46 protein-coding genes (1 of these 46 running past the window's edge) are annotated in these 57,671 nt (G+C 65.2%); 29 read left to right on the plus strand and 17 right to left on the minus strand.

Annotation, left to right across the window (positions count from 1 at the left end; genetic code table 11):
• The 3 genes from EPD66_RS24140 to EPD66_RS17990 all read left to right on the plus strand — a co-directional run.
• Positions 1-9,729, plus strand: a 9,729-nt coding sequence (locus tag EPD66_RS24140) for a hypothetical protein (RefSeq protein WP_185961487.1), incomplete at its 5' end; no start/stop codon positions are given.
• A 332-nt stretch (positions 9,730-10,061) separates the two neighbouring features.
• Entirely contained in the window at positions 10,062-11,441 is a 1,380-nt protein-coding gene (locus EPD66_RS17985; protein ID WP_142849900.1) for an amidohydrolase family protein, read from the plus strand.
• The gene (locus EPD66_RS17990) at positions 11,438-12,631 is read left to right on the plus strand and encodes an amidase (protein ID WP_142849901.1); all 1,194 of its coding nucleotides are present in this window, start codon (positions 11,438-11,440) and stop codon (positions 12,629-12,631) included. The genes EPD66_RS17985 and EPD66_RS17990 overlap by 4 nt, the downstream gene beginning before the upstream one ends.
• 6 nt (positions 12,632-12,637) lie before the next feature.
• Here EPD66_RS17990 and EPD66_RS17995 read toward each other — a convergent pair whose 3' ends face one another.
• The 8 genes from EPD66_RS17995 to EPD66_RS18030 are packed head-to-tail and all read right to left on the minus strand — an operon-like array spanning position 12,638 to position 20,178.
• The gene (locus tag EPD66_RS17995; RefSeq protein ID WP_142849902.1) at positions 12,638-14,092 is read right to left on the minus strand and encodes a hypothetical protein; all 1,455 of its coding nucleotides are present in this window, start codon (positions 14,090-14,092) and stop codon (positions 12,638-12,640) included.
• Positions 14,093-14,108: 16 nt separating this feature from the next.
• Positions 14,109-15,344, minus strand: a complete 1,236-nt coding sequence (locus tag EPD66_RS18000) for an NAD(P)/FAD-dependent oxidoreductase (protein WP_142849903.1) — start codon at positions 15,342-15,344, stop codon at positions 14,109-14,111.
• The gene (locus EPD66_RS18005) at positions 15,341-15,664 is read right to left on the minus strand and encodes a non-heme iron oxygenase ferredoxin subunit (protein ID WP_142849904.1); all 324 of its coding nucleotides are present in this window, start codon (positions 15,662-15,664) and stop codon (positions 15,341-15,343) included. Before EPD66_RS18005 ends, EPD66_RS18000 begins: the two co-directional genes overlap by 4 nt.
• A gap of 17 nt (positions 15,665-15,681) precedes the next feature.
• Positions 15,682-16,161, minus strand: a complete 480-nt coding sequence (locus tag EPD66_RS18010) for an aromatic-ring-hydroxylating dioxygenase subunit beta (RefSeq protein WP_185961489.1) — start codon at positions 16,159-16,161, stop codon at positions 15,682-15,684.
• Positions 16,162-16,175: 14 nt separating this feature from the next.
• Complete coding sequence (locus tag EPD66_RS18015) at positions 16,176-17,429, minus strand: aromatic ring-hydroxylating dioxygenase subunit alpha (protein ID WP_142849906.1); 1,254 nt, start codon at positions 17,427-17,429, stop codon at positions 16,176-16,178.
• A 56-nt stretch (positions 17,430-17,485) separates the two neighbouring features.
• Positions 17,486-18,583: an ABC transporter substrate-binding protein gene (locus tag EPD66_RS18020; protein ID WP_185961490.1), complete on the minus strand. Its 1,098-nt coding sequence runs from the start codon at positions 18,581-18,583 to the stop codon at positions 17,486-17,488.
• A 16-nt stretch (positions 18,584-18,599) separates the two neighbouring features.
• Entirely contained in the window at positions 18,600-19,382 is a 783-nt protein-coding gene (locus EPD66_RS18025; protein WP_142849908.1) for an ABC transporter permease, read from the minus strand.
• A complete protein-coding gene (locus EPD66_RS18030) occupies positions 19,357-20,178 on the minus strand; it encodes an ABC transporter ATP-binding protein (protein ID WP_142849909.1) in 822 nt (273 codons plus the stop codon). The genes EPD66_RS18025 and EPD66_RS18030 overlap by 26 nt, the downstream gene beginning before the upstream one ends.
• Before the next feature lie 950 nt (positions 20,179-21,128).
• On the opposite strand from EPD66_RS18030, the gene EPD66_RS18035 reads away from it, so the two are divergent.
• The 7 genes from EPD66_RS18035 (at position 21,129) to EPD66_RS18065 (ending at position 27,321) form a co-directional block, all read left to right on the plus strand.
• On the plus strand, positions 21,129-22,346 hold the full coding sequence (locus tag EPD66_RS18035; protein ID WP_142849910.1) for an FAD-dependent monooxygenase: 1,218 nt from the start codon (positions 21,129-21,131) through the stop codon (positions 22,344-22,346).
• A 13-nt stretch (positions 22,347-22,359) separates the two neighbouring features.
• Entirely contained in the window at positions 22,360-23,112 is a 753-nt protein-coding gene (locus tag EPD66_RS18040; protein WP_142849911.1) for an Asp/Glu racemase, read from the plus strand.
• Positions 23,113-23,146: 34 nt separating this feature from the next.
• Entirely contained in the window at positions 23,147-23,953 is an 807-nt protein-coding gene (locus EPD66_RS18045; RefSeq protein WP_142849912.1) for an alpha/beta fold hydrolase, read from the plus strand.
• 36 nt (positions 23,954-23,989) lie between these two features.
• On the plus strand, positions 23,990-25,054 hold the full coding sequence (locus tag EPD66_RS18050) for a 2,5-dihydroxypyridine 5,6-dioxygenase (RefSeq protein WP_142849913.1): 1,065 nt from the start codon (positions 23,990-23,992) through the stop codon (positions 25,052-25,054).
• A complete protein-coding gene (locus EPD66_RS18055) occupies positions 25,051-25,671 on the plus strand; it encodes an isochorismatase family protein (RefSeq protein ID WP_142849914.1) in 621 nt (206 codons plus the stop codon). The genes EPD66_RS18050 and EPD66_RS18055 overlap by 4 nt, the downstream gene beginning before the upstream one ends.
• 64 nt (positions 25,672-25,735) lie before the next feature.
• Positions 25,736-26,482, plus strand: coding sequence for a TetR/AcrR family transcriptional regulator (locus EPD66_RS18060; RefSeq protein ID WP_142849915.1), 747 nt, complete (start codon positions 25,736-25,738; stop codon positions 26,480-26,482).
• Positions 26,483-26,619: 137 nt separating this feature from the next.
• Positions 26,620-27,321: a GntR family transcriptional regulator gene (locus EPD66_RS18065; protein WP_142849916.1), complete on the plus strand. Its 702-nt coding sequence runs from the start codon at positions 26,620-26,622 to the stop codon at positions 27,319-27,321.
• A gap of 4 nt (positions 27,322-27,325) precedes the next feature.
• On the opposite strand, the gene EPD66_RS18070 is transcribed toward EPD66_RS18065, so the two are convergent.
• Genes EPD66_RS18070 through EPD66_RS18110 form a run of 9 tightly spaced genes read right to left on the minus strand, consistent with a single transcriptional unit; the run spans position 27,326 to position 36,417 of the window.
• The gene (locus tag EPD66_RS18070; protein ID WP_142849917.1) at positions 27,326-29,041 is read right to left on the minus strand and encodes a hypothetical protein; all 1,716 of its coding nucleotides are present in this window, start codon (positions 29,039-29,041) and stop codon (positions 27,326-27,328) included.
• A 1-nt stretch (position 29,042) separates the two neighbouring features.
• Positions 29,043-30,137, minus strand: coding sequence for a chemotaxis response regulator protein-glutamate methylesterase (locus EPD66_RS18075; protein ID WP_142849918.1), 1,095 nt, complete (start codon positions 30,135-30,137; stop codon positions 29,043-29,045).
• Positions 30,138-30,147: 10 nt separating this feature from the next.
• Positions 30,148-31,020 carry a protein-glutamate O-methyltransferase CheR gene (locus tag EPD66_RS18080; RefSeq protein ID WP_142849919.1) on the minus strand — a complete coding sequence of 291 codons (873 nt, stop codon included), beginning with the start codon at positions 31,018-31,020 and terminating at the stop codon, positions 30,148-30,150.
• A 2-nt stretch (positions 31,021-31,022) separates the two neighbouring features.
• On the minus strand, positions 31,023-31,490 hold the full coding sequence (locus tag EPD66_RS18085) for a chemotaxis protein CheW (RefSeq protein WP_142849920.1): 468 nt from the start codon (positions 31,488-31,490) through the stop codon (positions 31,023-31,025).
• The gene (locus EPD66_RS18090; RefSeq protein ID WP_255448563.1) at positions 31,487-31,990 is read right to left on the minus strand and encodes a chemotaxis protein CheW; all 504 of its coding nucleotides are present in this window, start codon (positions 31,988-31,990) and stop codon (positions 31,487-31,489) included. The genes EPD66_RS18085 and EPD66_RS18090 overlap by 4 nt, the downstream gene beginning before the upstream one ends.
• Positions 31,968-33,719, minus strand: coding sequence for a methyl-accepting chemotaxis protein (locus EPD66_RS18095; protein WP_142849922.1), 1,752 nt, complete (start codon positions 33,717-33,719; stop codon positions 31,968-31,970). Before EPD66_RS18095 ends, EPD66_RS18090 begins: the two co-directional genes overlap by 23 nt.
• A 35-nt stretch (positions 33,720-33,754) precedes the next feature.
• A complete protein-coding gene (locus EPD66_RS18100; protein ID WP_142849923.1) occupies positions 33,755-35,746 on the minus strand; it encodes a chemotaxis protein CheA in 1,992 nt (663 codons plus the stop codon).
• A gap of 10 nt (positions 35,747-35,756) precedes the next feature.
• Positions 35,757-36,122, minus strand: a complete 366-nt coding sequence (locus EPD66_RS18105; RefSeq protein WP_142849924.1) for a response regulator — start codon at positions 36,120-36,122, stop codon at positions 35,757-35,759.
• Positions 36,115-36,417: an STAS domain-containing protein gene (locus EPD66_RS18110; RefSeq protein ID WP_185961491.1), complete on the minus strand. Its 303-nt coding sequence runs from the start codon at positions 36,415-36,417 to the stop codon at positions 36,115-36,117. The genes EPD66_RS18105 and EPD66_RS18110 overlap by 8 nt, the downstream gene beginning before the upstream one ends.
• 474 nt (positions 36,418-36,891) lie before the next feature.
• Between EPD66_RS18110 and EPD66_RS18115 the strand changes: the two genes are divergently transcribed.
• The 19 genes from EPD66_RS18115 to EPD66_RS18205 form a co-directional block, all read left to right on the plus strand.
• Positions 36,892-39,141 carry an ATP-binding protein gene (locus EPD66_RS18115; RefSeq protein ID WP_142849926.1) on the plus strand — a complete coding sequence of 750 codons (2,250 nt, stop codon included), beginning with the start codon at positions 36,892-36,894 and terminating at the stop codon, positions 39,139-39,141.
• A complete protein-coding gene (locus tag EPD66_RS18120) occupies positions 39,132-39,767 on the plus strand; it encodes a response regulator transcription factor (RefSeq protein ID WP_142849927.1) in 636 nt (211 codons plus the stop codon). The genes EPD66_RS18115 and EPD66_RS18120 overlap by 10 nt, the downstream gene beginning before the upstream one ends.
• Positions 39,768-40,269: 502 nt before the next feature.
• Positions 40,270-41,754, plus strand: a complete 1,485-nt coding sequence (locus EPD66_RS18125) for a SulP family inorganic anion transporter (protein ID WP_142849928.1) — start codon at positions 40,270-40,272, stop codon at positions 41,752-41,754.
• Positions 41,755-41,767: 13 nt separating this feature from the next.
• Positions 41,768-42,622 (plus strand): universal stress protein, encoded by an 855-nt coding sequence (locus EPD66_RS18130; protein WP_142849929.1) that lies wholly within the window; start codon positions 41,768-41,770, stop codon positions 42,620-42,622.
• Positions 42,623-42,889: 267 nt separating this feature from the next.
• Positions 42,890-43,462: an isoprenylcysteine carboxylmethyltransferase family protein gene (locus tag EPD66_RS18135; protein WP_185961492.1), complete on the plus strand. Its 573-nt coding sequence runs from the start codon at positions 42,890-42,892 to the stop codon at positions 43,460-43,462.
• Between the two features lie 125 nt (positions 43,463-43,587).
• Complete coding sequence (locus EPD66_RS18140; protein WP_142849931.1) at positions 43,588-44,862, plus strand: glutamate-5-semialdehyde dehydrogenase; 1,275 nt, start codon at positions 43,588-43,590, stop codon at positions 44,860-44,862.
• A 148-nt stretch (positions 44,863-45,010) separates the two neighbouring features.
• Positions 45,011-45,655, plus strand: coding sequence for a nicotinate-nucleotide adenylyltransferase (locus tag EPD66_RS18145; protein WP_142849985.1), 645 nt, complete (start codon positions 45,011-45,013; stop codon positions 45,653-45,655).
• A gap of 41 nt (positions 45,656-45,696) precedes the next feature.
• Positions 45,697-46,038, plus strand: a complete 342-nt coding sequence (gene rsfS, locus EPD66_RS18150; protein WP_142849986.1) for a ribosome silencing factor — start codon at positions 45,697-45,699, stop codon at positions 46,036-46,038.
• Positions 46,039-46,048: 10 nt separating this feature from the next.
• A complete protein-coding gene (gene rlmH, locus EPD66_RS18155; protein WP_142849932.1) occupies positions 46,049-46,507 on the plus strand; it encodes a 23S rRNA (pseudouridine(1915)-N(3))-methyltransferase RlmH in 459 nt (152 codons plus the stop codon).
• Between the two features lie 91 nt (positions 46,508-46,598).
• Positions 46,599-47,120, plus strand: a complete 522-nt coding sequence (locus EPD66_RS18160; protein ID WP_142849933.1) for a hypothetical protein — start codon at positions 46,599-46,601, stop codon at positions 47,118-47,120.
• 63 nt (positions 47,121-47,183) lie between these two features.
• Positions 47,184-48,197 carry a hypothetical protein gene (locus EPD66_RS18165; protein WP_142849934.1) on the plus strand — a complete coding sequence of 338 codons (1,014 nt, stop codon included), beginning with the start codon at positions 47,184-47,186 and terminating at the stop codon, positions 48,195-48,197.
• A 58-nt stretch (positions 48,198-48,255) separates the two neighbouring features.
• Positions 48,256-49,842, plus strand: a complete 1,587-nt coding sequence (gene gpmI, locus EPD66_RS18170; protein ID WP_142849987.1) for a 2,3-bisphosphoglycerate-independent phosphoglycerate mutase — start codon at positions 48,256-48,258, stop codon at positions 49,840-49,842.
• A complete protein-coding gene (locus EPD66_RS18175; protein ID WP_255448564.1) occupies positions 49,829-51,142 on the plus strand; it encodes a murein hydrolase activator EnvC in 1,314 nt (437 codons plus the stop codon). The genes gpmI and EPD66_RS18175 overlap by 14 nt, the downstream gene beginning before the upstream one ends.
• Positions 51,139-52,518 (plus strand): S41 family peptidase, encoded by a 1,380-nt coding sequence (locus EPD66_RS18180; RefSeq protein WP_142849935.1) that lies wholly within the window; start codon positions 51,139-51,141, stop codon positions 52,516-52,518. The genes EPD66_RS18175 and EPD66_RS18180 overlap by 4 nt, the downstream gene beginning before the upstream one ends.
• A 28-nt stretch (positions 52,519-52,546) precedes the next feature.
• Positions 52,547-54,004, plus strand: a complete 1,458-nt coding sequence (locus tag EPD66_RS18185) for a divergent polysaccharide deacetylase family protein (protein WP_142849936.1) — start codon at positions 52,547-52,549, stop codon at positions 54,002-54,004.
• Complete coding sequence (locus EPD66_RS18190) at positions 54,004-54,498, plus strand: RNA pyrophosphohydrolase (protein ID WP_142849937.1); 495 nt, start codon at positions 54,004-54,006, stop codon at positions 54,496-54,498. Before EPD66_RS18185 ends, EPD66_RS18190 begins: the two co-directional genes overlap by 1 nt.
• 91 nt (positions 54,499-54,589) lie before the next feature.
• On the plus strand, positions 54,590-55,987 hold the full coding sequence (locus EPD66_RS18195; protein ID WP_142849938.1) for a diguanylate cyclase: 1,398 nt from the start codon (positions 54,590-54,592) through the stop codon (positions 55,985-55,987).
• Between the two features lie 494 nt (positions 55,988-56,481).
• Positions 56,482-56,859: a hypothetical protein gene (locus tag EPD66_RS18200; RefSeq protein WP_142849939.1), complete on the plus strand. Its 378-nt coding sequence runs from the start codon at positions 56,482-56,484 to the stop codon at positions 56,857-56,859.
• 62 nt (positions 56,860-56,921) lie between these two features.
• Positions 56,922-57,671, plus strand: the 5' portion of a protein-coding gene (locus tag EPD66_RS18205; protein ID WP_142849940.1) for a PepSY domain-containing protein. Its footprint extends 657 nt past the window's final position; only the first 750 of its 1,407 coding nucleotides appear in the window; its start codon is at positions 56,922-56,924; its stop codon lies off the right edge, out of view.

A 57,671-nucleotide genomic window follows, 5' to 3' on the forward strand; every position in this document is an offset into this window, starting at 1 on the left:
AACGAGGACACGGCCATCGCCGTCAATGTCTCGATCGCCCTGACCGATCTCGACGGCTCCGAGCAGCTCGACCCCGACGCGCCGATCCGCATCATCGCCGACAACGACGCCATGGCGGCGGGAACGCTCAGCCTCAACGGCACGCCCCTGACGCTCAAGGTCGAAGACGGCCAGTCCTTCTGGGAGATTCCCGCCTCCGCCTTCAAGGTCGCCACCACCACCGAGGCCGGACATCCCGCCACCTACGGCATCGACGGCCTGACCTTCACCCCGGCCGAGCATTCCGATGTCGATGCCGGCTTCACCGTCGAGGCCACCGTCCTCGACAACGGCATCTCCCGCCTCACCTCACAAGGCAGCGGAACCATCACCGTCGCCCCGGTCGCCGACGAGATAATCATCACCGCCGGCGGCAGCGGCAACGAGGACACGGCCATCGCCGTCAATGTCTCGATCGCCCTGACCGATCTCGACGGCTCCGAGCAGCTCGACCCCGACGCGCCGATCCGCATCATCGCCGACAATGACGTCATGGCGGCCGGAACGCTCAGCCTCAACGGCACGCCCCTGACGCTCAAGGTCGAAGACGGCCAGTCCTTCTGGGAGATCCCCGCCTCCGCCTTCAAGGTCGCCACCACCACCGAGGCCGGACATCCCGCCACCTACGGCATCGACGGCCTGACCTTCACTCCGGCTGAGCATTCCGATGTCGATGCCGGCTTCACCGTCGAAGCCACCGTCCTCGACAACGGCATCTCCCGCCTCACCTCACAAGGCAGCGGAACCATCACCGTCAGCGCCGTCGCCGATGCGCCCGACCTGGACGTCAAGGACAGCGGGGGCTATGAGCATGACGGCGCGGGCACAGGTATTCCCATCGCCATCACCGATCTGAGCCTTGTCGATACCGACGGCTCGGAATTCCTGACCGTCTATGTCCAGGGCGTGCCCGAAGGGGCCAGCCTCAGCATGGGCGAGAAGGTCGACGGGGTAACGCTATCGGGGCAGCAGGGCAGCCAGGCCCTGGCCGGTCCGCTGTGGAAGATCACGGTGAGCGATCCGAAGCAGTTGGAAGACCTGAAGGTCATCCCCAAGGCCGGCAGTTCGGCCGATATGGACCTCAAGATCATCGCCGTCTCGGAAGAGCGGAATGGCGGCGACCAAGCCTGGACCATCGGCGAAGTGCATGTCGATATCGGCGTGCTTGCACCGGAAGTCACGGTCACACCCGGCGCCGCCGGCGATGAGGACAGCTGGATTTCCGTCACCGGCCTGAACGCCCGCTACCCGGCGCCCGGCGACGACGATACCGTGACGATCACCGTGCGCGATCTGCACGAGGATGCCGCCCTCCGCCATGTTGCGGAAGACGGCACGGTCACGGAACTGCCCCGGGGGCCGGACGGCAGCTACGACGTCACCAAATATTGGGACCCCGTCACCGGAACGATCAGCGGGCTGGAAGTCCGCTGGAAGGAAGGCTCGGGCCACGAGAATTCCGCCGACAGTATCACCTTCACGCTCCGCGCCTATGTGGTCGACAGCGATTACGGGACGGAGAATTTCACCGCCGCCGGCCCCGATCAGGATCGTCCCTATGCCGACGAAGCCTGGCATGATGCCCAGGTGACGGTCGAGGTGATTCCGGTCGCCGATCCGGCCCGCGTGGTCGCTTCCGGTGTCGGCGTCGAGGACGAGCATGTCCCGCTGAACCTGCAGGTCGAGGTCACCGACAGTTCGGAAATCGTCAATTCCATCATCCTAACCGGCCTGAATGGCGCCTCCTTGTACAAGGACGGAATCCTGCAGCAGGAAATCGAGGAGGGGTCGGGCCGCTACGCCATCTCTCCCGACGATTTGACGGGCTGGACCATCCTGCCGGTCAAGGATTGGAGCGGCACCCTCGACCTCACCCTGACGGTCGAGACCAAGGAACCCGCCAACGGCGCGACCCTGACCGAGGACCATCACTTCAGCCTGCGGGTGTTCGGCGACGCCGACGCGCCGCAGGGCTTGGCCGATGGCAGCCATTTCATCGATGAGGACAGCTTCCATCAGCTGGTCTGGGGCAGTGCCGAACAGGTCCAAGGGGGGCTGGCCGATGTCTTCGCCACGCTGACCGACCTGGACGAGTCCGAGACCCTCTCCTTCCGCATCGAAGCCGACCTACCCGGCGCGCGCCTGCTGGTGAACGGCGAGGAGCGCTTGCCCGAGAACGGCAAGTGGACCGTCACCCTGGAGGAGCTCTCCAGCGGCGCGGTGAAGATCGGCGGACCGGCGGATTGGGGCAGCAGTACGGCGGAACCCCATATCCGCTTCAAGATCACGGCCGTCTCGCGCGAGGCGGATGCCGCGGACGACGATTCCGCTCTCGACGGCACGGGGCTCAGCCGCCAGGGCGAAGCCCATACCCCGATCGGCTCGATCACGCTGGAGATCGCCCCGCTGGCCGACGAATTGACCATCGTCGCCAGCAATCGCGGCATCGAGGATCAGACGGGCGGCATTCCCGTGACGCCGACCATCACCCTGCAGGATACCGACGGTTCGGAAAGCCTGCACGGCACGGTCTATCTGGTCACCGACAACAGCCATATGCTGGCGGGCAAGCTGACGCTGAACGGCACAGAGCTGGAAGCGCGCCCCGTCTTCGGCTTCGACGATCTGGGCAATCCCGTCTTCACCGGCGAGCCCGGAGCCGAACCGGTCGGTCATGCCTATGCCATCCCCGCCGATGCCTTCGGCTTCGACACCACGACGCATACCTATTCGATCGGCGGCTTGGTCTTCCATCCGGTCAAGGATTCCGACGTCGATGTGGATTACACGATCTATGCCACCTCGCGGGAAGAGGCCAACGGCCACCAGAAGGTGACCTCGGCCCCGGGCAGCATCATCATCGAGGCCGTTGCCGACAAGGTGGACCTGGACCTCCAGGGCACCACGGGGATGGAAAACGAGCGTATCCCCCTCTTCGATGACAGCGGATCGTTCATTTCCACCGCCCTGAAGGATACCGACGGCTCGGAAACCCTGACCGTCTATGTCACCGGCCTGCCGGCGGGTGCGAAGCTGTACCGGAACCAGGACGGGACGGAGATCGAGCTGGCCCGCACGACCGCCCCCGTTACCCTGGAAAACGGCAAGACCATTCCGGCTGGCGCCATCGCCATCGTCATCACCGCAGATGACGATCCATCGCAAATCCTGGGCGGCCTGAGCCTTCAGCCGGCCCCGAACAGCAGCGCGGATATCACGCTGAACATCGTTGCGGTGACGGAAGAAGCCGCCAACGGCCATCAGGCCGTGACCGAAGGCAGCCTGTTCATCGATATCGGAACCCTGGCGCCGACCCTGACGGTGGGTGACGTGGTCCTGCAGGAACAGACCAGTTGGAGCAACGGCTGGCAGACGATCGGGCTGGACAAGCTTTCCGCCACGGTCAATGCCGCCGACGGCACGGAAAAACTGGTCGTCTACCTGACGGAAGTGCCTTCCAGCATCGAGATCCGCGTCCCCAAATCAGGCGGTGGCTGGACGATCCTCAAACCCGACGACCAGGGGCGCTACGTCCTGAACGCCGAGGACCTGGGCAAGGTGCAGATGCGTGGCACCCTGGGCTATGACGAGGATTTCACTTTCAAGGCCCAGGCTGTCGTCTATGACATCGATGTCGGAACGGCCAACGAATCCGCCATCGATTCCGCCGCCAGCGAAATCCAGTCCATCGATGTCACCATCCAGGCCCGCGCCGACAATGCCCGGATGTCCGGCTCCGCTGTCGGGCTGGAAGACCATTGGTTCGGGCTGAAGCTGTCGGCCGAGACCCGCGACGATTCGGAAGAGATCACCAGCCTGCACCTGAAAGGCATCCCCGAAGGCGCGAAACTGCGACTGGCCGATGGCACTGAGGTCGAGATCAAGAACGGCGTGGCCGATCTGAGCGGTTTCAGCAAGGAGCAACTGGCCGGCTTGCAGATGAAGGCCCCGGCGGATTCCAATCTCGACTTCTCGATGACACTGAAGGCCACGACGACGGAATATGGCTCGGGCAGCGATCCCTCCGTCTCGGTGACAACGCGTAACAGCAGCCATACCGTCCATGTCACCGTCTATGGCGACGCGGACACGCCCATCGTGACGGTGGACCAGAGCGTCAAGACCATCGACGAGGACCAGCTCTACAAGCTGTCCGACGTCATCACCAACCCGGCCCTGACCGATACGGATGGGTCGGAAACCCTGACCATCCGCATCAAACCGCATCAGGCGGGCGTGTCGCGGCTGGGCGTGGAAAATGCCGAGGGCGAGATCGAATTCCGCCCGCTGTCCAGCGACGGCTATTGGGAATTGTCCCCGGCGGAACTGGCCAAGGCCTATATCGGCGGCGTTCCCAATTGGGCGAGCGGCAATGGTACGGATCACCTGAAATTCGACGTGGTCGCCGTGGCCACCGAGAACGATACCCATCTGCCCTCGACCGGCCTTGCGCCGGACCTGGCCGATCTCCGCCAGGGACAGGCCTTCAGCGAGACCCAGACCATCACGCTGACGATCAATCCCGTCGCCGACGAGGTAACCATCGTCGCCACCAACCAGGGAATTGAAGACCAGGAAAACGGCATTCCCGTCACCCCGGTCATCACCCTGCAGGACACCGACGGCTCCGAAAAGCTGATCGGCATGGTCGTGATTTCATCGAGCGATCCGGCCATGCTGGCCGGGAAGCTGACGCTGAACGGCGTGGAGCTGACGCCCAATATCGTCGACGGCGTCGCGACCTGGGAGATCCCGGCCTCGGCCTTCGGCGTCACCGAGACCACGGCGGCGGGCCATCCCTTGAGCTACGGCATCAACGGCCTGCGCTTCATCCCGAAGGAACATTCCGCCGAAAATGTCAGCTATTCCATCACCGCGACGGTGCAGGATACGAATGGCCCGACCCTGGAGACGACCGGCACGGGCAGCATCCGCATCGACGCGGTGGCCGACGCCCCGGATGTGGATATCGCCGGCTCCTTCACCGGCCAGGAAGACACGCCCATCGCCCTGGGCATCGACGCCCAACTGGTCGATACGGACGGGTCGGAATATCTGTCCTCGGCCATGATCACCAATGTGCCCGAAGGCTGGCAGGTCGGCTATGTCTCCAGCGACGGCCGCTGGTCACTGGCGACCGAACAACCCGTCGGCAGCGGCCGCTGGCACCTGGATCCCGACAAACTGGATCAGGTGGCGGTGCTGCCGCCGCCGAACCAACACATCCCGGCCGGAGAAGCCCCGACCTTCACCCTGCACGTCACCGCGACCGAAAAGGGCGATGACGGGCAGATCGCCGTCGAGCACGCCACCACCACCAAGGACTTCACCATCAGGGTCGAGGCGGTGGCCGATGAGCCTTCCCTGGTAGTCAATCCGGCACGAACCGACGAGGACAAAGCCGTCCAGCTGCGCATCTCGCCGGCCCTGAACGACACCGACGGCTCGGAAGTCCTGACGATCTATATCGCCGGTGACCTGAAAGGTGGCTCCTTCGTCAACCGGAATGGCGAACCGGTCGGCACCTGGGTGGAAGAAGACGGCGGCCGCTGGATGTTCACTCCGGACGACCTGGCCGATCTGTGGTTCATGCCGAAGGCCGATTCCAACGAGGATCTGTCGCTGACGGTGATCGCCCGCGCCACCGAAACCAGCAACGGCGATTACGCGGAGCGGACGCAAAACCTGACCATCACCGTCAAGGGCGTGGTGGACGGCGTGGCGCCGGGCGACCTGCTGGTCCAGGTCCAGGAAGCCAAGGACAGCCAGGGTGCCCCGATCGACCTGAAACTGGGTGACCTGACTTCCCTGGACGCCGACGGGTCGGAAAGCATTTCCGTCGTCATCAAGAACATCCCGGACGGCGTCGAGATCTTCATGGAAGCCGGCTTCGAAGCCGGGATGAAATATATCGGCAACGGCCGTTGGTCCATCGAGGCCGGTTATCTCGACAAGCTGCGGGCCACCGTCCACAAGGATTTCTCCGGCCGTCACGACATCGCCATCGACGTCGTGGTGACCGAGAATGACGGCGCCAGCGCAACCTTCCCGAAGACGCTGACCATCGACGTCGATGCCGTGGCCGACACGCCCAGCATCAGCATCGGCGGCGGCGCGGACGAGGATGCCGGGGCGGTTCCGGTCAAGATCACGGTCAAGCCGACCGACACCCTGCCCGGCATCGACGGCCCGGAACAGATCACCGAGATCACCATCTCGATCGACCCGTCCAAACTCGGGCTGGGCGACGGCACCCTGTCGCTGCAACTGGGCGGGACTACCTATCCGGTGACCGCCGGCGGCATCGAGATCACCCTGTCCGGCGAGATGCTGGCCGCCCATTACGATCCCCGAACGGGCGAGATCAACGGCCTGACCCTGCACGGCCTGCCCGAGCATTGGTCTCATAATATCCCCATCACCGTCACCGCGACCTCGAGCGAGGGCAATGGCAGCACCGCCAGCCGCGTCCTGGAGGGGCAGATCAACATCCAGGCCAAGGCGGATGGCGCCGAACTGACGGTCGAACCGTCGGCCGAGACTTCCCCGTCGGGCACTCCCATCGACCTGGGCATCGGCCTCGCTTTCCCCGACCCGTCCGAGACCGCCTTCCTGGTCGTCAGCGACGTCCCCGACGGCATGCGCCTCAACCAGGGCATCAATACCGGCAACGGCATCTGGATCGTTCCCCATGACAAGGCCGACGCGGACTGGAAACTGACAATCGACGGCTTGCCCGGTACCTCGGCCAATCTGACGGTCAAGGTCGTGGTCACCGATATCGATCCCGATGACGGCATCGCCGATCACTGGGACAGCCTGGCCGATGCTGGTATCTCCTTCACCGTGCCGGTGGCGTTCGAGGGCGAGGGTTCCGGCGGGGAACCGCCCCTGCCGCCGAGCCTGGACGTCAGCCTGGTGCCGGCCGAGGAGGATCAGACCTTCAAGCTGTCGGTCGTCACGGATGGCGATGCGCTCATCATCCACGGTCTTCCCGAGGGTATGACGATCACTTCCGCGCTGACCCTGGAAGAGAAGCTGGCGGGCGTCGTGGCCTTCTATCAACTGGGCGAAAGCTACGTCATCCCGACGAACATGATCGACCGCGTGCTTCTGAGGCCCGCGCAAGACTATTCCGGCCCCATCCATCTCGACCTGGAAGCGACCATCTCCGGCAACTATTCCCAGGCCAGCTCGGGCGTGCAGAACCATCACGTTGCCGAAATCGCCCCGGTAACCGATGGCGCGCAGATCGCGATCAGCGTGGATGCGGGGGCCGACACCAGGGAAGATACCGCGGGTGTTCCGCTGACCATCACCATCAAGGCGCTGGATACGGATTTCTCGGAAACCTTGGTCGACGGCAAGCTGACCATTTCCACCGACCTGCCGGAAGGCGGCGAGTTGTGGCTGAACGGCAGCAAGCTGGAGCTGGTGGACGGGAAATATACGCTCGACCTGCAAGCGCTGGGCCTCGATCCGGCGGATTTCCAGACGAAAGACGGCCTCACCCTCGGCGGCTTCACCCTGAAACCCCCGGCCAATTATCACGGCGCCCTGGGGCTGAAGGCCTCGCTCGCGGTGCAGGACCAGGACGCTGCGCCGGTGACGTCCACCGGCAGCCAGACGGTCACGATCACGCCGGTGACGGACGCCACCCAGCTTGACGTCCAGGATGCCAGCGGCCTGGAAGACACCGCCATCGCCCTGACCCTGTCCGCCTTCAACCCGGACATGAAGGCCGAGGGCAATGCTTACGGCTCGGAATACGTGTCGGTGGTGATCAAGGGCGTGCCCGAAGGGGCGCTGCTCACCAATGCCACCAATAACGGCTCCTATCTCGGAGAGGACGGCAAGACCTATACCTCCTGGACCATCAAGGGCAACGCCATCGACCCGGCAACGGGGAAAATCTCGGGCGTCAACCTGATCCCGCCGCTCGATTTCGCCGGAGACATCAAGCTCACGGTCGAGGCCCACAGCTTCGAGGAATCCAACAAGAAAGACATCGTCACCACCCAGGATTCCTTCACCGTCACCGTGATCCCGGTTTCGGACATGCCGTCCATCAGCCCCAACGACGTCTCGGGCCTGGAAGATATCGGCGTGAAGCTGGACCTGAACGCGCTGCTGACCGACACGCAGGAAGTGCTGACGGTGACCCTGACCGGTGTCCCGGAAGGAGCCTTCTTCACCGATGCGCCGGAGGACGGCCAGGCGCTGGGCGTCGATCACGGCAACGGCACCTGGACCTTCACGGCCGAGGAACTGGCTAACCTGCATTTCGTCGGCCCGCATAACGCATCCGGCATCTTCCAGCTGCAAGCCTCCGCGACCTCCGCCCATGGCGATGCCGCCCCCGTCAGCACGGCGCCGGTGCGCTTCACCGTCACCCTGGCCGGCGTGGCCGACGACCCAGTCCTGGAACTGACCCAGGACCGGGTCGAAGGGAAGGAAGACCAGGCCCGGCCGGATGGCGTGGTGGACGGCACGAAGGGCATCCTGCTCGGCATCAGCGCCAGCCTGACCGATGACTTGGAAACCCTGTCGCTGCTCATCACCGGCGCGCCGGAAGGCACCATCTTCTATAGCGGCCTGGGCCAACTGATCGGCGCGGTCGATGTCGACGGCGTGCCGACCTGGGTGGTCAGCGCCGAGGATATTCCCGGCCTGCGCATGGTCACCCCGCTCGACTGGTTCGGCGAGGTCGATCTGACCGTCACCGCCCGCTCGGTCGACGGCACCTCCGTCGCCGAGGTCGAGAAGACCCTGACGGTCGCGGTGGAAGCCGTCAACGACGCCCCGACGGTGACGACAACCCTCAGCGGCCAAGCCCTGGCCGGCACGCTCAACCGTCCCATCACCGTGGTGCCGGGGGCCATCGGCGACGGCAGCCAGATTACCTTCGCCGATGTGGACGACACCAAGCTGTCGCGCCTTGAAGTGCGGATCGGCAGCGGCGCCATGCCCGGCGACAGTCTGGGCATCGCCGCCAACGAAGATATCCATATCGGTTATGAACTGGATGGCCGGGTGATCCTGACCATCGAGGATACCAGCTTCGAGGTCTTCTATGATGCCGAGCGCCATTGCCTGACCATCCTCGGCGAAGGCAGCCACGATCTTTATGCCAAGCTGGCGGAATCGGTGGTCCTGACCAGCGGCGATGGCATCCTGAGCGCCGGAGCCCGCACCATCACCCTGACGGGCTTCGACCCCGAGGGGGCGCAGGGCTCCGTCTCGGTCATCACCACGCTGGGCGATAGCGAGGACAATCCCGTCGTCCTGACCGATGCCGCGCGCGGCGACCTGTTCTGGAGCGGTTCGGGCAGCGCCACCCTGGCCGGCGGCGACGGCAACGACCTGTTCATCCTGACCATGGGCGACCCGATCGAAAGGATCTCGGGCGGTGACGGAATCAACGAATTGTTCATCCTGGACAGCGCGGGCGTGCCCGGCGACTGGATCTTCCAGATCAGCCAGGACAATCCGGCCGTGATCCAGGCCCTGTCGCAGACCGACGACTCGTCCTTCCTAATCAACCTGAATGCCGGAACCGCCATAGTCGATCCCCATGAGGCGGGACGCCTGATCATCGAAGGCGGCGAGGATGGCAAGGCCTCGGGCGTCATCGTCTTCGACGGGGATACGCAGCTTACCTTCGAGGACCTGGATCGCATCATCACCTAGCCGTAAAAGAAGCAGCCCTCATGCGTCACCCCCGCGAAAGCGGGGGTCCACGTCAAGTTTCCGGGCCTCCATACCCTTCGCGATGGACAAAGCGGCGGCATGGAGGCCCCCTTGCGTGGGCCTGACGGGAGAGGGGACTCACCTCAACGCTTCAAAGCACTGAGCCTTCTTCCCTGCCGAAAAGCTGTGCACAAAATGAAAATAAATTATGCATAATTCGCAAGGCGGGCAGGAAGTCTGACGGCGCAAGCCGCAAGACGCGGCCCTTTGTCCGGTTGGCATTCCCCTTGCTGAAGACGTCCCATCCCTGTTTCGAGGAAAGGTGGTGAGACGTGACCCAGCCGATGCCCCAGCCATGCAGGCTTATGATCCGCAATGCGGTGATCCTGACGATGGACGAAGACGATGCCGTGATCGGCGGCGGGGCGGTGGCCATCGGCAAGGACCGCATCCTCGCCGTCGGGCCGCAGGAGGAGATCGCCGCCACTTATGACGCGGCCGAGGTGATCGATGCCGGTGGCGCCCTCCTGCTGCCGGGGCTGGTCAACACTCACAACCATTCGCCCCTGATGGCCGTGCGCGGCATGATCGAGGATCTGGGCTTCGCGCCGGCCTACACGCCGGGCATCCCCCAGACCGCCAGCGTCAGCGACGAGGAGATGCTGGCCCTGGCGCGGCTGGGGCAATACGAGATGCTGCGCGCCGGCGCCACCTCGGTGGTGGATTTCTACCGCCGCCCCGCCGTCCTGGCCCTGGCCGCCGAGGAGATCGGCCTGCGCGCCATCATCGGCGGGCGCATCATGGATGCCGATCCGCAGGCCCTGGCCGAGGGGCGCTGGGCCTATGACCGCGCCCTGGGTGAGAAGCTGCTCGCCGAGAACCTGGAGGCGATCGCGCGCTTCGACGCCGCCGCCGGGGGGCGCATCCGCTGCGGCCTCGCCCCCCATGCCGCCGACACCTGCTCGCTGGACCTGCTGCGCCTCGTCGCCGCCGAGGCCGCGCGCCGGGGCGGCCCGGTGCATACCCATCTGGCGCAAAGCCGCAAGGAGATCGACTGCGTCCGGGCCCGCGACGGCCTGCGCCCGGTCGAGGTCTTCGCCGAAGCCGGGCTGCTCGACAGCCGCCTGATCGCCGCCCATTGCATCTACATGGACGAGGACTCCATCCGTCTGGCCGGGCAGGCCGGTATGGTCGTCGCCCATTCCCCCATCGGCAATGTGACCAGCGGCATGGTCGCCCCCATCCTGGCCCTCGAAGAGGCGGGCGCCACCATCACCCTGGCCGGCGACACCAAGACCGCCGATCTGTTCGAATCGATGCGCATGGCTTCGGCCCTGGCGCGGATCCAGGGGGCGCAATTCCAGCCCGACGCCAGACGCCTGCTGCGCTGGACCATCACCAACGGCGCCAAGGCCATGGGCCTGGCGGGTGAGATCGGCGCGGTAGCGCCGGGCCGCAAGGCCGACCTGATCCTGCTCGATCCCCGCCAGCCCTGCCTGGCGCCCGTCATCGACGGCCACGGCATCGTCGTCCGCAGCGCCTCGGCCCTTGCCGTCGATACCTTGCTGATCGACGGCGAGATCCGCCTGCGCCACGGCAGGCCCGTCGGTTTCGACGGCGATGCCATCGTCGCCGAAGGCCAGAAGGTGGCCGAACGGATGTGGGCCGCCAGCGGACGTAAGCCGGTCACCCGGGGGGCACTGGCGGCATGACCTCCCCCCTGCTGGAAAACTGCCTCGCCCGCATCGCCGAGCGGGAACCTGTCCTGCGAGCCTGGGCCTGTCTGGATGCCGAGGGCGCAAGACGTCAGGCGCAAGCCGCCCCCGCCGGGCCCTTGGCCGGCATCCCCATCGGAGTGAAGGACACCTTCGACACCGCCGGCCTGCCCACCTGCTTCGGCACACCGATCCATGCCGACCGCATCCCCCAACGGGACGCCGCCTGCATCACCCGGCTGCGCCAGGCCGGTGCCATCATCCTGGGCAAGACCGTCACCACCGAATATGCCCTGGCGGCGGCGGGGCCGACCACCAATCCCCATGATCCCGCCCATACGCCGGGCGGCTCCTCCAGCGGTTCGGCGGCAGCGGTGGCGGCGGGCATGGTGCCGATGGCGCTGGGCACCCAGACCAATGCCTCGATCATCCGCCCGGCTTCCTATTGCGGTGTGGTGGGCTTCAAGCCGGAACGCGGCAGCATCCCGACCCAGGGCCTGCTGCCCGCCGCACCCAGCCTGGACAATGTGGGCGTCTTCGCCCGCACGGTGGAAGACGCCGCCCTGCTGGCCCAGGTCCTTCAGGGAAAGGGTGTCGCCCCCCTGCCCCCCGCCGGAGGGATGCGGCTGGGCTTCATCCGCAGCCCCGTCTGGCATCACGCCGACACAGACGTGCGGGACGGCCTGAGCGGCCTTGCCGCAGCGCTCGGCGCGGAAGAGGTGGAGCTGCCGCCCGCCTTCGACGACGCCATCGCCCTTCACGCCATCATCATGGAAAAGGAAGTGGCCCAGGTCCTGGCCGCCGATCACGCCGCCCATGGCGACAGGATGAGCGAAGCCTTGCGGGCGATGATCGCCCGTGGCGCCGCCTGCACGCCCCAGGCCTATGCGGCGGCGCTGGACAGGGCGAAGGACCTGGCCGCGCGGCTGGACGATATCCTCGGCACTTTCGATGCCGTCCTCACCCCTGCGGCCACCGGCGAGGCACCCCTTTTCGGCCCGACCACCGGCAGCCCCGTCTTCAGCTCCCTGTGGAGCCTCTGCGGCGTCCCCGCCCTCAGCCTGCCGCTGCTGAAAGGCCGGAAGGGCCTGCCCATCGGCGTGCAGGTGGTCGCCGCCCGCGGCCGGGAAGACAGGATGCTGTCCTGCGCCGCCGCCCTGATGGCCGCCAGGCAAGCGGAGACATGAACATGCCTATCCGGTGGGAACGCCGAGGATCATCTGCAATCCCAGCACCAGGCCCAGCAACAGGATTCCCGCCATCACGGTGAAGGGGCCGTTCCAGTCGCGCCCGATGGTCGAGGCGTTTTTACCGGTCAGGCGCGCCAGGATCAGCACGGCGGCGATGGCATAGCTGGACCCGGCCGCCAGCGCCCAGCTGGTCAGCAGGGCCATGGCCAGGGCCAGGGGATGCAGGCCCAGGGCTTCGGGGATCGGGAAAAGGGCCGACAGCACCGTCACCGAAACGATGGGATTGAAGCCCGCCTGCCCGAGCAGAAGAACGGTCACGAACAATCCGGCCAGGATCAGATAGGGGCTGGCGGCAGATTCCGAGACCAGCTCGCGCAGTTCCGCCAAGGGCAGCAGGGCCGCCAGCACGACGCCCATGAAACCGGCGGAACTGACGATCAGCACCTCGACCTGCGAACGGGACAGGTCCGCGAGAAGGAAATGCCGCACGCGCCGCCCCGTCCGCGCGGCCCGCTCGATGAGGCCGAGGGCCGGGGTCTGGACGAAGATCCAGCCGCAGCCGAACAGCGGCACCGCCACCATCACGCCCAGGACCAGGCTGGTCTCCAGCAGGATTTCCACCAGGATGGCCGCCGCGATGATCCCGGCGACGATGCCCAGCAAAGGCAGCGCCGCCGACCATCCATGCGCGGAGGACGCCACGCTTCCCGGAGGCGGGGCGGGCATGGTCAGGCGGTCGAACAGCCAGCCGAGCGCCAGGAAGACCAGGGCGAAGGCAAAGCCCATTGGCAGCAGAAGCTGCCAGCCCAGCTGCGGAAAGGCCGAAAGGATGAGGGCGAAACCGACGCTCAAGGGGGACAGCATGATCGAGGCGGAGAAGGAGCGCAGCAGGGCCAGGATCATGCGCTTCTCGCGGATGCTGCGCACTCTTTCGTCGCCACCGGCCTTTTCCAGGGTATTGGTCGCCTTGACCATGGCCCCCAACAGGTTCATGGCGCCGAAATTGAGGATGACGCAGAACAGGCTGCCGCCCCCCGACAAGGCCGCGTAGCGCTGCCCCGGCGGCCGGGAGACCAGCATTTCCCCGCATTGATGCACGGCGGCCGAATGCCGCGCGGCCTCGCGCAACATGGACAGGGCGGCGAACAACGTCGCCAGGAAGGCGGCGCGGGACAGCCCCAGCCCCATCAGCACCAGCCAGTCCTCGCGCAGCAGGAAAGCCGCCAGGGCGGTGGCGCCGCACATCGCCATCAGGAACCAGGCGCTGCGCGGCACCGCCGGCAGGGACAGCAGGACGAACAGCAGGAAGGCCGCCAATTGCAGCTCGAAGGCGCCGGGCAGGCCCCAGACATGGCCGCCGATGGTCGAGGCCCAGACGACGACAAGGCTGATCCCGACGACCCCAGAGACGAGACTCCCGGCCAGGCGGTAAAGCGGCGACTGCGCGGGGAGACTCACGTCCGTTCTGTTCCGTTCAGAGTGCGGGGGCCTTGATCAAGCCGCGAAGCTTTACTCCTGTATCGGCCAAGATATCGGAATCGACAAGTCTTGCTTGCGCGATCAGGCTCTTTCCCACCCGCGCATCGGCCATGCTGTTGACCGAAAACAGCGATTCCACCCTGCCCGCCCGTATCCCGAAGAGGGTGAAGCGGCCCGTTTCGGGATCGCCGCGCAGCACCATCCGCTGCCCCTCTCCCGGCAGGCCGGCCATATGCATCATATGGCCGTGCTGGGACGACCAGAACCACGGGACATCCGGCTCCGGCACGGAGAGGCCGAGCATCGTACGGGCGGCCGCAGCGCCTTGCTGCTGGGCCGATTGCCAGGATTCCAGGCGCAGGGCGCGGCCATAACGCGGGTCGAACAGCCGCGCCACATCTCCGGCGGCGAAGATATCGGGCAGGGAAGTCCTTCCTTCGGCATCGACCAGGATCCCCTCGTCCCAGGCCAGCCCGGCGCTGCGCGCAAGGCCGCTCTCGGGATGGATGCCGATGGCTTCGACACAGAGGTCGCACCCGATCCGCCGCCCATCGGCCAAGGTGACGGCCTCGAGCCCCGTCTCGCCGACATAGCCGGCAACCTGCGCGCCCGTTTCGATTCTCACGCCCTGGCGGCGATGCATCTCCAGGAGCCAAGCCCCGACCGCAGGCGCGACACGCTCCCGCAGCAATTCTCCCGCCGCCTCCAGCACCACCACCTCCAGGCCCAGGGCCTGGGCGGAGGCAGCCACTTCGAGACCGAGGAAGCCCCCGCCGATAACCACCAGGCACCGCCCCGGCAGCATCTCGTCCTTCAGGGCCAGGGCATCGCCCAGGCCGCGCAGGGCATGGACGCCGCGCAGGCCCGGCCTGCCCAGGGAAAGACGCCGGGCACTTCCGCCGGTGGCGATCATCAGGCGGTCATAGGACAGGCCCCGACCATCGGACAGCACGACCCGGCGGGCCTGTGGGTCGATGCCTTCCGCCCTCAGGCCGAGTTCCAGCTCGATCTCCTTGTCGCGGTAGAAATCGGAGGGATGAAGCAGGCAGGCGGCCGCATCCATCTCGCCCGACAGCACCTGCTTGGACAGCGGCGGCCGGTCGTAGGGGGCCACATCCTCGTCCCCCACCAGGACGATCCTGCCCTCATATCCCGCCTCGCGCAGGCCGGCACAGGTGCTGACCGCCGCCAAGCCGCCGCCGAGGACGAGAATGGTCCCGGGAATGCTCATGCCTGGTCCTTGTCAGGCAGATCTATCACCACCTGGTCGCCCTCGACACGGCAGGGATAGGTGCGGATGGCTTCCGTCACGACGCCGCCCATTGCCTTGCCCGAGGGGATGTGGAAGCGTCCCTGATGGAGCGGGCATTCGATATATTCCCCGTCGACGAAGCCGTCCGACAGCAAGGCATATTGATGCGAACAGACATTGTCGGTGGCATAGAGGAAATCGCCCAGCTTGAAGACGGCGATTTCCCGTCCCTCGACCCGGACGCCCAGAGGTTCGTCCTCCTCGATCTGCCCGACCGATGCAATAGTCTTCCAAGTCATGCCATTCTCCTCGGATGTCAGATCGGCAGGGCCAGCAGAGAATCGACGCGGGTCGAGTCGCAGACGACGATGCGTTCCTTGAACAGAAGCTGCCCCTCCTTCTCGACGATCACGTCGCGATAGACGCCGGTGGTGAAAAGCGAGAATTCGCCCGATTCCATGATGCGTGCGACGAAGAAATTGGTGTCGGCGCGGATTTCCCCGCCTTCGGCGCCGCGGATCACCGTGGCGCTGACCATGTGGCGATAGCGGTGCGGCTCGAAGATATTGGCGCGGTTCAGCGAGGACATGCGGTCATGGATCATGCCCTTGCCGTCGCATTCCATGATGCCGACCAGATGGCCCTGTTCGTAATTGCGCCGGGGGATGATGCGGTAGAGAGCGTCGTCGGTGAAGAAATCGGGGATCTCGGCAAGCCGGTAATCGTCGACGCAATGGACGTAGCGGGAAATCAGGTTTTCCACGCGCGGCAGCAGCATCATCGTAATCTCGTTCATTCCCTTGGTCTCCATCACAGGTCCATATGCGTCCGATAGGCTTTCCAGAAGCCCCGGACCGAAGCCTCGCTGACGCGCGACTTCTGGTTCTCGACACTGTGGCCGCCCATTTCCAGGACGGTGGATTTGTCACTGTCGCAATCGATGGCACGCTGCACTAGGCTGCCGATGATGCCGTCTTCCATCGAGACCAGCCCCGCCGGCCCGATTAGGTTGCTCTGCTTCAGGCGCATGTCGGTCTGGTCGGGGGTGTCGTCCTCGTAGCCGAGAATGGTCCAGAACAATTCGCATTCGCCCGGACCGCGCGGTACCAACTGGCGCACGGCCAAGGAATTCTGGATCTGCTGGACCACCATGGTCGGGAAGATGCCCTGGATGGCATGGGTAATGCCGTCCTCGAATTCCGGAAAGGTGCGCAGCAGGCGGCGGTCGGCCAGGGTGAAGTCGTCCTGCTGAGCGCGCAGCTGGCCGGTTTCATATTCCGTGTCCTGGCTGGAATCGGTCTTCACCTTGGAATAGCTGATGTGATGCCCGCCGCTGTCGTCGAGCAAGAGCCCCCCTTCCATGGACAAGCGGTTCAGCCGGAAGGTGGTGAAGAACAGGTGAAGGAGACTCGCATGATAGGAGTCCTTCACGTTCTCCATATAGAGCTTCCAGTTGTTGTGCATGTATTGGGAATAGGTGCCCAGGATCTTCATCGGCCGATTGAAGATGCGGTTCATGTGCGAAACCATGGTCTCGCCCAGGAATTCCTCGATCGGCGGCGTCTCGTCCGAGAAGGTGGCGAAGACTAGGTTCCGCACCTGGGCGACGCGCAGCCGCGTCAGGCCGTGATCCTTGAAGCAGAAATCCTTGGGCAGGCCACCCTGCTTGCGGATGCCGTGCTGGAAGGCGACGCTTTGCAGGTTGCCCTGAAGGTCGAAGCACCAATTGTGATAGACGCAGGACAGGACCGGCTTGTTGCCATAGGCCTCGAAGCAGAGCGTGGTGCCGCGATGGGCGCAGCGGTTGACGAAGGCGTTGAGCGCACCGGTCTCGTCCCGGATGAGAAGGATGGGGGTGTCGCCGATCCAGGTCGTCTTGAAGTCCCCCGGATTGGGGACTTCCATGTCCAGCCCGACGAATTGCCAGACCGGCCCGCGAAACAGACGCTTCTGCTCTTCCTCGTAGATGCCGCCGTCGGAATAGATCTGGTAGGGCACGTGGTGGTATTCGTTCGGTTCCCAATAAATCTTGGGCTTTTCGGCAACGGTCGAAATATTGTTCATTCCTGATATCTCCTTGCCCACACGGGACTTGCGGCAGGGCGTCTGTTCTGTCTGGTCTACTTCATCGATTGCTGGTCAAAGGCCTTGGCCGAGGCGATGACGGCTTCGCGGTCGTAGGTGTTGATGGCTTCGATGAAGTCATTGGTGAAGATGCGCGAGGTCGGGACTTCCTCGGTCATCAGGCCCTCGTCCATCATGAAGCGGACCAGCTGCGCCCAGTCCTTGTCCTGGAAATAGCCGTGCATGCCCTCGGGGCCGGTGGGCTTCCAGATATTCATGCGGCGCTCGATGACCTTGACGCCGCCCGCCGTGGCATCGGCATCGCTCATGCCCTGCGGCTTGGCTTCCGGGAACATCTTCCAGCTGATGGCGACGGCGGCTTCGGGATTGTTGATGGTGAAGTCGTATCCCTTGGCGACGGCGCGAGCGAAACCTTCGATCATCTGGGGGTCGTTCTTGATGGTCTCGGGGCGCGCCAGCAAGGAGACGTCCGGCAGGGAGGCAAGGATCGGATCGACCGGCAATTCGCGCATCTCCATGCCGACCACCTCGAACTTCGCCAGGGCGGCATCCCAGAAAGCCAGGGCGTCCACCGCCTTCTGGCGCACCGCCGTCACCGCCTGGGCACCATTGCCGATGGACAGGAAGGAGACGTCGCGTTCGGCATTGAGGCCGGCACGGGAGACGAAGGCCTTGCCGAAGGTGACGCCGGCACTGCCCATCGAGGCCACGCCGATCTTCTTGCCCTGCAACTCGCTGATCGACTGAATCGGGCTGTCCGGCGGCACCGAGATCGACCAGATGTTGCCGTAATTCATGTTGTAGAAATACTGGATCGCCATGTTGGTGGCCGATTGCATGCCGATCAGCGCCTGGGCGGGCGAGGCCGCGCCGATATCGCCGTTGCCGGCGGAAATCTGGATCGCCGCCTCGTTCGAGCCCCCGACCGCCTGCAGGGTCACGTCCAGGCCTTCCTCTTCGAAATAGCCCAGATACTTGGCGACATTGATGGGCGAATAGGATTCGTCGATGATGCGCACGGGGATCAGGGCGCGGACCGGCTTCAGGTCTGCAGCCTCGGCCAGGCCAGGGGCGATACCGGCACCGAAAAGGACAACCAATGAAGCCGCGGCGGCTTTAACATTCCTGGTCATGTCGATTGCTCCAGACTTAGTGAGAAAGGACAGCGCTCTTTTCGTCCGCGCGCCGCCAGAAGACCATGCGACGGCCGAGGTAACGAGCGAGAGCATGCACCGAGAGGCCGATGGCCGAGAGAATGATCAAGGTGGCGAAGACGCCGGCCACGTCCATGTTGAAGTTGAGCGTGGTAATCAGATAGCCCAGTCCTTCCTGTGCCCCGACGAATTCTCCGACGATCGCGCCGATGACGGCCAGGATCGAGGCGATTTCAATGCCGGCGAAAATAGTCGGCAGGGCCGCGTAAAGACGCAGATGCAAGAAGGATTGCCAGCGCGAGGCGCCGAAGACCCGCATCATGTCCATCTGGTCCCTTTCCGCCGCCCGCAGGCCGCTGATCACCGAGACCAGGACGGGGAAGAAGCTGATCAGCGCGGAAATGACGATCTTCGAGGTGATGCCGTAGCCGAACCACAGCACGAAAAGCGGCGCGATGGCGATCTTCGGCACGGTCTGCATCGCCACGAGATAGGGGTAGATCAGCCGTTCGGCGGGGGGCACGACGCCGATCAAGGCGCCGAAGGCGAGCCCCGCGACGATCCCCAGGGCGAGGCCGGACAGGATCGTCAGGCCGGTGGTGATTAGATGGGGCCAGATCAGTCCGCTTTGGAACAGATCGGCCAGCCGGGACAGGATCAGGCTCGGCGCCGGGATGATGTAGGAAGGGACCTCCAGGAACCGGACGACGATCTCCCAAATAATCACGAAGACGACGAAAAGGCTCAGGACCTCAAAACGAGACCGCCATCTTGACATTGCTGTTCTCCTGGTTCGTGGCGCCAGACCCTTGGGTGTCGAAGATTTCCCTGATCTCGTCGCAAATTCGGTTGAAGACGGGATTGGCGAAGGACGAGCGGTCCCGCGGTCGGGGGATGTTCACGTCGATGATGCGAGAGATGCGGCCCGGGCGCGGGGTCATCACCAGGACCCGGTCGCCCAGGAAGACGGCCTCGGGAATACTGTGGGTGATGAAGATCACCGCCTTCTTCTGCGCCGACCAGATACGCATCAGCTCGAGATTCATCGTCTCGCGCGTCATCGCGTCCAGGGCGCCGAAGGGCTCGTCCATCAGCAGGATCTTGGGGTCGCAGATCAGCGCCCGGCAGATCGAGGCCCGCTGCTGCATCCCGCCGGAAAGCTCGGAGGGATATTTGTTCTCGAATTCCGACAGGCCGGCCATGTCCAGCAGGGCGCGGGCGCGCTCCACCACCTGGGGGCTCATGGTCTTCTGCAGTTGGCGCGGCAGAAGGACATTCTGCAGCACCGTGCGCCAGGGCAGCAGCGTCGCCTGCTGAAAGACCATGCTGATATCGGGGCGGGGGCCGGACGGCACCGTGCCATCGATCAGCAGGGTTCCTTCGGTATGGCTTTCCAGCCCCGACAGTATCCGCAGAAGGGTGGTCTTGCCGCAACCGCTGGGGCCAACCACAGTCAGGAACTCGGTCTTTCCGATATCGAGATTCACATCCGTCAGCGCCAAGACCGTTTCCTTGGCCCGCGTCTCGTAACGCTTCGTCATGCTGCGAATTTGGATGAGCGCGTCAGATCTCATGACTTCCGTTCCTCATTGCTTTCTGACCTGCGCCGGTCGGACAAGGCGCCTTTCTCAGATGATCGTATTTCGTATACGCATTTCATCAGAAAATTTTTACCTGACTAATGTCAAGAATTTTCCGCACACACGCAGATAAGTTACTCAATAACTATGTAATCTAAAAATTTTATAGGGATTTTTAAAAGACAAAATCCGCCCCGGCGGGAGATTTATATCTTCTGCACTCTTTCCAGAGAAAAAAAATATACTCGGAGTATGGAATAATTCCGGCCATAAGGTAAAGTTCATTTAGACTTTTCTGGGAACGCCCTCCACGCATTCACACAGCATCGCTCCCGATAAGCCTGACGCAATGGCTGTGCCATTTTCAGAAACCTTTGCATTCCAACCGGAAAAACCGGAATTGCCGCGTTCCACGCCACCCGATCTGCACAGATTTTATACAGGTCACGTGTGTTTGGCTATTTTTTATGCGTTTTTGGCTTTTCCCGCCTTTCCTCCTGGGTCTTACAGCCTTCCGTACGCCCCGCAACGGCTCTCCATGGGCGCCGTCACGCCTCTCACTACGCTTTTTCCGAAAAGCCTCGCAATTCCCCGCTCCGCCTGACGGAAAAGGGGAGAACCAGAGGAAGGGGAACCCCGAAAAAGAGAGCCATCGGCACCCCCGTACCCGTCAGCACAAAATTTGATCTTATAAATATTATGGTTATTCATGCCGCAAAATCCCCCTTGCTTCCGCCCTTTCCGCCCCATACAGTAATTAAATAATCAGCAAATTAATGCCTGACCCAGGCCAGCCTCCCGGTGCGGCAGGAGCTGCAGCCTCTCGGCGGATCGCCGCACTCCTAAAATTAATTGATCGTATAATTTATTTTACCGAGGAACCTTCCGGCTGCGGGCCTGTCGCAGGCCCGACACTCGCGTCACTGAAAAAGGAAGCAGGACCAATGAGTCGAAAATTACGGGTGGGCATCATCGGCGGCGGCATCGGCGGGGCGGCTCTTTCCGGCGCCCTGACGCAACGCGGCTTTGAGACCAGGATCTTCGAGCGGGCCGACGCCTTCGGGGAAGTCGGCGCCGGCATCCAGATGACGCCCAACGCGGTCAAGGTGCTGCGCGCCCTGGGCCTGATGGACAAGCTGTCCCAGGCAGGTTTCCTGCCCCACGCCATCGTCGGGCGCAATTGGCGCACCGCGCGGGAAAACTTCCGCACGCCGCTGATCGAGGATTGCCCGCGCCTCTATGGCGCCCCCTTCGTCCATATCCACCGCGCCGATCTTCATTCCATGCTGGTCTCGCTGGTGCCGGAAAGCAGCGCCACCCTCTCGACGGCCTGTACCGGCATCCGCCAGGACGGCAAGACCGCCGTCGCCAGTTTCGCCGATGGCAGCGAGTTTGAGGCCGATGTGATCGTTGGCGCGGACGGCGTGCGCTCGACCGTGCGCAACGCCCTGTTCGGTGACGAGGAACCGCGCTTCACCGGCAATATGTGCTACCGCGCCGTGGTTCCCGTGGATGGCGTGGTCGATTTCGTTAGTCCCGATTCCTCCTTCTGGCTGGGCCCGCACGGCCATGTCGTCACCTATTACGTGCGCGGCGGCAAGGCGGTGAACATCGTGGCCGTCAGCGAGACCGCCAATTGGGTCGAGGAATCCTGGAACGCACCGAGCAGCCGCGACGAAATGCTGGCCGCCTATCAGGGCTGGCATTCCAACATCATCCGCCTGTTCGAGCGCGTGGAGCATGTCTTCAAATGGGGGCTATTCGACCGCGACCCCATGACCACCTGGTCGTCGGGCCGGGTCACGCTGCTGGGCGATGCCGCCCATCCCATGCTGCCTTTCCTGTCGCAGGGTGCAGCCATGGCCATCGAGGACGCCTATGTGCTGGCCACAACACTGGATGCCCATGGCCCGGATTACGCCACGGCCCTGCAGGATTACGAGGCCGAGCGCCTGCCGCGCACCAGCCGCGTGCAGCTGGAAGCGCGCGAGCGCGGCAAGACCTATCACCTACCTTCGCCCCTCGCCCAGGCCAAGCGCGACTTGGTCTATTGGATCAAGGGCAAGCTCAACCCGCAGAAGACCGGGCTTCAGGCCAACTGGGTCTACGACTACGACGCCACTGCCTTCCAACCCCAGCCAGCGCTGAAGAGCGTGGCCTGACCCAGAGGGAAACATGGGCAAGACCTACCGAATCGGCCAGATCGTGCCGAGTTCCAACACCACCATGGAAACCGAGATCCCGGCCATGCTGGCGGCGCGCAGCATGGTCAGCGGCGAACGTTTCACCTTCCATTCAAGCCGTATGCGCATGAAGACGGTGCAGAAGGACGAACTGGCGGCGATGGACGCGGAATCAGACCGCTGCGCCATCGAGCTGAGCGACGCCCGCGTCGATGTCCTGGGCTATGCCTGCCTGGTCGCCATCATGGCCATGGGCAAGGGATATCATCGCGTCGCGGAACAGCGCCTGAAGGGACGCACCGTGGAAAACGGCGCGCCTTCCCCCGTCATCACCAGTGCCGGGGCGCTGATCGACGCCCTGCACCAGATGAAGGCCAAGCGCATCGCCCTGGTCGCCCCCTACATGAAGCCGCTGACCGAACTGGTGGTCGAGTATATCCGCGCCGAAGGCTTCGAAGTGGTGGATTGGCGTGCCCTGGAAATTCCAGACAATATCGAGGTTGGCCGCCACGATCCCCAGCGCCTGCCCGAGATCGTCGCCGGGATGAACACCGCCGAGGCCGATGTCATCGTACTGTCGGCCTGCGTGCAGATGCCGTCCCTGCCCGCCGTGCCGCGGGTCGAGGCGATGACCGGCAAGCCCGTCCTGACGGCCGCCATCGCCACCACCTATGCTCTGCTCAAATCCCTCGACCTTGGAACGGAAGTGCCGGGCGGCGGCGCCCTTCTGTCGGGCGCCTATTAATACGTATTAATGTAAGGAAAAGGAATCGGAAGACATGGGCAGCACCTATCTCTATGGGGGCAACATTCACGCCAATTCCATCCGCCAGCACTACCTGCGCTATGGCGGCCAGGGGCGGCCGGTCATCATCATCCCCGGCATCACCAGCCCGGCGGTGACCTGGAGCTTCGTCGCCGAACGCTTCGGCCGCAACTTCGATACCTATGTCCTGGATGTACGCGGACGCGGCCTGTCGGAAAGCGGCGCGCATCTGGATTACGGCCTGGATGCCTGCGCCGCCGATGTCGCCGCCTTCGCCGATGCCCTGGGCTTGGCCGATTATGCCCTGGTCGGCCATTCCATGGGCGCGCGGATCGGCTTGCGGGCCGTCAGCCGCCACGGCGCCGCCCCGACGGCGCTGGTCCTGGTCGATCCGCCGGTGTCCGGCCCCGGCAGGCGGGACTATCCCAGCAAGCTGCCCTGGTATATCGATTCGATACGCGACTGCCGCCAGGGCTGCGATGTCGAGACCATGCGCAAATACTGCCCCAGTTGGACCGAGGAGCAGCTTCGCCTGCGCGCCGAATGGCTGCATACCTGCGACGAGCGGGCGGTGATCGCCACCTATCACAGCTTCCATGAAGATGACATCCATGCCGATTTCCCGCGCGTGGCCATGGCCTCAATGCTGATGGTCGCGGGCAAGGGTGGCGTTATCCTGCCCGAGGACGAGGCGGAAATCCGCAACCTGCTGCCCGGCATCGTCCTCAGCCGTGTCGAAACCGCCGGCCATATGATCCCCTGGGACGACGAGGAAGGCTTCTACCGGGCCTTCGGCGACTTCCTCGGCCGTCCGGTCTGATCCTTTTCCTCTCTACTATATCGACTGGAGGCTCCGATGCCCGTCAGTGATGCCGAGATGATCCAGGCCTGGACCGAGGTCCTGACGCTTTCCCGCCTGAAGCGGGATGACGTGGTGACCATCCTGACCAGCCAGAACACCCATCCCCAGACCCTGTCCACCGCCCTGATCGCCGCCAGCAGCCTGGGCGCGCGGGTCAACCGCCTGGACCTGCCGCCGGTCAATGGCGAAAAGGCCCATAGCCGCGACAGCCTCGCCTATCTGGGCATCACGCCGCTGACCGGCAATCGCGCCGCCATCGCCGCCCTGAAGGAAAGCGATCTGGTCCTCGATCTGATGACCCTGCTGTTCTCGCCCGAACAGCACGAGATCCTGAAGACCGGCACAAAGATCCTGCTGGCGGTCGAGCCGCCCGAAGTGCTGGCCCGCATGGTCCCCACGCCTGAAGACAAGGCGCGTGTCGCGCGGGCCGCCGCCCTGCTGGAACAGGCCCGCGAGATGCATGTCACCTCGCCCGCCGGCACCGATCTGCGCTGCCCGCTGGGGCAATATCCCGCCGTGCAGGAATATGGCTTCGTGGACGAGCCGGGACGGTGGGACCACTGGCCCAGCGGCTTCATCCTGACTTGGCCCAACGAGGGCCAAGCCCAGGGCCGCATCGTCCTCGACCGGGGCGACATCCTGCTGCCGATGAAAAGCTATCTCGCCGCCCCCGTCGAGATGACCGTCGAGAACGGCTATGTCACCGCCATCGAGGGCAGGCTGGATGCCGACCTGCTGAAGGATTACATGGCCGCCTTCGACGATCCGGAAGCCTATGCCCTGTCCCATATCGGCTGGGGGCTGCAAAAGCGCGCCCGCTGGTCCACTTTGGGCCTTTACGACCGCGAAGCCACCATCGGCATGGATGCCCGCGCCTTCGAGGGTAATTTCCTGTGGTCCCTCGGCCCCAATAACGAAGTCGGCGGCGACCGCGTCACCGCCTGCCATATCGACATCCCCATGCGCCATTGCACGATCCGCCTCGACGGCGCCGACGTGGTGCGCGATGGGGTGGTTCTCGACACTCTTCCCATGCTTCAGCAGGAGCCCGCAGAATGAACCAGGATCAGGATGTCTATCAGCGCCAGGGTTTCGGCCGGCGCCTGGGATTGAAGGGACGCATCGGCCTGCTGATCGTCGATTTCGTCAACGGCTTCGCCGATCCCGAGGTCTTCGGCGGCGGCAATATCCCCGAAGCCATCGCGGCGACCAAGGATCTGCTGGACCATGCCCGGCGGCAGGGCTGGCCGGTGGCCCATAGCCGCATCGTCTATGCGGACGACGATGCCGACGCCACCGTCTTTTCACTGAAAGTGCCGGGAATGCTGACGCTAAAGGAAGATGCCGCCATCAGCGCCATCGTGCCCGACCTGACACCGGCGCCCGGTGAACTGGTGGTGCGGAAGAACGTGCCCTCGGCCTTTTTCGGCACCGGGCTGGCGCCCTGGCTGACCCAGCGCGGGGTGGAAACCCTGCTCGTCGCCGGCTGCACCACCAGCGGCTGCGTGCGGGCCAGCGTGGTCGATGCCATGTCCTTCGGCTTCCGCCCGGTGGTGCTGTCCGATTGCGTCGGCGACCGCGCCCTGGCGCCGCACGAGGCCAGCCTGTTCGACATCGAGCAGAAATATGGCGACGTCATTCCCTCCTCCGAGGTCATGGCCGCCTTTGCCGCATGATTTCCCCCTCTGCCGATTCTCTATATAAGGAGGCAAAGACGGACATGCCGGAAACCTGGGTGGAATGAAAGAAGCAAACGCCGCGACGAACCGTACCGGACGCCCCGCCCGCCCCCGCCGCATCGGCCCGGGGCGGCCGGAAGGGCTGAACAATGTGCGCGAGGAAATCCTCGATGCGGCGGAAGTGGAATTCGCCGATCTGGGCTATGCCGGCACCACCTTACGCGGCGTGGCCGACCGGGCCAAGGTCACCCAAGCCCTGATCAATTACTATTTCGGCTCGAAGCATGGCCTGTTCGAGGAAGTCTTTCTACGCCGGGGACGCAAGATTTCCGACGAAAGGCTGGAACGGCTGGAGAATCTCAGGAAAAGCGGCGCCCCCTTGCGGATTGAGGATGTCGTCCTCGGCTTCCTGAAGCCGACCCTGGCCCTGCGCGCCACGCCGGAAGGCCGCGCCTTCATGCGCCTACAGGCCCGCCTGCATACCGAGCCGCCGGAAATTTCCTACAAGCTGCGCAACGAGGCCTATGACGTCTCGACCCGCGCCTATGTCGAGGCCATCCGCGAAGCCCTGCCGCATCTGGGCGAGAAGGACGCCTATTGGCGCCTGACCCTGATGATCGGCGCCTATATGTATGCCTTTTCCGACACCCACCGCCTGGAGGAACTGGCGGAAGGCATCTGCGACCCCACCGATACCAACGAAATTCTCGAACAGATCACCAATTTCGTCGTCGGCGGCCTGACCGCCCCCACCCGCCCGGTCGGCGCCCCGCCGAAGCGCCCCGCACGGAAAAAAACCAAAGCCTGAGCCGGCAGAAGGGGAGCGACGCCCCTTTTCCGGCAGAAGAATCGCGTATATCGTATTCATTCCATGGGTTTTGCGTTAGCATTCCTTCCCTCTTCTGTCGCTGAAACCCGCCTTTGGCGAAGCTGCAAGACATTTTCATGCAATCCATGCCCTCCAAGAATCGCTCGGCCATGGTTCACAAGGAGCCCATCCACGAGCAGATCCTGCCCCATATCCGGCAGGATATCGTGCTGAACCGATGGAAGCCCGGCGACCGCCTGCCCGAACCCCATCTGTGCCAGGAATTCGGCGTCTCGCGCACGCCCTTGCGCGACGTCCTCAAGATCCTGGAAATGGAAGGGCTGGTGCGGCTGGTGCCCCATGTGGGCGCCGTGGTCACCGAACTGGACCCGCCCGATTTGGTGGAAAAATTCGAGGTGCTGGTCGGCCTGGAACAGCTTGCCGCCATGAAGGTGGCGCGCACCCGCACCTCCTCGGTCCTGCGGCAGATCGAGACCCTGAACGTCGCCATGGCCGCTGCGGCCGCGGCCAATCAGGTGAAGGAATATTACCGGCTGAACGACGACTTCCACCGCGCCATTGTTCTGGGGGCCAACAACACCACCCTGGCCCATATCCACGAAACGATGATGTGGCATGTCTACCGGGCCCGCCATTGCGTCAATGAATACGAGCCCTTGACCAAGGGTGCGGCGCAGCATCACTCGGCGATCATCACCTCCATCCTGGAGGGTGATGCCGAAGCGGCCGGCGCGGCGATGCGCGAGCATGTGGAAGACGTCATGCATGCCGTCATGTCGAAAATCCGGGCCGCCGCGCAGGACATCCCGGCGCTGTGACCCCTCAGAACAGCAGGTCGTCGATATCGACCTCCTGCCCGGCGGCGGCATCTTCCGGGCCGCGCCCATGATGGACATGGCGCTCGCTTTCCATGGTATAGCGCCCTTCCAGGAGGGCGAAGACCTCCTGCCGCGCCGCCTGGAGGTCCGAGGGCGGCAGGCGGGGATCGGTGGCGCCTGCCAAGCGCTCCAGGGCGCCTGCCGCCTGACGGACGGCGGTGGCATGGGCGTGGCGGATGTCGAGACGCTGGGCGGCCTCTTCCAAGGCGGCGCAGATGGTGACGCCGCGCCGCTGCAAGTCCTGGAAGACCCAGGCCGTCTCGCCGCCCAACTGGCGCAGATGGGCCACCGAATGGTGCAGCGAATCCCGCAATTCGGCCAGTTCGCTGAGGTCGTTATGGGCCGAGAGCTTGGCCGCCGCCGCTTCCGCATCGGACAGCAGGCGGGTCACGCTTGCCGCCAGATTGCGGGTTTCCCCGGCACAGACGCGCAATTCCTGCGCCACCACGTCGAGGGCCTGGCCGCCGCTGCGCAGCCGCCCGCATTTGATCGAGGCATTGAGCCCCAGGATGTTCAGGTCGGCATCGACATCGGCGATGGCCGCGATGGCGCCCGACATGGACTGGGCGGCCTCCGCCGCCGTTTGCAGCAATTCCTTCACGCTGCGCCCGGCTTCGGCATAGCCGTCCACGATCCGCGCCACCAATTCGATATCAGCGTCCACTTCCAGCAGAAAGGTCTCGCTGCCATTGCCGGAATGGATCGCCTCGGCACGCTTGCCGATGGCCGCCAGCACGGAGGAAAGGCTGGCGAGATTACCGGCGATGGCGGCGGTCCTGCCGCTGAATTCCGCCTCGACCGCCACCAGCTGGCGCGCCTGGAGATCGCAGACGGCATTGACCAGCAGGGCCCGCCGGTCCTGATCCAGTTCTTCCCGTTCCGCCGCCCGGACCAGGTCCGACAGGGCCTCCTGCACATGCTCCAGGCGCTGGCGGGTGATGTCGCCGATCTGCAGATCGGCCACCAGCAATCCGATGCGGTGATGTACCTGCTCGATATCCCGGGGCAGGTGTTCGATCTCCGCCGTCGCCTTGCGCGCCCGCCCATGCAGGGCGGAAATGGAGGAGGCAAGCCGGGAGCTGACCATGGTCAGCCGGGACTCGTATTCCCGCGTGAAATCCTGCCGCACGGCAGAGGCCACCATCACCGTCTGTTCCAGGCGCTGGAGATCGGCCAGGGCCTGCTGCACGGCATTCCGCCCGCGCAAGGCGAGGTCGCAGACGGAATGGGTGAAGACGGTGAAATCCTCGCCCTTCTCGGCCATGCGCGCCGCCTCGATGCGGGCATTGACGCCGAGCACCAGGATATGGGCCATGATCTTCGCCAGTCCCGCCAGTGCGCGCCGCACGCCCCGCGCATCCTGACCCAGCCTGACCAGCGGGGCCTCCTGGGACTGGAGATGCGTCTGCAGGTGGTCGACGATATCCAGCGAATGGCTGAGCCCGTCCAGGGTCTCGCGGAATTCCGGCTCTTCCAGCCGGGCCGCGAGCCCGGCGGCCAGGGCGGCCATGTGACGGGCCGAGGAATGGGCCTGGGCGAGGCTTTCGCCGATCAGCAGGATCACCTCTTCGGCAGGCGCATGAACGGCCCCGACCTGTCCGGCGACGGCACGGGCTTCGGCAAGCCAGGAAGCGGCGGGGCTGGACTGGTCGAAGGGCATCTCATCGGCTCCTTTGCAGCACGGCGTAGCCTTTCAGGATTTCCGATGCCAGGTGCTCCAGCGCCGCGACGCGCTGCGCGGCACCGATGCGGATGGCTTCGCGCGGCATCCCGAAGACGATGCAGCTTTCCTCGTCCTGGGCGAGGGTCAGGGCTCCCGCCTGGCGCATCTCCAGCAGGCCGTGGGCCCCGTCGTCACCCATGCCGGTCATGATCACCCCCATCGCATTGGCCCCAGCATGGCGGGCGGCGGAGCGGAACAGCACATCCACCGAGGGGCGGTGGCGGCTGACCAGGGGACCTTCGCGCAGCTCGACCTGATAACGGGCACCGTTGCGCTTGATCAGCATATGCCGGTTGCCCGGCGCGATCAGGGCATGGCCGCGCAGCAGCGCTTCGCCGTTCGCCGCCTCCTTGACACGGATGGTGCATAGCCCGTCCAGGCGCCGGGCGAAGGCCGCCGTGAAATGTTCCGGCATGTGCTGGACCACGGCGATGGGCGGGCAATCGGCCGGCAAAGCACGCAGGACGGTCAGCAGCGCGTCCGTCCCGCCGGTGGAGGCGCCGATGCAGACGATCTTGTCGGTGGTCCTGCCGATCGCCTCGCCGGATGCGGGCGGCGCCAGGACTGCATCGGCGCTCAGTTTCCCTTCCGGAGGCCGGGCAGGCGGTCGGGGACGCAGATTGGCCTGTGCCGCCGCCTTGACCGCGTCGATGATGCGGATGCGCGATTCCAGCAGGAATTGCCGCGTGCCCAGGCTCGGCTTGGTGATCACCTCGACCGCCCCGGCCTCCAGCGCCTGGAACAGGGTATCCGAGCCCGCTTCGGTCAGCGACGAACAGATCACCGCCGGGATCGGACGCTGCGCCATGATGCGGCGCAGGAAGCTGATGCCGTCCATGCGCGGCATCTCGACATCCAGCGTCAGGACGTCGGGCACCTGCTGGCGGATATGGGCCGCCGCCACGAAGGGGTCAGAGACAGCGCCGATGACCTCGATATCCGGATCGCTGCCCAGGATTTCCTTCATCGTCTCGCGGACGGAAGCGGAATCATCGACGATCAGGACACGGATCTTGCGGGCGGGAACGGTCATGATGCCCCCGTCACAGACGTTGATAGACCGCAGGCGCCACATTGGCCACCGGCAGGGGCATGCCCGCCAAGGTCTCGGAATGCCCGAGGAAGAGGAAGCCGCCCCGGCGCAGGCAGGCGCACAGCTTCTGCAGCACCGCCAATTGCGTCTGGCGGGAGAAATAGATCAGCACGTTGCGGCAGAAGATCATGTCCATGGGCCGGTCCCAGGGATAGCGGGCATCCAGCAGATTGAGGCGGGCGAAGCGCACATGGCGGCGGATTTCCGGGGCGATGCGGAATTCCCCGTCCGGGCGCTCGCGCGAGCGCAGCAGGTAGCGCTTGCGCACCTCCAGCGGGATCGGCTCGATCATGTCCCTGCCATAGATGGCCCGTTCCGCCTCGCGCAGGATCTCGACCGAGATATCCGTACCGTGGACGACGAAATCCAGCTCCGTCCGGATGCGCGCCAGGTCGCTCAGCACGAAGGCCAGGGTATAGGGTTCCGGGCCGCTGGAACTCGCCGCGCTCCAGACCTGGAGCGGCCGCCCGGCCAAGCCGCCCGCCAGCATTTCGGGAACGGCGCGGTCGGCCAGGAAGGCGAAATGCGCGGGCTCGCGGTAGAAATCGGTCTTGTTGGTGGTGACCGCATCGATGAGATGGGGCAGTTCCTCGGCCAACCCGCCCTGCTCGAACAGGAAGCGGCAATAATGTTCGAGGCCGGGAAGGCCCAGCAGGGCGACTCGCTTGCGCAGCCGCCCTTCCAGCATCAGCGCCTTGGCCGGCGGCAAGCGGATACCCGTCCTCTCCTCGATCAAGACCGCCAGACGGTCGAAATCCGCCTTGCGCAGGTGATCGCTCTTGTCCAGGTGATCTCTCGGCACGGCATGACGGTCAGCCGCCATGGCTACACCGCTTCTTCCAGCGCCAGGACGCCGTCGGCAGCGAAGACCGCCGCGAGATCCAGGATCACGACGAAGGCCCCCTTGCGGCGCGCCATGCCGCGGATGAAGCCGGAGTCCCAGGGAATGCCGATCTCGGGCGGCGGCTCCACGTCGTGCTCGTCCAGCGCGGCCACCTCGTAGACCCGGTCGGCCAGCGCACCGAGCACGATCCGCCGTCCCGCCGTCTCCACCTCCAGCACCACGATGCGGCTATGAGCGGTCTGCGCGCCCGCCGGCAGGCCGAGCTTGAGCCGCAGATCGACCACCGGAATGCCCACGCCCCGCACCTCGATGACGCCGCACATGAAGGGCGGCATATTGGGAATGCGGGTAATGGGGCAAAGGTCCAGCACCTCCCGCACATTCTCCACCGGCGCGGCGAAGATCTCGTCGCCGACGCCCAGGGTGACATAGTGGCTGTCGCTGTTCATGGCTGCGTCTTCCTGCGGCCGCCGGGACCTTCGGAGGAGAAGATGGCGGCAATGTCCATGACGATGACGAAATCGCCGTCGCGCTTGCCGATGGCGCGGATGAAATCGGGCTGCCAAGTCATGCCCACACGCGGCACGTCCTCCAGCGTCGCCTGGGGCAATTCGGTGACTTCCAGCACCCGGTCGGTCAGCACGCCGACCATGCTGTCCTCGCCGTTCCGGCTGACCTCGATGACGACGATCCGCGAGTCCTCGGTCGGGGGAAGGGCGGGCATGTCGAATTTGGTCTTGAGGTCGACCACCGGCACGACCTTGCCCCGCACATTGACCAGCCCCTTGACGAAGGAACGGGCACCGGGCACTTCCGTCAGCTCGACCATGTCCAGCACCTCGCGCACCTGCGCGCTTTCCAGGGCGAAGATCTCGCCACCCAGGCCCAGCGTCAGCACCTGAAGGGCGCACCCGTCCGTCCGGCCGTCAGTAACGTTCGAATCGGGCATCTTCGTCATCCCTGCCATCCTCCATCACCAGGGCGAAGCCTTGGGCAGAGCCGTTCTTGCGGGCAGGCGGAATCCCCAGGAAGGCCGGTTCCAGGGATTTCACCCCCTTGGACGGCCGCGCAGCGCGGCCGGGGCGCGACGAGGCAACCGGCCTTGCCTGCGGCTCGCCTCGGGGAAGGGCCGGGGCGGACCAGGCCTTGTCTTCTTCGGTGCGGAAGAAGGCGATGGCAGCCTGCAATTGCTCAGCCTGGGCCGCCAGTTCCTCGGAGGTCGCCGACATCTGCTCGCCCGCCGAGGCGTTCTGCTGGGTCACCTGGTCCAGTTGCTGGATGGCGGTGTTGATCTGCTCGGCCCCGATCGTCTGTTCCCGCGAGGCCGCGCTGATCTCTTCGACAAGCTGCGCGGTGCGGCGGATGTCCGGCACCAGCTTGCTCAGCATCTGGCCTGCCTGTTCCGAAACGGTGACGCTGTCGCCGGTCAGGGTGATGATCTCGGCGGCGGCGGCCTGGCTGCGCTCGGCCAGCTTGCGCACCTCGGAGGCGACGACCGCGAAGCCCTTGCCGTGTTCGCCCGCCCGCGCCGCCTCGATGGCGGCGTTCAACGCCAGCAGGTCGGTCTGGCGGGCGATCTCCTGCACGATGGTGATCTTGTCGGCGATGCTCTTCATGGCGTTGACCGCCTCGGTCACGGCCTTGCCGCTTTGTTCCGCGTCGTCCGCCGACCGGGCAGCGATCTTCTCGGTCTCGGCGGCATTCTCGGCGCTCTGGCGGATATTGGCCGACATTTCCTCCATCGACGAGGATGCCTCCTCGGCGGCGGAGGCCTGTTCGGTGGCGCCGTTGGAAAGCTGCTGGGCGCTGGCGCTGAGCTGCTGGCTGCCCGCCGCCACATTGCTCGAGGCCGACAGCACCTCGCCCACCACGTCGCGCAGCCGCAGGACCATGGTGTTGAGATGCCCCATCAGCTCGCCGATTTCGTCGGCATTGCGGTACTCCGCCCGCGCCGTCAGATCCCCTTCCGCGACACGCTGCGCCAATCCCGCCGCCTGGTTCAGGCCGCGCGCGATGCCCAGCGACACCCACAGGGCGACCGCAAGCCCGATCAGGGCGGTAGCCGCCATGAAGGCCAGCATCACCGACCAGGCCGTCGACAAGGCGCGGTCATTGGCCGCCACCTTGGCTGCGAGATTGGCTTCCTCCAGCGCGATCAATTGGCGCAATTGCTCGTTCAGCGCCGTCCGCACCGGCCGGACCTCGTCGACGATGATCTGGAAGGCGCGGTTGGCGCCGTTCTGCTGGGTCATGGCGAAGGCCCGCGCCTCGGCATCGCGCTGCGCCGCCTGCCGGGCCTTTTCGGCCCCGCGTGCATATTCGGCCAAGTTGCGCTCGATCCCCTCGATCAGGGCTTGCTCCTGGGCCGTGGCATTGCCGCGCAGCTTGGTCAGGCTGGCCGACAGGATGCCCATCTGTTCCTCGACCGCCGCCCAATAGCCGTTCCGTTCCGTGCTGTCCGTCGCCAGGATCAGGTTGAGGAGGTGCCGTCCCGCGGCTTCCGAGGCCGCATCGGCCTGCCCCACCGTCTGGACCTTGACCATGTCATTTTCCACCATGTCGCGGATCATGTCGTTGGACTGCGACAGCGAGCGCAGCCCGATTGCGGCGGCGCCGACCGCCAGCACCACCACGAGACCGAATCCGACGGCCAGCTTAGCCTTGATCGTGAAACGCATCTTTTCCCCCTGTTGCTGAGGCGCACCGCGCAGGGTCACGACGCCTGGGTCACGACATGTCCCGCCTGCGCCTTTTTCAGCAGATGCGGAATGTCGAGGATGAGAGAGACGGAACCGTCGCCCAGGATGGTGGCACCGGAAAAATGCTCGACATCGTCGAGCAACCAGTTCAGCGACTTGATGACCGTCTGGTACTGGCCGATCACATGATCGACCACCAGCCCGACCCGCAGACCGCCGGAGGTCACGATGACGACCTTCTGGTAGCCCTCGGCGCGGCCGGGAACGTCGAAGATGCCGCGCAGGCGCACGAAGGGCACCAACGCGCCGCGCAGATTGAGGAAGCTGCGTCCCCCCGTCTCGTCGGTGACGCCCTGGGCATCGTCCTCGGGGGAAAGATCGACGCATTCCTCGACCGCCGACAGGGGCAGGACGTAACGCCCCGCACCCACCCTCACCAGCAGCCCGTCGATGATCGCCAGGGTCAGGGGCAGCTTGAGCGTGATCCGCGAACCGGCACCGGCCTCGCTGGCAACCTCGATGGAACCGCGCAGGGAATTGATGGCCTGACGTACCACATCCATGCCCACGCCCCGGCCCGAGACGTTGCTGACCTGACCGGCGGTCGAGAAGCCGGGATGGAAGATGAAGGAGAACAACTCCGAATCGGAGAGATCGGCCCCCGGGCGGATCAGGCCGCGTTCCTCGGCCTTGCGGCGGATGGCGGCGCGGTCCATGCCCTTGCCGTCGTCGGAAACGGTGATCAGCACCTGGGCCCCAGCATGTTCCGCCGACAGGACGATCCTTCCCTCGGCCGGTTTGCCGGCGGCCAGACGCTCTTCCGGCGATTCGATGCCATGGTCCACGGCATTGCGGATGAGATGCACCAAAGGATCGTTCAGGCTTTCAATGACGGTCTTGTCCAGTTCCGTCTCCTCGCCCGTCGTGATCAACGCGACGGATTTGTCCAGGGCCTGGGACAGGTCGCGCACCACCCGGCGGAAGCGCCCGAACAGGGTGCCGATCTGCAGCATGCGGATGCCCATGGTGGTATCGCGCAGATCGGCGGCCAGCCGTTCCACATCCTCGGCGATGGAGCGCAGGGCAAGGTCGTCGCTGGCTGCCGCGATCTGCGTCAGGCGGGCCTGGGCGATGACCAATTCCCCCACCTGATCCATCAAGCTGTCCAGGCGTTCGGCCTGCACGCGCACACTGGGACGGGACTCCCCGCGCGCCGGAGGGGCGGATGGAACCGGCGGGGAAGCGGGGGCCGCGGACGGAGTCTCCTTCCCTGCCGCCACGGCGAGGGGCACGGCCTCCTCCACCGCGATCTGCGCGTCATCGGCCACGAAGATGAAGACGTCGTCGATGGCGGTGCGCGGCTGATCGGTGGTCAGCACCACCTTCCAACCCAGATAGCAGCCGGCGGGGTCCATCTCGTCCAGGCCGGGCAGGCGGTCGTCCAGCGCGGTGACGGCGCATTCCCCCAGCGCCCGTAATTCCTCGAGCAGCAGCAGCGGATTGGTGCCGCAATACATGGCGTTCTCGGCCAAGCGGAAGGTCACCGTCCAGGTCTTCCGCTCCCCCGGCGGAGAGGGGATAAGAGCCGGTGGAGCGGAGCCCGCGCCCGAAGCCGCGCCGCCCACGATATCGGCGAGCGCGGCCAGCAGGGCGGCGCCGCGTTCCTCGATTTCGGGGCGTGCCGCATCCTCGGGCGCATCGATCAGTCCCCGGATATGGTCGAGGGACGATAAGGTCAGGCTGATCAGGGCGGGCGTGACGCCGAAACGGCCGCTGCGGACGGATTCGAAGGCCGTCTCCACGTGATGGGTGAAGGCGGCCACAGCCTCGAAGCCGAACATCGACCCCGACCCCTTGATGGTATGCAGGGCGCGGAAGGCCTTGCCGATCAGCTCCTGGTCGTCGGGGCTGGATTCCAGGTCGAGCAGGGTCTCCTCGAGCTGGGCCAGCAATTCCGCCGCTTCCTGGCGATAGGTCGCCGCGGGGTCGGCCGTGGTGACGGTCATGGCCGCCTCCTCAGCCCAATACCTTGCGGACCACCGCCAGCAATTGCTCCTGCTGGAACGGCTTGACGATCCAGCCCGTGGCCCCGGCGGCCTTGCCTTCGGTTTTCTTCTCCGCCTGGGACTCAGTGGTGAGCAAGACGATGGGCACGAAGCGAAAGGCCGGCTGGGCGCGCAATTCCCTTACCAGGGTGATGCCGTCCATGTTGGGCATGTTGAGATCCGCCACCACCATGTCGACGGGCCGCGCCTTCAACTGGATCAGGGCATCCAGCCCGTCGATAGCGGTCATCACCTCGTAGCCGGCATTCCGCAGCGTCATGGCGACCAGTTGGCGCACGCTGGCGGAATCGTCGACGCTCATGATCGTCTTAGGCATCGCCGCCATCTCCTTCCCGACGTGGAGCCCAGAGGGGAGCGACCGCAGCGGCGGCGAACACCGCCTCGAGCGGGCTGTCGGCAGCGGGCGGAGGAATAATGATCCGCCGCCCGGAGGCGGCAGCCGTCCGGCAGGCGGCCATAAGCACCTGCACCAGGCTCAGATCCGCTTCCGTCAGCCCGGAACAATCGACCACCAGCTCTTCCTCGGCCAGGGAAAGGGCCTCCAACAGCTCGGCCCGGGTCCGGTCGGCTTCATCGATGGTGCGCCGACCCGACAGTTCGATCGATTGCATATCCACCCTCCCCTGATTGCCCTCAATCGCCGCCGACATTCGACATAGCGTTCAGATCAGACAACAAGGTGAAGCATCCTGCCAAGGTAGAGACGGCTCATTAAAACTGCGGAGGCTTCTCCACCTTTTGGTGGAGTTGACATTGTCGAGGCATATCCTGTTGCTTGCGGGATATGAGTGAAGTCTGTCTCTTACCTCGCCAAGGTCTTGTCTTTTGGACAAGAGTACGGGAATTTATCGGACCAACGGCATACAAGATATCGCTGTGCGGGAATATTGCGCCTGCGTTACGATAATAGGGCGAGAGAATGTAGGGATAATCGTCAGGCGGCCCTTCCGCCGGAAACCCGAAGGATCACCGCCTCCGACCGGGGCCAGAAGAAGCGGTCCACGGGCCGGCTGGTTCACGCATCTCTCGACAGGACGAGCGGAGAGGCGCAGGTGAGGCCATTTCTCTCAAAGAAGAGCCAGAGATTGCTCCCGCCGATCCTCTTGTCCGCCTTCCTGCTGGCCGTGGGCTGCACGGCGGGATGCGCGGTCGCCCTGTATGACGATTTCGCCCAGGGCCACCTGGACGATCGGCGGCACCAGGTCGCCCTGCTGCTGCAGGACCATCTGGATCGCCTGCATACCGACCTGGACATCCTGCGCTTCCTGCCCGACGAGGAGAAAGCCGCCTTCGTGGCCGCGCATAGGCAGCGCTTCCTCTCGGTCAAGCGGCTGGAAATCCGCCGCCCCGAAGACTCCGCCCTGCTCCTGCCGATCCCGGAATCGATCGCCTTCACCTCCCGGCCCGCCACGGCTGCGCAGACCGGCTCGAAGACCTTCGAGATTCCCGGCGGGGACACCGCCGCGCTGCATCTCGCCTATCCCATCCACGGCCCGGCACCCCAGTCCCTGGTCGCGCTGTTGGACCTCCAGCCGGTGCTGCGCGACATCCTGGGCGGGCAATCCCTGCGCAAGGAAGCGGTGGCGATCCTCGACGACTACAGCCACATGATCCTGGCGGCGGCGGTGCCACCTGGGATGGCCGAAGTCATTGCCGACCTCACCCCTGCCAAGCGGCAGCCGCTTTCGCTGGGCCCGCGCAAGCTTTGGCTGCTGCATTTCCCGCAGACGCCCCATCCCCTGACGACGCTGGCGACGCCCTGGCTGATCGGCGGCGCGACCTCGCTTTCCCTGCTGCTGCTGTTCCTCCGGCGCCACAGGCCCCTGCCCGCGCCCATGGCCGAGGCCCCGCCGCCCCGCCCCTCTCCCCCGGCCCATTGCCCGCCCGGCGCGCCACGCTTCTGCATCTTCAACGTGGCGCTCGAACATCTTCCGATCCTGCTGCTCCATCTCTCGCCCCAGGGCACCATCCTGGCCGCCACCGGTCGCCTCGCCACCCAGCCGCCCTGGCGGGACGCGGCGAAACGCAACCTGCTCGGCCTGTTCGGCGGCGATCCCCGACTGCGCCACGCCTTGCGGCGGGCGGCGGCGGGCGAGGAGACCATGTTCCAGGCCCTGCTCGGCCAGAACGTGTTCGAGGGCTGGATCCTGCCGTCCATCGGCAAGGAAAACGGGCAGCTGACCGGCCTGTTCATGGATGTCAGCGAGACCCAGCGGGCGCAAAGCTATTTCCAGGCCGTCTTCAACCACGGCACGGTGGGAATCGCCCTGGTCGATCCGGAAACCTGGATCGTGCTGGAAGCCAATCCCAGCTTCCGCAAGCTGGTGAGCGGCAGCGACCAGCCCTTGACCGGGCAGGAGCTTCCGGCCCTGCTGGGCCCCGGCTTCGATCCGAACAGCGACTGGAACGGGCTGGACCTGCGGCTGGAACGGCCCGACGGGGAAGAATGCTGGATCCGCCTGCAGCGCGGCGAGGCAGGATCGAACATCACCCTCGTCTTCGCCAAGGACGTGACCACCCGCCGTAACATAGAAACCCGCCTCGCCCATTCCGCGCGGCTGGCCACGCTGGGAGAGCTCGCCGCCTCGCTGGCCCATGATTTCGGCCAGCCCCTGATGGTCATCCGCTCCGCCGCCGAAACCTGCCTGGACGGCCTGCGCGACGGCAACCTTCCCGCCGCCCGCCACCGGCGCAATCTCGAAATGGTCCTCGACCAGACGCAGCGCCTGGACGAGACCATCAAGCATGTCCTGCGCTTCGCCCGCCCCGACCTTGCCCCGCCTAGCCCCATCGACCCGGTGGCGGCGGTAAGGGCGGCCCTGAAACTGGTCATCAAGCGGATGCGCCAGGACGGCATCCAGCTGTCATGGCATCCGCCGGTGGAATGCGCACCCGTACTGGGCCATTCCGTCCGGCTCGAACAAGTGCTCATCAACCTGCTGACCAATGCCTGCGATGCCGTCTGCGCCGCGCAGATGATCCATGCCCTCGATCAGGACTGGCACCCCATGGTGACCATCACCTGCCACGAACAGGCGGGCGAAGTGGTGATCCGGGTCGGCGACAACGGGCCGGGTTTCAATCCCCGGATGCTCGATACCCTGTTCCAGCCCTTCACCACTTCCAAGCCGCCGGGCAAGGGCACCGGCCTCGGCCTGTCCATCTGCCTGGGCATCGTCGCCGAAATGGGAGGAGGCATCGACATCGAGAACACCGATCCGGGCGCCCTGGTGACCATCTGGCTGCCAGCCCTGCGCCCGCTGCCGGATCATGGCGATCCGGATTTTGCCGCAAAAGAAGACGACGAAAAACGGAGGCAAGAGCTATGCGTGTAATATTTGCCGACGATCATGCGATGATCCGGGAAAGCCTGCGCCCCTTCGTCCAAGCCATCGCCGAGGATGTCGAGATCGTGGAGGCGGGAAGCGGCCATGAGGTCTGCCGCCTGCTGGAAGCCGATCCGCGATACGACCTCGCCCTGCTGGATCTCAGGATGCCCGGAATGAACGGCCTGACCGGCCTGGAACATCTGCGCCAGCGCTTCCCCGACCTGCGCATCGTGGTGCTGTCGGCGGTTGTCGACCGGGACCAGGTCAACGAGATTCTCGAACTGGGCGTGGCCGGCTACGTGCCGAAGCATCTCAGCACTGCGCAGATGAAGGTCGCCCTGCAACTGGTGCTCACCGGCGAGCGTTTCATTCCTTCGCTGGTCTTCGAGACGCCCGATCAGCAGCAGACGCGGACGGATTCCTCCTTCCCGCCGGCCGGGCTCCTGACCCCCCGCGAGCGCGAAGTCGCCCGCATGCTGCGCGACGGCCTGCCCAACAAGCTGATCGCCGCCCGCATGGGCGTCGCCGAGGTCACGGTGAAGACCCATGTGATCAGCATCTTCCGCAAGCTCGGCGTGCAGAACCGCAGCCAGGCGGTGCGCCGCTATTTCAGCGCCTGTTTCGAACATTAGCAGGCTGCGGATGGGGGCTTGTGGAGATGCGGACCGCTCAAGACCGATGCTGCGGCAGCATGATTTCCCGCTTTCGCGGGAGTGACGATGGAAACAGGAGCTTTTCCGCAACCTATTAGAGCGGCAAGACAATCCAAAAGCGGGGGAAGACCGCCTCTCTGGTCTTCCCCCGTTCTTTTCCATTGCACCGCCGCCGGAACGTCTATAAAAGCCCCGGCATCTTCAGCAGCGGAATATGCTGCTTTCACTTCCCGCACATGAACGCAAGTTCCTGGCGGAGGGTGACCGAAAACGCGACAGGCTTGGATGCCTGCAGCGTTCGCCGGGCACCCTTCCGAAACAGGAACGGTGCTTGGCAACGGACCGGCTGATCCTTGATCAGGCGGCCCGAAAGCTTTGTCTTGGGCTTCTTCCGCCGGAAGGCCTCCTGGGACGTTCGTGACGCAAATGTGCTGCCTGGGCTGAAAACGCGGCCCTGGCGGGAAGAAAAGGACTTCTGTTGATGACATATCGCCTTTCCCGGCTGAGGACCGAATGGTTCTCGAACGTCCGGGGCGATCTGCTGGCCGGCATGGTGGTGGCGCTTGCCCTGATTCCTGAGGCCATCGCTTTTTCCATTATCGCGGGCGTCGATCCCAAGGTCGGGCTTTACGCTTCTTTCTGCATCGCCGTGGTCATCGCTTTCGTCGGCGGACGGCCGGGCATGATCTCGGCGGCTACCGGCGCCATGGCACTGGTCATGGTGACGCTGGTCAGGGATCACGGCCTGGAATATCTGCTGGCCGCGACCCTGCTGACCGGCGTGTTGCAGATCATCGCCGGGGTGCTGAAGCTCGGCCAGTACATGAAATTCGTCTCACGCTCGGTCATGACCGGCTTCGTCAACGCCCTGGCGATCCTGATCTTCATGGCGCAATTGCCGGAATTCGTCGGCGCGGGCTGGCAGATGTATGCCATGGTCGCCGCCGGGCTGGGCATCATCTACCTCTTCCCCTATGTGACCAAGGCCGTACCCTCGCCGCTGGTGGCCATCGTGGTGCTGAGCATCGTCGCCGTGACCTTGGGGCTGGACCTGCGCACGGTGGGCGACATGGGCGACTTCCCCGACACCCTGCCCGTGTTCCTGCTGCCCGACGTGCCGCTGACCCTGGAAACGCTGTGGATCATCCTGCCCTATTCGCTGACCCTGACCGTGGTGGGGCTGCTGGAATCGCTGATGACGGCGCAGATCGTGGACGAACTGACCGATACCGGCAGCGACAAGAACCGCGAATGCGTCGGCCAGGGCACGGCCAATATCGTTGCCGGTTTCTTCGGCGGCATGGCGGGCTGCGCCATGATCGGCCAGTCTGTGATCAACGTGAAATCCGGCGGTCGCGGCCGCCTGTCCACCTTCTTCGCGGGCAGCTTCCTGCTGTTCCTGATCCTGGTCCTGGGCGACTTGGTGCGCCAGATTCCCATGGCTGCTTTGGTCGCCGTGATGATCATGGTCTCCATCGGCACCTTCAGCTGGGCCTCGGTCAAGAATCTGCGCACCCATCCCAAAAGTTCGAGCATCGTCATGCTGACGACCGTGGCCGTGACCGTGATAACGCACAACCTGGCCCAGGGCGTACTGGTCGGCGTGCTGCTGAGTGCCCTGTTCTTCGCCCGCAAGGTCTCGCAGATCCTGCGCGTGACCTCGGCCCAGGAAGGCGGCAGCCTGCGTGTCTATACCGTGCAGGGGCAGGTCTTCTTCGCCTCGGCCGAGAGCTTCCTGAATGCCTTCGACTTCAAGGAAGCCATTGAAAAAGTGCGCATCGACGTCTCCCGTGCCCATTTCTGGGACCTGTCCGCCGTTTCCGCCCTGGACAAGGTGGTGCTGAAATTCCGCCGCGAAGGCACCGAGGTCGAGGTCGTCGGCCTGAACGAAGCCAGCGCGACCATCGTCGACAAACTGGCCGTCCACGACAAGCCCGGCGCCATGGAACGCCTGATGGGCCATTGAGGAGGAAACCGCCATGACGAGAATTCTTGCCTGCTCCGATGGCTCCGTCTATGCGTCCAGCGTCTATGACCATGCCGCCTGGGCTGCCAAGCGCATGTCTGCGGGCGTCGAGGTGCTGCATGTGCTGGACCATCACCGCGAACAAGCCGCCACCGCCGATTTCACCGGCAATATCGGCGTCGATGCCCGCGACGAATTGCTGGCTCAACTGGCCGAACTGGACGAGGCCAAGGGCAAGCTGGCCCAGCAGAAGGCCAAGCTGATCCTGCAGGATGCCGGAAAGCGCCTGCTGGAAGACGGCATCACCGACGTCACCCTGACCCGCCGCCACGGTTCGCTGGTCGAAACGCTGGAGGAATTCGAGGAACGGGCCGATCTGGTGGTGATCGGCAAGCGCGGCGAAGCGGCCGATTTCGACCGCCTTCATCTGGGGGCCAATCTGGAACGGGTGGTGCGTGCCAGCCGCCGCCCGGTCCTGGTCGCCTCGCGCGCCTTCAAGCCCGTCGAGCGCCTGCTGATCGCCTTCGACGGCAGCGCCAGTACCCGCAAGGCGGTGGACTATGCCGCCCGGCAACCGCTCTTGCGGGGTCTGGACTGCCATCTTCTGACCGTCGGCCAGCCGGGCGGCGAGGCGGAAGAACGCCTGAACCAGGCCCGCGACCAGTTGGTTAGCGGCGGACTGACCGTCCAATCCGCCATCCTGCCCGGCGAGCCGGAAGAGGTGATCGCCAAATATGTCGAGGACAAGCAGATCAACCTGCTGGTCATCGGCGCCTATGGCCATTCACGCATCCGCCACCTGATCGTCGGCAGCACGACCACGGTCATGATCCGCACCTGCCATGTGCCGATTCTGATGTTTCGGTAAGAAAATTTTAACAGGCCGTCCTTCCTCCTGATGAAGACCACCATTCGCAGGGGGAAGGACTAACATTCGTAACAGGAAGCCGGTTTGTGCTGTCCCCGGCTCAGACTGCTGCATGTAAGAAGCTGGCTTCCCTGGTGAGGCGCAATTCCTGCGTCTTTTTCAGTGGCGCCGCCGACAAGAGATAACCTTAGAAACGCAAAAAAATATCAGGAAACCAAAATGCCCTCTCCGGGAAAATTATCAGTGATACAGCACAGAAGGAAGAAGATGGCAGCAGCAATGATAGCCTTGCTTCTTGTTCTTTCTCTTTTTGTTCAGCCCATATGGACCAATGACCACCCAGCCTATATATACATAAAGGTATTTGGCGTCATTCTGATCATGCTCTGCATTGCCGGCAGGTGCTGGTCAACGATGTATATCGGAGGAAGAAAGAAACAGGACCTGGTGACGTTTGGGCCATACAGTCTCTCTCGAAACCCGCTCTACGTATTTTCTGTGGTTGGGGCCGTAGGGATTGGCCTTCTTTCGTCCAGCATTGCTGTCGGATTGATTTTCGGCCTTGCCACCTTCCTTCTTTTTGATTGGGTAATTCGGCAGGAAGAGAGATATCTGACAGAAGAGTTTGATACCGAATACAGATCCTATATCAGCTCGACGCCGCGTTGGGTTCCTCAACTCGGCAACTGGCGTGATGCCGATAAAATCGTCACGACACCGCCCCTGGTCCTCAAGACCGCCTTTGACGGCTTAGCCTTCTTCATTCCCTGGCCTATTTATGAGCTTGTGGGCGAGCTACAGCAGCACGGCTTCATGCCTGTTCTCCTTTATCTGCCGTAAAGCGCATCCGTCAGCGACGGGGATTATCTGAGGCTGGTGTCGGTGGATAGTGGCGTTTGCGGCGGCATGAATTCTTCGCTACACTTCTTGCCCTTTAATAATCAGAACCTCGAAAGGGTTGCGCCATGGATGCCGTCGTTGCCGACGTCTCTGCCGTCATGATCGATTTGGGCGAGAAGGCCCGCGCCGCCGGGCGCGTGCTGGCCCAGTCGCCAACGGCGCAGCGCAACACCGCCCTGACCGAATCCGCCGCCGCTCTGCGCGAGCGTGCCGCCGAGATCGGCGCCGAGAATGCCAAGGACATGGAGGCCGGGCGCGCCAAGGGATTGAGCGGTGCCCTGCTCGACCGCCTGGAGCTGACTCCCGGCCGCATCGAGGCCATGGCCAAGGGACTGGACGAGATCGCCGCCCTGCCCGATCCGCTGGGCCAGGTCATCGCCGCCTGGGACCGCCCCAACGGCCTGCATATCGAGCGGGTGCGCGTGCCGCTGGGCGTGATCGGCATCATCTATGAGAGCCGTCCCAACGTCACCGCCGATGCCGGGGCGCTGTGCCTGAAATCGGGCAACGCGGCCATCCTGCGCGGCGGCTCGGAAAGCTTCCATTCCTCGCAGGCCATCCTCGCCTGCCTGCAGGAAGGCCTGCGCCGCGCCGGCCTGCCCGAGACCTCGGTGCAGATGGTCCCCACCCGCGACCGCGCCGCCGTGGGCGAGATGCTGCGGATGAACAAATATATCGACGTGATCGTGCCGCGCGGCGGCAAGTCGCTGATCGAGCGCGTCATCAACGAAAGCCGCATCCCGCTGTTCCAGCATCTGGAAGGCCTCTGCCACACCTATGTGGACGGTGCCGCCGACCTGGAGATGGCCCGCGCGGTGGTGATGAATGCCAAGATGCGCCGCACCGGCGTCTGCGGCTCCACCGAAACCCTGCTGGTGGACCGCCGCGTCGCCGGAACCCATCTGCCGGTCCTGGTCCAGGACCTGCTGGAAGCGGGCTGCGAGGTGCGCGGCGACGAGATGGTCCAGAAGGTCGATCCCCGCGTGCTGCCCGCCAGCGAGGAGGATTGGAACACGGAATATCTGGACGCCATCATCTCGGTGAAGGTGGTCGACGGAGTCGAGGCGGCGATCGAGCATATCGCCCGGCATTCGTCCTCGCATACCGATTCGATCATCACCTCCGATCCGAAGGCGGCGGAGATGTTCCTCAACAACGTGGACAGCGCCATCGTCATGCACAACGCCTCGACGCAATTCGCCGATGGCGGCGAATTCGGCATGGGCGCCGAGATCGGCATCTCGACCGGCAAGATGCATGCGCGCGGGCCGGTCGGCGTGGAGCAGCTGACCAGCTTCAAATACGTGGTGCGCGGCTCGGGCCAGACCCGGCCGAAATGATGCGGGAGGGGAGAATGCCCCTTCGCCGTCATTCCCGCGAAAGCGGGAATCCATGGGGAGGCGGGCTTTCTCCCTGGCCGGCTGCAATCTTCCTGCCTGAAACATGGACCCCCGCTTTGGCGGGGGTGACGGAGCAGCAAGCGTGTCCATGAAACCCGCCCTTCCCCCCTCCCCCTGGGGCGACAGCAGACGGCTGCGGGTGGGGCTTCTGGGCGGGTCGTTCAATCCCGCCCATGACGGCCATCGCTACATCTCGGAGATGGCGCTGAAACGTCTGGGGCTGGACGAGATATGGTGGCTGGTCTCGCCCCAGAACCCGCTGAAGGCCCGCACCGGCATGGCGTCGCTGGAAACGCGGCTGGACCAGGCCCGCCGGGTCGCGGCGCATCCGCGAATTCGGATTAGCGGCATGGAAAAGGCCCTGGGCACGCGCTATACCGCAGACACCCTGGCAAAACTGCGCCAGCGCTTCCCTTTCGTGCGATTCGTTTGGCTGATCGGCGACGACAATCTGGCGCAATTCCCCCGCTGGAAAAACTGGCACGATATCTTTAGCGGCGTCGGGATTGCGGTTTTTGCCCGCGGACAATATTCTTTTAGTGTATTGGCCGGCAAGGCGGCGAAGAGATACGCTAGGGCGCGTATCGAAGCGGCGCGGGCCCCGGCCGTGGCGGTGAAACCGCCGCCGGTCTGGGTCTATCTGCCGATCCGCCGCCATCCGGCCTCGGCGACGCAGATTCGCGCAGGCCTGCCCGGTCGGGATTGGTCCGTCCGGCAATTCAAGGAGCCATAACCATAGAACCTCTGAGTAGAACTCCGCACGATCCGGAGAATCTGGTTGAAACCGTCGTCAACTCCATCGACGACGACAAAGGCGAAGACATCATCGTGATCGATCTTCGCGGCAAGTCCAGCATCGCCGACCACATGGTGGTGGCCTCGGGCCGCTCGCAGCGCCAGGTCGGGGCGATGGCGCAGCATCTTCTGGAAAAGCTGAAGGCCAAGGGGCTGAAGGTGGCCGCCGAGGGCATCCAACAGGGCGACTGGGTCCTGCTGGACGCGGGCGACATCATCGTCCATCTGTTCCGGCCCGAAGTGCGCGCCTTCTATGCGCTGGAGAAGATGTGGGGCCTGCAAACCCCGCAGCCGGCCATGCAGCAGCAAATGGGCGCCTGAGCCGGACATCATGCGGTATCTGCTGGCGGCGGTGGGGCGCTGCAAGCCCGGCCCCGAACGGGAGCTGTACGAGCAATACGCCCGCCGCCTGACGCTTCCCCTCGCCTTGCGCGAGGTGGAAGAGAAACGCCCGCTCGCCGTGCCCGACCGCATGGCGCGCGAAGCGGAATTGCTGCTCTCCTGCGTGCCTTCGGGGGCGCGGGTGGTGGCCCTGGACGAACGCGGCAAGGCGCTTTCCTCGCCCGCCTTCTCCGACATCCTGGGACGCTGGCAGGATGACGGCGTGGCCGACGTGGCCTTCCTGATCGGCGGCGCCGACGGCCATGGCGAAGCGGTGCGGGCACGGGCCGATTTGCTGCTGTCCTTCGGCGCCCTGACCTGGCCCCACATGCTGGTGCGCGCCATGCTGGCCGAACAGCTCTACCGTGCCCAGAGCATCCGCCAGGGCCATCCCTATCATCGCGCCTGAAACCTGCAGAAAAGCGACCTCCCCCGCCGAAAGGGTTGTAACGGCGCGCGGAACCCGCGACAATTGCGTATGGGGAGGGCTTAACGCGAACATGAGCGAATCCGCGAGGCTTCAGGACATTTCACCGGAACAGCATCAGGCCTATCTTGTCTGGCGCGAGCGTGTGGCCGGCACCAACATTTCGTCCCAGACTCTGCTGGCAACGGACTATCTCAACCATTTCAACGAGATCGTCATGTTGCTGGAAATGCTGGCCGACATGCCCGACATGCTGGACGAGGCCAAGGCCTGGCAGCCGAAAAGCTATCAGGAACATTTCCGCGACTCCGCCTTTCACGACCGTGACCTGGCGATCGAGGCCTATGATCATGTGCCCGAGGCCTATCGGCGCTCCTTCGAGGACGTGATCGGCCACCTGAACGAGCATGTCTCGCAATCCATCGCCCGCATCGAAGCGGCGATCCTGGCGGGCACCGAGACGGCGCATCTGCACCATCTCTGCGGCGAATGCTCGCGCACTATCCAGAAGCTGATGGATTTCGCCAATGCCGTCATCCACGGCAGCACCAAGGTCCTGGACCAGGAAGAGGTCGACCGCCTGCTGGGGCCGTGACGGCGCCCACTCCCTCGCATTCGCACAGGAAGAACGCCCCCGGCCTGTGCTAGGGTTTATCCCATGATTTCCATTCCTGTTGTCGAAGGCAGCGTGCCCCAGATCATGGCGGCGCGACTTGAGGCCGCCCGCACCCTTCTCGATGCCGGACGACGGCGCTACGGCAGGCCGATGCTGACCCTGGCCGACCGCCATGCGCGCGGCTGGCTGGCGCGGGCCGAAAATCCCCTGCTGCCCGAATTGGACGAGATGGCGGAGACCCTGGGACAGCCGGGCGTGCATATGCTCAATCTCAGCGTCGAATGGGGCTGCACCACGGCGGCCCTGCCCGCCCCCGACGGCCTGGGCAACCGCATGCTGCGCACGCTGGACTGGAATTTCCGCGGCCTGGGCGAGAATCTGCTGGTCCATCGCACCGAGGGACCGGCGGGGGCTTACTATTCCGTCACCTGGCCGGGTTTCGCCGGGGTGCTGACGGCGATGGCGCCGGGACGCTTCTCGGTGGCGATCAACCAGCCGCGCCACCGCTATCCGGAAATGCCGCTGCTCGGCGAATGGGCACAGCAGAAGCGCCATTTCCTGGCCTCGCGCGCCCTGCCCGGCGCCCATCTTCTGCGCCGGGTTTGCGAACAGGCCCGCGATTTCGACGAGGCGGTGGCGATGCTGCGCGACACCCCCATCCCCGTTCCGATCTTCTTCACCGTCAGCGGCCTGCATCCCGATCAGGGCTGCATCATCGAGCGCATGCCCGACACCGCGGCCCTGCATTACGGCGAGGTGATCTGCGCCAATCACTGGCAGAGCCTGGACGACAAGGCCCGGCGCCGGGCCGCGCGCCGCCCCTTCGTCCAGCACAGCACAGCCCGGCGCGAGGCCCTGGCGGCGATGGCGGCGCTGCCCGACGGCTTCGACTGGCTGCAGCCGCCGGTCCTGTGCACGCGCACCCGCGTCGCCGTGGTCGCCAACGCAGCGCGCGGAAAGTTGATGGTGCTGGGACTGGACGGCAGCGCTCCGGTCACCCAAGTGCTGGAAGTCCAGCACGGCCGCTGCGCCGAGAAAATGCCAGCGACGGCTTGACATTCCGCACCTGCGGGAATGGTATAGCCCCTCAACCCGGCCTATATAGACGCGCATGATGACTGACACTGACAAGAACCGCCGCCCTCGCCCTGTCGTTCTCTGCATCCTCGATGGCTGGGGCCATCGGGAGGAGCGCGACAACAACGCCATCGCCCTGGCCGACACACCCAATTGGGACCGGCTGATGCGCGATTGCCCGCGTTCCTTCATCGAAACCTCGGGGCTTCAGGTCGGACTGCCCGAGGGGCAGATGGGCAATTCGGAAGTCGGACACATGAATCTGGGCGCCGGTCGCGTGGTCATGCAGGACCTGCCGCGCATCGACCAGGCCGTGGCCGACGGCTCGCTGGCCGCCAACCAGACGCTGATCGACATGATCGGCACCCTGCGAGACACCGGCGGCGTCTGTCATCTGATGGGCCTGATGTCGCCCGGCGGGGTGCATAGCCACCAGGACCACCTGGCCGCCCTGGCGCGCATCGTCGCCGGCGCCGGCGTCAAGGTGATGGTCCACGCCTTCCTCGACGGCCGCGATACTCCGCCCTCCTCGGCCAAGGATTACGTGGCGAAATTCCTCGCCGACGTGGACGGCTTCGACGTCGCCATCGCCACCGTCTCGGGCCGCTATTACGCCATGGACCGCGACAAGCGCTGGGACCGCGTGCAGCTTGCCTATGACGCCATGACCCTGGCCAAGGGCGAGCGCGCCGCCGACGCGCTCGGCGCCATCGTCCAATCCTACGAGGCGGGCAAGACCGACGAATTCATGCTGCCCACCGTGATCGGCGATTTCACCGGCATGAAGGACGGCGACGGCCTGCTGATGGGCAATTTCCGCGCCGACCGCGCCCGCGAGATCCTGGCCGCGCTGGTCGATCCGGCCTTCGACGGCTTCGAGCGCGCCGCCCGCCCGGACTTCTCCGTCCGCGTCGGCATGGTCGAATATTCGCGCGAACTCAATGCCTTCCTGCCCGCCCTGTTCCCCGCCGAGCAGCTGACGGAAATCCTGGGCGAGGTGATCTGCGAGCACGGCCTGACCCAGCTGCGCATCGCCGAAACCGAGAAATACGCCCACGTCACCTTCTTCTTCAACGGCGGGCGCGAGCAGGTCTTCCCAGGCGAGGACCGCATCCTGGTGCCCAGCCCCAAGGTGGCGACCTACGACCTGCAGCCGGAGATGTCGGCCCCGGAAGTGACCGACAAGCTGGTCGAGGCCATCGACAGCGGCAAATACGACCTGATCGTGGTCAACTACGCCAATGGCGACATGGTCGGCCATAGCGGCATCCTGAGCGCCGCCATCAAGGCCGCCGAGGCGGTGGATGGCTGCCTGGGCCGTCTGGAACAGGCCGTGATCCGGGCCGGGGGCGTGATGCTGATCACCGCCGACCACGGCAATGCGGAACAGATGGCCGACGCCTCCACCGGCCAGCCGCATACCGCCCATACCACCGGCGCGGTGCCGCTGCTGCTGATCAATGCTCCGCGCCATGTAACGGGCCTGCGCAACGGCCGCCTCGCCGATATCGCGCCGACCGTGCTGTCGCTGATGGGCCTTCCCCAGCCGGCGGAGATGACCGGCCATCCCTTGCTGGCGACAGCGGCCGAACCTAGATCAGCAGGAAATCGTGCGACGGCTTGACAGGCGATTGACCGATGGGGCCGCCGCCCTGTTTCTGGCGGCCCTTCTGATGGCGGGCGAGACGGGTTCTGCCCTGGCGCAGAACCCGCCGCCCGACCGACGCCTGAAGGAACTGGAACGCGCCCTGGAGAAGGGCCGCGCCGAACAGGAAGCGTTGCGGCGCCAGGCCCAGGCCCTGACCGAGGAACTGAACAAGCTGCGCGCCGAGATGATCGAGGCGGCCAAGGTCGTCCAGGGCCATGAAGAGACCTTGTCCCGGCTGGAGGAACAGCTTCAGGAACTGACGCGCGAGGAGGCCACCAAGGCCCGCGCCCTGGAGCGTCGGCGCGAGCAGATGACCAATGTGCTGACGGCGCTGCAACGCCTGGCCTGGCGCCCCTCCGAGGCGCTGATCGCCCAGCCGACCTCGCCCGCCGATACCGTGCGCAGCGCCATCCTGCTGCGCTCGGCGGTGCCGCAGATCGAGGAATCGGCCAAGGACCTGGCCGACGAACTGGACAGCCTGCGGGAATTGCGCGCCGATATCGGCAAGCAGCGCCTGCGCATCTCGGCGGTGACGGGGCAGATCGACAGCGAGCACCGGCGCATCAAGACGCTGGTCGAGCGCAAGGCGCAGCTCCAGCAGCGCACCGAGGCGCAGACCCAGGAGACCGCGAAGCGGGTCCAGCGCATGGCCGCCGAGGCGCAGGATCTGCGCGAATTGATGGTCAAGCTGGAGGAGGAGCGCCAGCGCCGCCAAGCCGAGGCCCGGGCCAGGGCCGCCGCCGAGAAGGCCGCCCGCGAAGCCGCCGAACGCGAAGCCCAGGCGGCCGCCCTCAAGGCCGGACGGCAACCGCCGCCGCCCAAGGCCGAGCCGCCCCCGGCGCCGGCCCAGGCGGTCGCGGCGGGACGTCCGTTTACGGCGGCGCGGGGCCAGATGCCCTATCCCGTCAGCGGCAGCATCAAGGCGCGCTACGGAGATCGCAGTGAAACGGGCTCTACCCACAAAGGTCTCTTGATTGAGACGAGAAATGGCGCACAAGTGGTGGCGCCACATGACGGTCTGGTGGTGTTTGCCGGACCCTTCAGGGGTTATGGACAACTCTTGATCATCGAGCACGGCGAGGGATATCATACCCTCCTCGCTGGCCTTGGCCAGATCGACGGCACAGTGGGCCAGCGCCTCGTGGCCGGGGAACCGGTCGGACGTATGGGGCAGGGCGAGGGGAGGCCGACCCTCTATGTGGAAATGCGTCACAATGGTCAGCCCGTCAATCCAATGTCTTGGCTGGCGGCACGCAAGGATAAGGTCACCGGATGAATCGTGCATTCCTGATCGCGGCGAGCACTACGGCTCTGCTGGCGTTTCAAACTGTGTCTGCTCCCGCAGTCGCAGCCAATGCCAATAATGCTGATACCTACCGACTGCTGAATCTCTTCGGCGACGTGTTCGAGCGCGTGCGGAGCGAGTATGTCGAGGAAGTTACGGACCAGGAGCTGATCGAAGCGGCCATCAACGGCATGCTGACCTCCCTGGATCCCCATTCGTCCTATCTGGACACCCGGGGCTTCCGCGACATGCAGGTTCAGACCAAGGGCGAATTCGGTGGCCTTGGCATTGAAGTCTCGATGGAAAACGGCGTGGTCAAGGTGGTCTCGCCGATCGACGACACCCCGGCCTTCCGCGCCGGCATCCAGCCGGGCGACCTGATCACCCATCTGGATGGCGAGCAGATCATGGGCCTGACGCTGTCGGACGCCGTCGAGCGCATGCGCGGCCCGGTGAACACGGACATCCGCCTGACCATCCGCCGCAACGGCGCCGAACCCTTCGACGTCACCCTGACCCGCGCCATCGTGCGCGTCCAGGCGGTGCGCCACCGCGTCGAGGGCGATATCGGCTACATCCGGATCAATACCTTCAACGAACATACCGAACAGGGCGTGCGCGCGGCCATCTCCGACATCCGCAAGCAGCTGAACGGCAAGCCCGCCGGCTATGTGCTCGACCTGCGCAACAATCCGGGCGGCCTGCTCGACCAGGCCATCGCCGTGTCCGACGCCTTCCTCGAGCGCGGCGAGATCGTCTCCACCCGTTCGCGCCGCGAGGAAGACACCCAGCGCTTCAACGCCCGTCCCGGCGATCTGGCCGAAGGCCTGCCGATCGTGGTGCTGATCAATGACGGTTCCGCCTCGGCCTCGGAAATCGTCGCCGGTGCGCTGCAGGATCACCGCCGCGCCATCGTCCTGGGCACCAAGTCCTTCGGCAAGGGCTCGGTCCAGACCATCATCCCGCTGCCCGGCCAGGGTGCGATGCGCCTGACCACCGCGCGCTACTACACGCCGTCGGGCCGTTCGATCCAGGCCGTCGGCATCGAGCCCGACATCCTGGTGCAGCAGGCCCGCATCGAGACGCTGGCCAACGACCGGCGTTCGGAAGCCGATCTGCGCGGCGCCCTGATGAACGAGCAGAACAACGGCCAGACCACCGTGCCGCCGTCGCCCGCCCCGCTGCAAGGCGAAGGCGAGCCGCAGTCCCAGGTGGTGCCGGAAGGCGAAGCCACCCCCGGCGAGGTCGCCCGTCCGGGCGAGGACCCGTCCCAGGACTACCAGTTGGCGCGAGCCCTTGACTTGCTGCGCGGTTTGGCTCTGTATCAGGGTCACGTGACGACGACGCAGAACCAGACGCAGCAGTAACGTCAACAACACTCTGGGCGGCAGGACTGTGGCCACACCGAAATCGACACCGGGCGGTCGGAAGAGAGATGTCTCTTCCGGCCGTGGCTTCCTCCGCCCGGTTGCACTGGGGGCGCTTGCGCTGGCCGGCGCGGGCGTTCTCGCCTATGGCAGCTATCACCTGACCCTGGGCGGCTTTGCCGCCTTCAGCGGCAGCGGCTCCAGCTCCATTTCCATTTCCATGCCCATGCCGCCGCGCGGCGGGCCGGAAGATATCCGCACCTCGCTCCTGACCCCGCCGGGTGCCGTTGCCCCCCGGCAGGACAGGCTTGACGAGCGCTCGCTGGAGCGGCGGCCCTGGCTGAACGACGAACAGGCCGCCTCCGCGGAACCGGCCCCGGCGGAAGAGCCCGCCGACGGCGAAATCCTTGCGGAAGAGGCTCCGGGGGAAGAAGCCGAGCCCTCTCCGCCGCCGGTTGCCGAGATGGCGCTGCCGCCGGAGGCCGCACCCGAGACTCCCGCCCCCTCCACGGACACCGCCGCGGCGCCGCAGGCCGAAGAACCCTCTGACGCCGCCGAAGCCGCGGCCCCTGCCGAGGCTGCCCAGCCCCCGGCCTTGAGCATCGTCGAGCCGGTGGTGGCCCGGCTGCGCGAGGATGCGGAACCGCCCCGCTTCGCCGACCTGCTCGACTGGGGTCCCACCGCCCCCCTGCCCGAAGGCCCCCATGTCGCCATGCTGGCGGCATCGCGCTACGGCCAAGTGCCGGTCATCGGCCGCGAAGGCCATCAAAGCTGGCAGGTCTATGCGCGGCCCTTCGCCGTTGAAGACCCCACGCCGCGCGTCGCCGTGGTCATGTCCGATCTGGGCATGCGGCGCGAGGCGACGGAAGCGGTGATCGAGAAGCTGCCGCCCGAAGTCACCCTGTCCTTCAGCCCCTATGCCAGCATGCTGGACCAGTGGATGCGCCGCGCCCGGATGGCCGGGCACGAGGTAATGCTGGACCTGCCCATGGAGACGCCGGGCTTCCCCGCCCGCGATCCCGGCCCCTATGCCCTGCTTTCCAGCCTCAGCACCGACCGCAACCGCGACCGGCTGGAACAGGTGCTCAGCCGTGGCGCCTCCTATGTCGGCCTCAACGCGCCGCTGGTCACCCGCCTCGCCGATGCGCCGCAAATGCCCGAGATCCTGGGCGAGGTGAAGGAACGCGGCCTGTTGTGGCTGGGCGATCTGCCCGCCGACATTCCGGACTCGCGGCGTCCCGCCCTGGCCCCGCGTCCGGTTCTGGCCGACGAGCAGCCCTTCGCCGATTTTATCGACGCCCGTCTCGCCTTGGCCGAGGCCACCGCCCGCGATACCGGCCGCGCCGTCGTCGTGCTGCGCCCCACGCCGGTCAGCCTGCAACGCCTGCTGCATTGGGAGGCCACGCTGAAGTCGCGCGGCGTCGTTCTCGCCCCGCTGTCGGCGCTGGCCGAACCGCCACCCGTCCCCCCCACCGGAGCCCTGTGATGGCGGATGTCGCGTCCCTGCCCTATCGCCTGGGCGTGGGCATCGTCCTGTTTAACGACCAGGGGCTGGTCCTGGCCGCCAAGCGCATCGACACTCCCGGCGACGCTTGGCAGATGCCCCAGGGCGGCATCGACGAGGGCGAGGATCCGCGCAGTGCCGCCTTGCGCGAACTGGAAGAGGAAGTGGGCACCGCCAAGGCCGAGATCATCGCCGAAAGCGCGGGCTGGCTGAGCTACGACCTGCCCGAGGACATCCGCGCCAAGGTGTGGAAGGGGCGCTATCGCGGCCAGAAGCAGAAATGGTTCGCCATGCGCTTCCTGGGCCGGGATACCGATATCGACATCGCCACCACCCATCCCGAATTCAGCGACTGGAAATGGCTGCCGCTGGACAGCCTGCCGGGCCTGATCGTTCCCTTCAAGCGTCCGCTTTACGATCAGGTCGTGGCGGAATTCCTGCCTCTGGCCCGCCGCCTGGCGGGGCATCCTTCGTAACGCAACATAACGCTTGAGGCGCGCCCACAAGACAGTATGATCCCTAGGGCTTTTCCCGGATGGGTGGGAAACGCGAAAGGGACAAGGGGTCATGCAGGAACGGGCGAATTCTATTCGCGAGACTTATCGCGACCTTCTGATCCGCTTCCACGAATCCGCCGACGAAAAGCTGCTGGGCGTGGCCCAATCGGTGATCGATCCGGTCGCCGACACCATCGCCGACACCTTCTATGCGGAATTGCTGAGCCACAAAGGCACCGAGCATCTGCTCAACCACGAGATCGTCAGCCGCCATCTGCGCTTTTCCATGGCGGCCTGGCTGCGGGACATGTTCCGCCCGCGCGGCCCCGCCGATCTGGCCGCCCATATCCAGCGGCAGCTCGATGTCGGCACCGTCCATGCCCGCATCAACGTGCCCGCCCATCTGGTCAGCTTCGGCACCCGCATCCTGAAGCGGGAAATCTTCCGCCGCCTGCTCGCCGCCCCCATCGACCGCGAGGATGCCGCCAATCTGGTGATCCTGGTGGACGAGATGATGGATACCGCCGGATCGCTGATGCAGGAAAGCTATGTCAGCGACCTGGTGACCAACGAACGCCGCGCCCAGTCGTTGAAGATGAATGCCGTCAGCAGCAACCTCGCCATCGAATGCGAGCGCCTGCGTTCGGGCCTGCTGGACTGGCTGCGCAAGGTGCTGACCACGCTTTATCAGAGCCCCTCCCCCCTGGCGGCGCAGAACCTGTCGGTGCGCCAGTCGGATTTCGGCCTATGGCTGACCCACAAGGCCGACCTGCTGCTGCAGGAAGGCATCGAGGTGCGCAACCTCAAGGGTCAGATGGAACGGATCGAAGTCGCCATGCTGCGCGCCGTCGCCGCGCGTCCCAAGGGCTTGAGCGGGGATTTCAACGATGCCGTCCTGGATCTCAACGACGCCGTCACCCAGGCCAACTGGCTGCTGTCCTCCCTGATCGAGCGCACGCTGGAGATGGAGGCCGGGCGCGACCCCCTGACCAAGCTGTTCAATCGCCGCTATCTGCCGACCATCATCCAGCGGGAGACCGAGCTGTCCAATCGTCACGGCATCGCCTACGGCCTGCTGCTGATCGACCTGGATTCCTTCGCGCCGCTCAACGACCGCTTCGGCCAGGACAAGGGCGATGCCGCCTTGTGCCAGGCGGCCGAACTGATCAGCAACACCGTCCGCGCCGGGGACTTCGTCTTCCGCTATGGCGGCGACGAATTCCTGGTCCTGCTGTCCGACGTCAATGCCGAGCAGGCCCTGCGCATCGCTGAAGAACTGCGTCAGCGCATCGCCGCCCATTCTTTCCGTCTCAGCGGCGGCGAAGGCATCCATCTGAATGCCAGCATCGGCATCGCCGTCCATGACGGCCATCCCGATTATTCCCGCATGATCACCCGCGCCGATGCCGCCCTGCGCAAGGCCAAGCAGGGCGGCAAGGGACGCTGCGTGCTGGCGGGAGTGGAGTAAGCCTTGATATTCCCCGGCTCCGTCCAAGCCTGCCAGAAGCTGCCGGCTTCTGGACCTCATGGGACTTTCATCGTCATTCCCGCGAAAGCGGGAATCCACGCGCAGCATCGGACTTGAGCGGTTCGCCTCTCCACCAGCCCCCACATGGCCCCCCGCTTTCGCGGGGGTGACGATTGGGTGCAGGCGGAACCGGCTTTATCAGCAGCCCCGCCTTGCAGGGCCGTTCCCCCGGCTCAGCGCGCCACGCGCGGGCCGGGTTCGCGGGTGATCACGGTCCAGATCGCCATCAGAATGCGAGTCATCATCGCCTCCGTTCCTGTCTACCCTGCCGTTCTACCGCCCGTTCTGGGCAAGGTGAGGACGGGATTGGGGCGGAAAAAAGGTAATTTCCTGTCTTCCTCCTTTGCGCATGTTTCCTGTCCGGCAGCACCTCTTGCCGTGACAAAACCTTTGCGCGATGTCATCTAGGAAGCATGCATGGGATCAGGGACATCATGGCTGACCGGTTCAAGGCGGTGCTGCTGGCCGCCACGATCAGCTATGTCCTCGTCGTCCACGGGCTGATCACCGCCTATGCCCATGCGGCCATGGCCGTTCCACAATCCGGCCTGCCCTTCATCCTGTGCTCCTTCCAGGGCAATACCGCTCCCGACACCGCCCATCCGCTGCAGGATCTTGCCCATACGTCCTGCTCGGCCGTCTGCCAGGCGGCCTGCGCCGCCGCCCCCATGGTTTCCGCCGAGGCCCATGCCGTCGTCTTCGACCTGGGAGCCGAGACCAGGATCGCCCGCTCCGACCAGATCAGCCGGGCGCCGCCCGCCGATCCCGGCAGGGTCCCGGAAGCCCGGGCGCCGCCCTCCTTCTCCTTCTGACGCCTGAACCGGAAGCCGATGCGCCTGCGCTCGGCTCGTTTTTGCGCCTATGGAGAAGACTCATGATCAACACGACACCGCCGCGCAGCGGCGAAACCGCCGGTCCTTCCGCCGGGGTGGAATTCAAGGCATTCATCACGCGGCTGCATTTCTATATCGGGCTTTTCGTCGGCCCCTTCGTCCTGATCGCGGCGGTCACGGGCACGCTTTACGTCCTGACGCCGCAGATCGAAGACCATCTCTACCGCGAGCAATTGCGCACATCCTCCGCCGGAGAAAGCCAGCCCCTGGCGGCCCAGGCCGAAGCGGCGCGACGCTTCATCGGGGATGAGCCCACCTTCTTCACCGTCAGGCCAGCGCCTGGGCCGGGATGGACCACGCGCGTCATGTTCAGCGAAGCGGGCCTCGGCCCCTCGGAAAGCCGCGCCATCTTCGTCGATCCGGTGACACTGGACATCAGGGGCGACCTGATCGTCTACGGCACCAGCGGCATCCTGCCCTTCCGCACCCGGATCGACTACCTGCACCGCAATCTCATGCTGGGGGATTTCGGGCGTCATTACAGCGAGCTTGCGGCGTCCTGGCTGTGGATCGCCACGCTCGGCGGGGTGATGCTGTGGTGGTGGCGCCGCGACATCCACAAGGCCGGACGGCGAAAAAGCAATCCCGCCCTGCGCACCCGCCGTCTTCACGCCCTGGTCGGCATATGGGTGGCGCTGGGCGCGGTCTTTGTGTCGGCCACCGGCATCACCTGGTCGCAATGGGCCGGCGGCCGCGTCGACCAATTCCGGGCGGCCGTCGGATGGATCACG

Source organism: Telmatospirillum sp. J64-1 (genome assembly GCF_006980715.1).
GTDB classification, from domain to species: Bacteria; Pseudomonadota; Alphaproteobacteria; order Rhodospirillales; family Magnetospirillaceae; genus Oleiliquidispirillum; species Oleiliquidispirillum nitrogeniifigens.

Bases quoted from the DNA above. Each gene is read 5' to 3' on its own strand.
- EPD66_RS17990 (WP_142849901.1), top strand. From the start codon at position 11,438: ATGACCTCCCCCCTGCTGGAAAACTGCCTCGCCCGCATCGCCGAGCGG.
- EPD66_RS18000 (WP_142849903.1), bottom strand. From the start codon at position 15,344: ATGAGCATTCCCGGGACCATTCTCGTCCTCGGCGGCGGCTTGGCGGCG.
- EPD66_RS18005 (WP_142849904.1), bottom strand. From the start codon at position 15,664: ATGACTTGGAAGACTATTGCATCGGTCGGGCAGATCGAGGAGGACGAA.
- EPD66_RS18010 (WP_185961489.1), bottom strand. From the start codon at position 16,161: ATGAACGAGATTACGATGATGCTGCTGCCGCGCGTGGAAAACCTGATT.
- EPD66_RS18015 (WP_142849906.1), bottom strand. From the start codon at position 17,429: ATGAACAATATTTCGACCGTTGCCGAAAAGCCCAAGATTTATTGGGAA.
- EPD66_RS18020 (WP_185961490.1), bottom strand. From the start codon at position 18,583: ATGACCAGGAATGTTAAAGCCGCCGCGGCTTCATTGGTTGTCCTTTTC.
- EPD66_RS18025 (WP_142849908.1), bottom strand. From the start codon at position 19,382: ATGTCAAGATGGCGGTCTCGTTTTGAGGTCCTGAGCCTTTTCGTCGTC.
- EPD66_RS18030 (WP_142849909.1), bottom strand. From the start codon at position 20,178: ATGAGATCTGACGCGCTCATCCAAATTCGCAGCATGACGAAGCGTTAC.
- EPD66_RS18035 (WP_142849910.1), top strand. From the start codon at position 21,129: ATGAGTCGAAAATTACGGGTGGGCATCATCGGCGGCGGCATCGGCGGG.
- EPD66_RS18040 (WP_142849911.1), top strand. From the start codon at position 22,360: ATGGGCAAGACCTACCGAATCGGCCAGATCGTGCCGAGTTCCAACACC.
- EPD66_RS18045 (WP_142849912.1), top strand. From the start codon at position 23,147: ATGGGCAGCACCTATCTCTATGGGGGCAACATTCACGCCAATTCCATC.
- EPD66_RS18050 (WP_142849913.1), top strand. From the start codon at position 23,990: ATGCCCGTCAGTGATGCCGAGATGATCCAGGCCTGGACCGAGGTCCTG.
- EPD66_RS18055 (WP_142849914.1), top strand. From the start codon at position 25,051: ATGAACCAGGATCAGGATGTCTATCAGCGCCAGGGTTTCGGCCGGCGC.
- EPD66_RS18060 (WP_142849915.1), top strand. From the start codon at position 25,736: ATGAAAGAAGCAAACGCCGCGACGAACCGTACCGGACGCCCCGCCCGC.
- EPD66_RS18065 (WP_142849916.1), top strand. From the start codon at position 26,620: ATGCAATCCATGCCCTCCAAGAATCGCTCGGCCATGGTTCACAAGGAG.
- EPD66_RS18070 (WP_142849917.1), bottom strand. From the start codon at position 29,041: ATGCCCTTCGACCAGTCCAGCCCCGCCGCTTCCTGGCTTGCCGAAGCC.
- EPD66_RS18075 (WP_142849918.1), bottom strand. From the start codon at position 30,137: ATGACCGTTCCCGCCCGCAAGATCCGTGTCCTGATCGTCGATGATTCC.
- EPD66_RS18080 (WP_142849919.1), bottom strand. From the start codon at position 31,020: ATGGCGGCTGACCGTCATGCCGTGCCGAGAGATCACCTGGACAAGAGC.
- EPD66_RS18085 (WP_142849920.1), bottom strand. From the start codon at position 31,490: ATGAACAGCGACAGCCACTATGTCACCCTGGGCGTCGGCGACGAGATC.
- EPD66_RS18090 (WP_255448563.1), bottom strand. From the start codon at position 31,990: ATGCCCGATTCGAACGTTACTGACGGCCGGACGGACGGGTGCGCCCTT.
- EPD66_RS18095 (WP_142849922.1), bottom strand. From the start codon at position 33,719: ATGCGTTTCACGATCAAGGCTAAGCTGGCCGTCGGATTCGGTCTCGTG.
- EPD66_RS18100 (WP_142849923.1), bottom strand. From the start codon at position 35,746: ATGACCGTCACCACGGCCGACCCCGCGGCGACCTATCGCCAGGAAGCG.
- EPD66_RS18105 (WP_142849924.1), bottom strand. From the start codon at position 36,122: ATGCCTAAGACGATCATGAGCGTCGACGATTCCGCCAGCGTGCGCCAA.
- EPD66_RS18110 (WP_185961491.1), bottom strand. From the start codon at position 36,417: ATGCAATCGATCGAACTGTCGGGTCGGCGCACCATCGATGAAGCCGAC.
- EPD66_RS18120 (WP_142849927.1), top strand. From the start codon at position 39,132: ATGCGTGTAATATTTGCCGACGATCATGCGATGATCCGGGAAAGCCTG.
- EPD66_RS18125 (WP_142849928.1), top strand. From the start codon at position 40,270: ATGACATATCGCCTTTCCCGGCTGAGGACCGAATGGTTCTCGAACGTC.
- EPD66_RS18130 (WP_142849929.1), top strand. From the start codon at position 41,768: ATGACGAGAATTCTTGCCTGCTCCGATGGCTCCGTCTATGCGTCCAGC.
- EPD66_RS18135 (WP_185961492.1), top strand. From the start codon at position 42,890: ATGGCAGCAGCAATGATAGCCTTGCTTCTTGTTCTTTCTCTTTTTGTT.
- EPD66_RS18140 (WP_142849931.1), top strand. From the start codon at position 43,588: ATGGATGCCGTCGTTGCCGACGTCTCTGCCGTCATGATCGATTTGGGC.
- EPD66_RS18145 (WP_142849985.1), top strand. From the start codon at position 45,011: ATGAAACCCGCCCTTCCCCCCTCCCCCTGGGGCGACAGCAGACGGCTG.
- rlmH (WP_142849932.1), top strand. From the start codon at position 46,049: ATGCGGTATCTGCTGGCGGCGGTGGGGCGCTGCAAGCCCGGCCCCGAA.
- EPD66_RS18160 (WP_142849933.1), top strand. From the start codon at position 46,599: ATGAGCGAATCCGCGAGGCTTCAGGACATTTCACCGGAACAGCATCAG.
- EPD66_RS18165 (WP_142849934.1), top strand. From the start codon at position 47,184: ATGATTTCCATTCCTGTTGTCGAAGGCAGCGTGCCCCAGATCATGGCG.
- gpmI (WP_142849987.1), top strand. From the start codon at position 48,256: ATGACTGACACTGACAAGAACCGCCGCCCTCGCCCTGTCGTTCTCTGC.
- EPD66_RS18180 (WP_142849935.1), top strand. From the start codon at position 51,139: ATGAATCGTGCATTCCTGATCGCGGCGAGCACTACGGCTCTGCTGGCG.
- EPD66_RS18190 (WP_142849937.1), top strand. From the start codon at position 54,004: ATGGCGGATGTCGCGTCCCTGCCCTATCGCCTGGGCGTGGGCATCGTC.
- EPD66_RS18195 (WP_142849938.1), top strand. From the start codon at position 54,590: ATGCAGGAACGGGCGAATTCTATTCGCGAGACTTATCGCGACCTTCTG.
- EPD66_RS18200 (WP_142849939.1), top strand. From the start codon at position 56,482: ATGGCTGACCGGTTCAAGGCGGTGCTGCTGGCCGCCACGATCAGCTAT.